31 protein-coding genes (1 of these 31 cut by a window edge) are annotated in these 45,254 nt (G+C 70.8%); 12 read left to right on the top strand and 19 right to left on the bottom strand.

Features of this window, described 5'->3' with window-relative positions:
* Positions 1-2,053, bottom strand: partial view of a BTAD domain-containing putative transcriptional regulator gene (locus tag AB0M01_RS02930; RefSeq protein WP_363665162.1) — the 5' portion only. Its footprint begins 731 nt before the window's first position; 2,053 of the gene's 2,784 nt are visible here — the first part of the coding sequence; it begins with the start codon at positions 2,051-2,053; its stop codon lies beyond the left edge, outside the window.
* Between the two features lie 203 nt (positions 2,054-2,256).
* On the opposite strand from AB0M01_RS02930, the gene AB0M01_RS02935 reads away from it, so the two are divergent.
* Positions 2,257-3,240 carry a winged helix-turn-helix domain-containing protein gene (locus tag AB0M01_RS02935; RefSeq protein ID WP_363665163.1) on the top strand — a complete coding sequence of 328 codons (984 nt, stop codon included), beginning with the start codon at positions 2,257-2,259 and terminating at the stop codon, positions 3,238-3,240.
* A gap of 29 nt (positions 3,241-3,269) precedes the next feature.
* Here AB0M01_RS02935 and AB0M01_RS02940 read toward each other — a convergent pair whose 3' ends face one another.
* Complete coding sequence (locus AB0M01_RS02940) at positions 3,270-4,460, bottom strand: acyl-CoA dehydrogenase family protein (protein WP_363665164.1); 1,191 nt, start codon at positions 4,458-4,460, stop codon at positions 3,270-3,272.
* A 190-nt stretch (positions 4,461-4,650) separates the two neighbouring features.
* The gene (locus AB0M01_RS02945) at positions 4,651-6,165 is read right to left on the bottom strand and encodes a serine/threonine-protein kinase (protein ID WP_363665165.1); all 1,515 of its coding nucleotides are present in this window, start codon (positions 6,163-6,165) and stop codon (positions 4,651-4,653) included.
* Positions 6,166-6,312: 147 nt separating this feature from the next.
* Between AB0M01_RS02945 and AB0M01_RS02950 the strand changes: the two genes are divergently transcribed.
* Complete coding sequence (locus AB0M01_RS02950; RefSeq protein ID WP_363665166.1) at positions 6,313-6,981, top strand: peptidylprolyl isomerase; 669 nt, start codon at positions 6,313-6,315, stop codon at positions 6,979-6,981.
* Positions 6,982-7,079: 98 nt separating this feature from the next.
* Here the strand turns inward: AB0M01_RS02950 and AB0M01_RS02955 are convergent, their stop codons facing one another.
* Complete coding sequence (locus AB0M01_RS02955) at positions 7,080-8,042, bottom strand: CoA ester lyase (RefSeq protein ID WP_363665167.1); 963 nt, start codon at positions 8,040-8,042, stop codon at positions 7,080-7,082.
* Positions 8,043-8,140: 98 nt separating this feature from the next.
* On the opposite strand from AB0M01_RS02955, the gene AB0M01_RS02960 reads away from it, so the two are divergent.
* Positions 8,141-8,659 carry a hypothetical protein gene (locus AB0M01_RS02960; RefSeq protein WP_363665168.1) on the top strand — a complete coding sequence of 173 codons (519 nt, stop codon included), beginning with the start codon at positions 8,141-8,143 and terminating at the stop codon, positions 8,657-8,659.
* Between the two features lie 17 nt (positions 8,660-8,676).
* On the opposite strand, the gene AB0M01_RS02965 is transcribed toward AB0M01_RS02960, so the two are convergent.
* Positions 8,677-12,342 carry a S8 family serine peptidase gene (locus tag AB0M01_RS02965; protein WP_363665169.1) on the bottom strand — a complete coding sequence of 1,222 codons (3,666 nt, stop codon included), beginning with the start codon at positions 12,340-12,342 and terminating at the stop codon, positions 8,677-8,679.
* Between the two features lie 129 nt (positions 12,343-12,471).
* Complete coding sequence (locus AB0M01_RS02970; protein WP_363665170.1) at positions 12,472-13,440, bottom strand: helix-turn-helix domain-containing protein; 969 nt, start codon at positions 13,438-13,440, stop codon at positions 12,472-12,474.
* Positions 13,441-13,654: 214 nt separating this feature from the next.
* Here AB0M01_RS02970 and AB0M01_RS02975 point away from each other — a divergent pair, with 214 nt between their 5' ends.
* Both AB0M01_RS02975 and AB0M01_RS02980 read left to right on the top strand, forming a co-directional pair.
* On the top strand, positions 13,655-14,917 hold the full coding sequence (locus tag AB0M01_RS02975) for a CBS domain-containing protein (protein WP_363665171.1): 1,263 nt from the start codon (positions 13,655-13,657) through the stop codon (positions 14,915-14,917).
* The gene (locus AB0M01_RS02980; protein WP_363665172.1) at positions 14,907-15,500 is read left to right on the top strand and encodes a DUF1003 domain-containing protein; all 594 of its coding nucleotides are present in this window, start codon (positions 14,907-14,909) and stop codon (positions 15,498-15,500) included. Before AB0M01_RS02975 ends, AB0M01_RS02980 begins: the two co-directional genes overlap by 11 nt.
* Here AB0M01_RS02980 and AB0M01_RS02985 read toward each other — a convergent pair.
* Entirely contained in the window at positions 15,497-15,826 is a 330-nt protein-coding gene (locus AB0M01_RS02985; RefSeq protein ID WP_363665173.1) for a hypothetical protein, read from the bottom strand. The two genes, AB0M01_RS02980 and AB0M01_RS02985, sit on opposite strands and share 4 nt — an antisense overlap.
* Before the next feature lie 220 nt (positions 15,827-16,046).
* Between AB0M01_RS02985 and AB0M01_RS02990 the strand changes: the two genes are divergently transcribed.
* The 4 genes from AB0M01_RS02990 (at position 16,047) to AB0M01_RS03005 (ending at position 23,497) form a co-directional block, all read left to right on the top strand.
* Positions 16,047-17,192, top strand: a complete 1,146-nt coding sequence (locus tag AB0M01_RS02990; protein WP_363665174.1) for an Mrp/NBP35 family ATP-binding protein — start codon at positions 16,047-16,049, stop codon at positions 17,190-17,192.
* Positions 17,193-17,300: 108 nt separating this feature from the next.
* Positions 17,301-19,013: an amidohydrolase gene (locus AB0M01_RS02995; RefSeq protein ID WP_363665175.1), complete on the top strand. Its 1,713-nt coding sequence runs from the start codon at positions 17,301-17,303 to the stop codon at positions 19,011-19,013.
* Positions 19,014-19,266: 253 nt separating this feature from the next.
* Positions 19,267-22,638: a GH92 family glycosyl hydrolase gene (locus AB0M01_RS03000; protein ID WP_363665176.1), complete on the top strand. Its 3,372-nt coding sequence runs from the start codon at positions 19,267-19,269 to the stop codon at positions 22,636-22,638.
* A 28-nt stretch (positions 22,639-22,666) separates the two neighbouring features.
* Positions 22,667-23,497, top strand: a complete 831-nt coding sequence (locus AB0M01_RS03005; RefSeq protein ID WP_363665177.1) for a peptidylprolyl isomerase — start codon at positions 22,667-22,669, stop codon at positions 23,495-23,497.
* Positions 23,498-23,533: 36 nt separating this feature from the next.
* Here the strand turns inward: AB0M01_RS03005 and AB0M01_RS03010 are convergent, their stop codons facing one another.
* The 8 genes from AB0M01_RS03010 to argC all read right to left on the bottom strand — a co-directional run bounded on the left by AB0M01_RS03010 (position 23,534) and on the right by argC (position 31,618).
* Positions 23,534-24,214 (bottom strand): DNA-3-methyladenine glycosylase, encoded by a 681-nt coding sequence (locus tag AB0M01_RS03010; protein ID WP_363665178.1) that lies wholly within the window; start codon positions 24,212-24,214, stop codon positions 23,534-23,536.
* Between the two features lie 31 nt (positions 24,215-24,245).
* Positions 24,246-25,661, bottom strand: coding sequence for an argininosuccinate lyase (gene argH / locus AB0M01_RS03015; protein ID WP_363665179.1), 1,416 nt, complete (start codon positions 25,659-25,661; stop codon positions 24,246-24,248).
* Positions 25,662-25,692: 31 nt separating this feature from the next.
* Positions 25,693-26,226 (bottom strand): arginine repressor, encoded by a 534-nt coding sequence (locus tag AB0M01_RS03020; RefSeq protein ID WP_363665180.1) that lies wholly within the window; start codon positions 26,224-26,226, stop codon positions 25,693-25,695.
* Positions 26,223-27,155 carry an ornithine carbamoyltransferase gene (argF, locus tag AB0M01_RS03025; protein ID WP_363665181.1) on the bottom strand — a complete coding sequence of 311 codons (933 nt, stop codon included), beginning with the start codon at positions 27,153-27,155 and terminating at the stop codon, positions 26,223-26,225. The genes AB0M01_RS03020 and argF overlap by 4 nt, the downstream gene beginning before the upstream one ends.
* Entirely contained in the window at positions 27,156-28,373 is a 1,218-nt protein-coding gene (locus AB0M01_RS03030; protein WP_363665182.1) for an acetylornithine transaminase, read from the bottom strand.
* Positions 28,370-29,269, bottom strand: coding sequence for an acetylglutamate kinase (gene argB, locus AB0M01_RS03035; protein ID WP_363665183.1), 900 nt, complete (start codon positions 29,267-29,269; stop codon positions 28,370-28,372). Before argB ends, AB0M01_RS03030 begins: the two co-directional genes overlap by 4 nt.
* Positions 29,270-29,387: 118 nt before the next feature.
* Complete coding sequence (gene argJ, locus AB0M01_RS03040) at positions 29,388-30,590, bottom strand: bifunctional glutamate N-acetyltransferase/amino-acid acetyltransferase ArgJ (RefSeq protein WP_363665184.1); 1,203 nt, start codon at positions 30,588-30,590, stop codon at positions 29,388-29,390.
* Entirely contained in the window at positions 30,587-31,618 is a 1,032-nt protein-coding gene (gene argC / locus AB0M01_RS03045; RefSeq protein WP_363665185.1) for an N-acetyl-gamma-glutamyl-phosphate reductase, read from the bottom strand. The genes argJ and argC overlap by 4 nt, the downstream gene beginning before the upstream one ends.
* Before the next feature lie 101 nt (positions 31,619-31,719).
* Between argC and AB0M01_RS03050 the strand changes: the two genes are divergently transcribed.
* Genes AB0M01_RS03050 through AB0M01_RS03060 form a run of 3 tightly spaced genes read left to right on the top strand, consistent with a single transcriptional unit; the run spans position 31,720 to position 33,722 of the window.
* Positions 31,720-32,271: a carboxymuconolactone decarboxylase family protein gene (locus AB0M01_RS03050; protein ID WP_363665186.1), complete on the top strand. Its 552-nt coding sequence runs from the start codon at positions 31,720-31,722 to the stop codon at positions 32,269-32,271.
* Entirely contained in the window at positions 32,268-33,164 is an 897-nt protein-coding gene (locus AB0M01_RS03055) for an RNA polymerase sigma-70 factor (protein WP_363665187.1), read from the top strand. The genes AB0M01_RS03050 and AB0M01_RS03055 overlap by 4 nt, the downstream gene beginning before the upstream one ends.
* 30 nt (positions 33,165-33,194) lie before the next feature.
* Positions 33,195-33,722 (top strand): GNAT family N-acetyltransferase, encoded by a 528-nt coding sequence (locus AB0M01_RS03060; protein WP_363665188.1) that lies wholly within the window; start codon positions 33,195-33,197, stop codon positions 33,720-33,722.
* 50 nt (positions 33,723-33,772) lie between these two features.
* Here AB0M01_RS03060 and AB0M01_RS03065 read toward each other — a convergent pair whose 3' ends face one another.
* The 4 genes from AB0M01_RS03065 to AB0M01_RS03080 form a co-directional block, all read right to left on the bottom strand.
* A complete protein-coding gene (locus AB0M01_RS03065) occupies positions 33,773-39,619 on the bottom strand; it encodes an Ig-like domain-containing protein (protein ID WP_363665189.1) in 5,847 nt (1,948 codons plus the stop codon).
* A 105-nt stretch (positions 39,620-39,724) separates the two neighbouring features.
* Positions 39,725-41,986, bottom strand: coding sequence for a hypothetical protein (locus AB0M01_RS03070; RefSeq protein WP_363665190.1), 2,262 nt, complete (start codon positions 41,984-41,986; stop codon positions 39,725-39,727).
* Positions 41,987-42,036: 50 nt separating this feature from the next.
* Positions 42,037-43,017, bottom strand: a complete 981-nt coding sequence (locus AB0M01_RS03075; RefSeq protein WP_363665191.1) for a glycosyltransferase family 2 protein — start codon at positions 43,015-43,017, stop codon at positions 42,037-42,039.
* Positions 43,018-43,152: 135 nt separating this feature from the next.
* The gene (locus tag AB0M01_RS03080; RefSeq protein ID WP_363665192.1) at positions 43,153-44,697 is read right to left on the bottom strand and encodes a gamma-glutamyltransferase; all 1,545 of its coding nucleotides are present in this window, start codon (positions 44,695-44,697) and stop codon (positions 43,153-43,155) included.
* Between the last annotated feature and the right edge of the window lie 557 nt (positions 44,698-45,254).

The raw sequence follows: 45,254 nt of genomic DNA on the forward strand, positions 1-45,254 counted from the left end.
GTGAGCGGCCCTGATCGAGGTAGTCCCAGAGTGCACTGCCCAGACAGGCCACCAGGCGGTCATGCCCGCGCTCTGCCCCGGCGAAGATCGCAGCGACCATCGTCGGCCACTCCCGGTCGAACCACGCCAGTGCATCGGCGTCCCCCACGAACTGCACCGCCCGTACGCCGGGCAGCGGGTCGAGCAGCACCCTGCGGGCCTTGTTGCGGCGGGTGATCTGGGCGGACAGAGCGCTCTGCGCCAGCCAGTCCAGCGACCGGGCCAGCGCGTCCCGGCTCTCCTCGGAGTCGTCGGCGAGCCCCGCGGCGTACAGCCGGAGCAGGTCGTGCAGCTGGTAGCGGCCCGGCTCGACCAGCTCCACCAGGTTCACTTCGACCAGGTGGTCCAGCAGCCGCTCGGCCGTCACGTCGTCGAGCGCGGCCAGCGCCGCAGCTGCTGCTCGGCCGAACACCGGTGCGGGGTAGACACCGAGCAGCCGGAACAGCCGGGCCGCTTCAGGTGCCAACGCTTGGTACGACCAGGACAGCGCGGCCCGGACGCTGCTCAGCTCGTCGTCGGCGATCTCCAGCTCGTCCAGCCGGTCACCGGTCTCCGCAAGCTGTCGGGTGATGGCTGCAAGGTCAGAGCCCGCGCTGCGCCCCGCGCGCTCGGCAGCGATCACCAGTGCGAGCGGCAGCCGCCCGCACAGCTCGGCGAAGGCGGTCAGCTCGGTCACGTCGTACGGGCGGTCGGCGACTGCGATGGCCAGCAGGGCTGTGGACTCCTCGGCGGACATCGGGCCGAGGCTGAGGCGTTGCGCACCCTCGCGGGCGACCAGACCGCGCAGCTGGTTGCGGCTGGTGACCAGGACGAAGCCACCGGCGCCCGGAAGCAGCGGACGGACCTGGGCGACGTTCCGGACGTTGTCGAGCACCAGCAGCATCCGGCGCTCCGCGACTGTCGAGCGGAACAGCGCCGACCTGGCCTCGACGTCCTTGGGCATCTCGCTGACCGGCACCCCGAGCCCGTGCAGCAGCTGCTCCAGCGCGTTCTCCGGCTGGAGCAGACCGCCCGCGCTGTAGCCGCGCAGGTTCACGTACAGCTGGCCGTCCGGGAAGTGCGCGCGAACGCTGTGCGCCCAGTGCACGGCCAGCGTCGTCTTGCCGACTCCGCCGGTCCCGTCGATCGCCACGAGCACAGCAGCCCCGTCCGGATCCCACCCAGCCAGTACGCCGTCCAGCTGCTCCAGCGACGCCCCGCGGCCGGTGAAGCCCGGCACATCGGCGGGTAGCTGGCGCGGCACGACCTTCTGCGGCGGCGCCACTGGATCGCTGTCCAGCAGGGCGGCGTACACCGCGCGCAGCTCGGTACCGGGATCCACACCGAGCTCGTCGGCGATCCGCACCCGCACCGACTCGTACAGCTCGAGTGCCTCCGCCGTACGGCCCGCTCTGGCGAGCAGCCGGAGCAGCCGGACCCACAGCGACTCCCGCAACGGGTACGCCGTCGTCAGGTCGAGCAGCTCGCCCAGCACCTCGCCGTACTCGCGGTCGTCGACCCGGAGGTCGACGCGGCGTTCGACGGCCGCCAGGTACTGCTCCTGCAGCCGCGGCCCTTCGCTGGACTCCAGCCAGTCCGACCGCACCCCCTCGAACGGCCGCCCGGCCCACAGGCCCAGCGCCTCCACCAGTACGGCAGACTCCCGCTCCGGATCGTCGCTGTTCACCGTGCTCCGGACCAGGCTGACGAAGCGCAGCGCGTCGACGTCGTCCGGGGTGATCCGCAGGCTGTAGCCCGCCGTACCGCTGACGACCAGGTCGGCGCCGATCGCGCGGCGCAGCCGGTTGGCCAGCGTGTGCAGGCTCGGACCGATGTTCGCCGGCGGGTCGTCACCCCAGACCCGCTCGGCCAGCGCGGGGGTCGGCAGCGGCTCCCCACCGGCCAGCGCGAGGACCGCGAGCAGGGCGCGCACCCGCTCTCCACCCACCTCGACCGGACGGCCGTCGAGCCGTACCGAGACAGCACCGAGCAACCGGATGGCGACCTGCGGCCGCTCCAGCCCTCTTGCCGTCATCTGTCTCCGCTCCCCAGGTGCCCGGAGGATAGCGCGTGGGATCGATTTCCAACCATTCTTCGCCACCCTCGGTGACGAGCGGTGACAAGCGCTTTCCCGCACGGGTTGCCCGTTAGCGCACCGAACAGGGGCGGCGCGACCGGTGACAGGAAGTTGACAGGACCCTGCTTGCACGATGGGTGGTGGAGAGAGGAGTACCTGTCGTGCTGCGGATTCACTTCACCAGTCAGGACCTGGCTCGAACCACTGTCGCCGAAGAACCGGACCCGCTCTGGGAGGTCCTGTTGAGCTTGCACCAGCTGCAGGTCCAGGACGGAACGGCCCAGTACGGCCACTGGCGCGACCGGGCCCGCCGGCAGCTGCCCAGGCCGGCGACCAAGCTGCTGCACCTGGCGCCTCCGCGCGGCTACTCCCCCGATTTCCTGACCCCGGCACACCAGTCCGGGAGCTTCGAGGAGGGCGTGGAACGGGTCCTGTCCACCTCGCGCAACCGCTTCCAGCGGGAGCTCGAGCTGCTCGCCGTACGGCGTCCGGGGTCGAGCTGGACCCGGGAGCTGGTCGGCGGACGTACGGAAGCGGTCAAGGGCCTCGGCCAGGCCATGCACACATACCACCAGTCGACCATCGCGCCGTACTGGGAGTCGATGCGGTCGATGGTCCGCGCCGACCACCAGCAGAAGGTCAGCCACCTCTCCGGTGCCGGAGTCGACCAGCTGCTCGGCCACATCCACCCCACTGTCCGCTGGGAGTCCCAGGTCCTCACTGTCGACGGCCTGCCGGACCAGGACCTGCACCTGGAAGGCCGGGGGCTCCGCCTCCAGCCCTCGGTGTTCTGCTGGCGTACGCCGACCAAGCTGCTCGACCCGAACCTGCCGCCGGTCCTGGTCTACCCGGTCAAGCACGGCCCCGGCGCACTCCGCCGCGGCCTGGCCGAGCAGCGCTCGCGCCCGCTGGCCGCACTGCTCGGCAGCACCCGGGCAGCGGCGCTCGAGGCGATCGCAGACGGCTGTACGACGACCGAGCTCGCCCAGCGCTGCAGCATCTCGCTGGCCGGGGCCAGCCGCCAGGCGGGCATCCTGCGCGAGGCCGGGCTGATCACCACCCGCCGGGCCGGCCAGGCCGTGCGCCACGACCTGACCACCCTCGGCCGGATGATCCTCGACGGCTGCGGGACACCGATCGGATGATCAGGCCGGGTCCCGCCGCCTGCGGGTGGTCAGAGCTTGTAGTCCTCGAGCAGCCGGCGGCCGATGATCATCCGCTGGATGTCGGCCGTCCCCTCACCGATCAGCAGCATCGGCGCCTCCCGGTACAGGCGCTCGATCTCGTACTCCTTGGAGAACCCGTAGCCGCCGTGGATCCGGAAGGAGTCCTCCACCACCTGCGCGCAGTACTCGCTGGCCAGGTACTTGGCGACCCCGGCCTCGAAGTCGTTGCGTGAGCCGGCGTCCTTCTTCCGGGCCGCCTTCACCATCAGCTCGTGCGCGGCCTCGACCTTGACCGCCATGTCGGCCAGCCGGAACAGCACCGCCTGGTGGTCGGCGATCTTCTTGCCGAACGTCTCCCGCTGCTGGGCGTAGGAGATGCCCAGCTCGAAGGCCCGCCGGGCCACGCCGCAGCCGCGGGCGGCGACGTTGACGCGGCCGACCTCGACCCCGTCCATCATCTGGTAGAAACCCTTGCCCGGAACGCCGCCGAGGATCTGGCCCTCGCCGATCTCGTACCCGTCGAAGATCAGCTCGGTGGTGTCGACCCCCTTGTAGCCCATCTTCTCGATCTTGCCCGGCACGCTGAGGCCCTTGTCGACCTCGCCGAAGCCCGGCTCCTTCTCGACCAGGAACGTGGTCATGTTCTTGTAGACCGAGTCCTGGCCCTCGTCGGTCTTCACCAGCACGGCGACCAGGTTCGACGAGCCGCCGTTGGTCAGCCACATCTTCTGGCCGTTGATCGTGTAGCTCTCACCGTTCTTCACGGCCTTGGTCTTGATCGCCGACACGTCGGAGCCGCAGCCCGGCTCGGACATCGAGAACGCGCCGCGCACGTCACCGGTCGCCATCCGCGGCAGGTACTTCTGCTTCTGCTCGTCGGTGCCGTGCTGGAGCAGCATGTACGCGACGATGAAGTGCGTGTTGATGATGCCGGACACGCTCATCCAGCCGCGGGCGATCTCCTCCACGCAGAGCGCGTAGGTGAGCAGCGACTCGCCCAGACCGCCGTACTCCTCGGGAATCATCAGGCCGAACAGGCCGAGCTCCTTGAGGCCCTCGACGATCTGCGTCGGGTACTCGTCCTTGTGCTCCAGCTCGGTGGCGACCGGCAGGATCTCGGCCTCGACGAAGGCCCGGACCGTCTTCAGGATCTCCTCCTGGACGTCGGTCAGTCCCTCGGTCTGCTGCAACCTGCTCATCTCGGCGGCTCCTCGGCTCGGCTTACTCGCGAGTATCGCGACTCACCAGCATCCCGGTACACCCCGACACCCGCTGTGACACCGACCACCTGAATCCCGTCAGGTGCCTCACGCCCAGTACGCCTACTGGTACACCCGCTCCGAGTAGTCGCCACCGAAGCCCACCCTCGTTTCCCGAGGCAGGCTCGGTCTACTCGTCGGAGTCGCGCTCGTCCTCGTTGTCGCCGCCACCCTGGCCGTAGCCGGCCCGGCCGAGGTCACGGTTGATCGCCGCGATCAGCACGAACTCCTGCGGCGTCGGCTGCCACTGGTTGCTCCGCTGCGCCGTACCCAACCTGCGCAGAGCGCTGCGGTACTGCTCGCCCGCCTGGCCCTCGTGCCCGTCGCCGAGCGCCTTGGCCGCCTGGTCGAGGTCCTTGGCCGCCTCACGCACCGGCCGGCTGACATGGTCGCCCTGCCGGAGCAGCTGGGCCAGCGAGCGCAGCTGAGCCATCGTGCCGGTCTCCACCGGCGGCTTCGGGGTCTTCTTCGGCGGCTTCGACGGCGTCGGCGTGGGCTTCGGCTTCGGCGTCGGAGTGGGCGTCGCCTTGGGCTTCGTGGTCACCTTCGCGGCGACGGTCGGGGTGACCGTCGGCGTACCGCCTGCTTGTGCCGGCGGTTCCTGCGAGACGCCTTCACGCAGCAGCGCAGCAGCCATCACACCGACAACGAGTACGGCGGCGCCGACCAGGACCTTGGTGAGCAGGGACCGGTCGCGCGGGGCCGCGTGGGACGCCGTGGGCGGCTCGCGGTCGTCGTCGACGGGTGCGCCGAGCAGCTCGGCGTCCAGGGCAGGAAGGGGCGCCGCGCCGACAGCTCCTGCCGCGAAGGGCAGCACCTGGGTGGAGTTGCTGACCTGTCCGTTCAGCAGTGCCAGCACGTCGGCGGACGACGACGGGCGCTGCGCCGGGTTCTTGGCGAGCATGCGCTCGACCAGCGCGGCCAGGCCGGGGACCTCTTCCGTCGGCCGGACCTCCGGGATCGGGGCCTCCAGGTGCTGACGCAGCACACCCTCGACGCTGTCCGCGACGTACGGCGGGACGCCCTCGAGCAGTTCGTACAGGACGCAGCCGAGCGAGTACCAGTCGCTGGCGGTCGTCGCCGCGCCGCCGGTGACCTGCTCCGGGGAGATGTAAGCCGCCGTACCGAGCAGGACCTGGCCGGTGGCGCCGTTGAGCTCACCGGCGTGGGCCAGGCCGAAGTCGGTGATCTTCAACGTGCCGTCGGCAGCCATCAGCAGGTTGCCGGGCTTCACGTCGCGATGGATGATGCCGGCGCCGTGCGCGGCGTCCAGCGCGCGGGCGCCCTGGACGGCGATGTCGGCGACCAGCTTGGTGCCCGGCAGGCCCTTGCTGCGCATCAGCTGCGCCAGGTCGGTGCCGGTGACCAGCTCCATCACCAGGAACACCTGGTCGTCGGCCGCACCCACGTCGTACGTCGCGACGACGTTCGGGTGCTGCAGCCGGGCGGCGGCCTGGGCCTCGATCCGGAAGCGCTGCACCGCGTCCATGGGGTCGCCGTCGAGCGCGCGCAGCAGCTTGATCGCCACCGGGCGCGCGAGCACCGTGTCCTCGCCCCGCCAGACCTCACCGGCACCACCTCGCCCGAGCAGGCCGATCAAGCGGTAACGCCCTGCGAGTACCTCGCCGTTCACAGAAAACCTCACAACAGTCAGCTTCGGGCCGGATCGCCGCCCTACCTTAGGTGCCCGCGGGCGTTGAGGCGAGCCGTCGGACGCCGTACTGGACGGTCTTAACCTGCTCCTGCCCGGTTTCCGGGTGCTCGTGGCGACGGCGCGTACTAGGTTGATCGCATGAAGCGATCACTTGTCCCTGCTTTGATCGCGACGACCTTGCTCGCCGCGACGCTGACCACGACGCCCGCCTTCGCAGCGCCCGCCGGCCGCCCTTCGGCTCCGACGGTGAAGTGCGAGTTCACCCCCACCCCGGAGAACCCGGCCGCCAAGCCGGTCACGGTGCCGAGGGCGACCGCGAAGGCCAAGGGCACCGTCGACGTCTTCTTCGTCACCAACTACGGCCCGTTCGTGGTCCGGATGAACCGCGCGACCGCGCCCTGCGGCGTACACAACTTCGTGCACCTGGTGCAGAGCCGCTTCTACGACCGCACCCAGTGCTTCCGGCTGACCAACTCGACCCGCCTCGGCGTCCTGCAGTGCGGTGACATCTACCGCCAGGAGGAGGGCGGCCCGGGCTACAAGTTCCCCGACGAGGTCGACGGCACCGAGACCTACCCGCGCGGCACCGTTGCCTACGGCAACCAAGGCCCCGGCACCAACGGCTCGGAGTTCTTCGTCGTCCACTCCTTCGCCAACATCGACCCGAACTACACGGTCCTCGGTCACGTCACCTTCGGCATGTCCACCTTCGACCGCATCCTGGCCGCCGGCATCGCCGACCCCGACCAGGACGGCCCGCCCAACCGCCCGGTCCGCATCCTGAAGGTCCTCACCCTCGGCCACTGACCCCGCTGTAACGTCCGAACAACCGCAATGCGTCCGAAGACCCGAGCGCTATAGCCACGGGTTCTTCGGACGCATCAGGTTTCTTCGGACGCTGGAGGTCAGTCGGCGGGCGGCTGCCAGACGTTCGTGCGGGTCATCGCGGCGGCGCGGCCCTTGGCGGAGATCACCAGTGCCATCTTGCGGCTGGCCTCGTCGATCATCTCGTCGCCGAGCATGACCGCGCCGCGGGCGCCGCCGGCGGCCGAGGTGAAGTGGTCGTAGGCGTCGAGGATGTTCTCGGCGTGGTCGTAGTCGTCCTGGCGGGGCGAGTAGACCTCGTTGGCGGCGGCGATCTGGTCGGGGTGCAGGACCCACTTACCGTCGAAGCCGAGGGCGGCCGAGCGGCCGGCGACGCGGCGGAAGCCGTCGACGTCCTTGATCTGCAGGTACGGGCCGTCGATGGCCTGCTTGCCGTGCGCGCGGGCCGCCATCAGGATCTGCATCAGGATGTAGTGGTAGGCGTCGCCGACGTCGTAGCCGGGCGGCTGCTCGCCGACCACCAGCGACTTCATGTTGATCGAGGCCATGAAGTCGGCCGGGCCGAAGATGATCGTCTCGACCCGCGGCGAGGCGGTGGCGATCGCGTTCACGTTGGTCAGGCCGAGGGCGTTCTCGATCTGCGCCTCGATGCCGATCCGGCCCGGCTCGTAGCCGTGCACCTTCTCCAGCTGGGTGAGCAGCAGGTCGAGCGCGACCACCTGCTCGGCGGTCTCCACCTTCGGCAGCATGATGCAGTCCAGGTTCGCTCCGGCGCCGGAGACGACCTCGATCACGTCGGCGTAGGTCCACTCGGTGGTCCAGTCGTTCACGCGGACGACCCGGACCTTGTTGCCCCAGCCGCCCTCGTTCAGCGCGGCGACGATGTTCTTGCGGGCGTCCACCTTGGCGATCGGCGCGACCGAGTCCTCCAGGTCGAGGAACACCTGGTCGGCGTCCAGCCCCTTCGCCTTGGCCAGGAACCGCGGGTTCGACCCCGGTGTCGCCAGGCACGACCTTCTGCTGCGCAGAACCTGCTCGGACATCTCGACCTCCGCCTTGGTTACTCACCGGTCACCGGCAGCGTACGGCGAAACCCGCGCGCGGCGCCCGGTGACATCGCTCACTGTGACACCCTGATGCGATGACGCGCGAGGAGGCTGTGACGGAGATCGCGGCCGTGATGAAGAAGGCCGGACTGGTCTGGCTGGCCTGGGACGGGCGCAGGGCGGTCCCGGCCTGGTTCGCCGCGGTCGACGGCTCGTACGTCGTCCTGGCGGACCGCGACGGCAGCGCCGAGCAGCCGCTGCCCGGGCTGGTCGACGCGACCGCAATCGAGGTCGTCGTACCGGCCAAGCCCGCCACGAGTCGCCTGTCGGCGTGGGGCGCGACCGTACGTCGCCTGGAGCCCGGCAGCGAGGAGTGGACCGCTGCTGCGCTCGTGCTGCGGACCGAGCGCCTCAACGCCGCCGGTCTGGGCAACCAGCTGGACCGCTGGCAGACCCAGACCGACCTGCTGGTGCTGGAGCCGACCGGCGCGATCACCAGCACGTACGACGACGCCCACCCCGCGGTGACTCCGCCGGAGACGTCAGCAACGACCAGAGGCAAGCGGCCGATCACCCTGCACCGCCGAGCGAGCCGCCGCCCCAAGCTGAGCTGAGGCGGCGGCCGGCCCTACTAGCGGAGGCCGAACGCGCGGTCGACCGTCTGCACCACGCTGTTGCCTGCCGCGTCCCGCGCGGCGGTGCGCAGGGTGACGTACCGCGCCTTCGACGGCGCGTCCACCTGCGCCCGCCAGGTCGAGCCCGAGCGGTCGGTCCGCAGCGTCCGCCAGCTCGCGCCGTCGTCGTACGAGACCTCCAGCGAGGCGCTGCTGATCTTGCTGGCTCCCACTGCGCCCGGCAGGTGCGACGGCGTCACCGACACGCTCGTACGCCGGTGCGCCCGGCCCGACACGTCAGTGGCGACGCTGTAGTCCAGCTGGATCAGCGGGAGCGTCTCCAGCTGGGTGTAGTCGCCCTGCGCCGACAGGAAGCCCCACTCGGTGTGCGTCTTCGGCGAGTACGGCCGGGTCGGCAGGACGCGACTGCTGTCCACGTCCAGCCGGTACGGCAGCCGCTCCGGCGAGACCTCTGCGAACAGGAAGTCGGAGCCCTCGCTGACCAGGGTGTCGCCCTGGTACAACGCTGTCTTCAGCGTGAGCTCCCCGAACGCGGTGCCCTCGTGAGCGCCGGTGCCCCACGCAGGCAGCCCGAAGACGTTGACGAGGTCGCCGATCCGGGACGGCGGCGTCGACATCGGGTTGTCGCTCAGCAGCCGCGGCCGCCGGATCCCGGCGAACCAAGTCTCCTTTGTGGTACTGCGTGCCGGGTAGGCCCGCGCCGAACCGAACTCGCTGAGGTCGCCCGGCACCACCGCCTGCGTCAGCCACTTCACCTTCGGACCAGCGGTCACCCACACCGTGTGGTCGCCCTGCGCGAGCACCACCGTGCTCGCCGGACCGACCGCCCAGCTGCCGTCGGGCGACAGGTCGTAGCGCACGTCCAGCGCCTCGCCCGGCATCACGTCGCGGTAGGACTCGTCCAGCCGCGCCAGGTCCCGCGTGCTCGGCCGGTAGCCGGGGTCGCGCGGGATCGCACCCTCGTGGTGCTGCACTAGGTCGTACAGGTACTCCGGGTACGGATGCGACGTCAGCTTGACCGTCCGGGAGCCGTGCCGCAGCTCCAACAGCAGCCGCTTCCCGGCATCAGTCGGCAGCGAAGCGACCGGAAGCGTCGGCGCGTCCTCCAGCGGCAGGTCGGCCCAGGCATCCAGTACGCCGTACCCGTCGTGGATGATCAGCAACTGCTTGGCGCCGGCCTTCGCCGCCGCCTTGGCCTGGTCCACTGCCGCCACCTGGTCGTTGCGGAGCACCACGGCGACCTTGCCGCGGACAGAGGTGCGCTGGAAGTCCTGCGCCGTTCCCTTGCCCAGGTAGACCAGCGTGCTCGCGCCGTTGCTCGCCTTGAGCTTCGGTGACAGGCTCTGCACCTGCGGCGTCCACGAGTGGTTGCCCGAGGCAATCGTCACCGCGGGCTGCTGCTCGCGCCAGCGGCTGGTGAACGTGTACGACCCCTGGGTCACCTTGCGGGTCGGCGTCGCCCAGACGCTGTCGTACCGCCACCACTCCAGCTGGTAGCTGTCGAAGAACTCGTGCAGGTCCGGGTAGCTGCGGTACTGGTCGATCCGTACGCCGTTGTTGGTGGTCGGCTGCGGCGCGACCGCGCCGACCTTGCGCAGCGCGGAGGCGTCGAAGGTGAGCGTCCGGTCCTTGCTGAGCACCAGCTCGGGCTCGCTGAGCAGGGCCCGAGCCAGTGAGTGCGGTCCGTCGAGCCCGGCGACGTCGGCGTACATCCAGACGGCGTACGTGCTGGGGCGGATGCTGAGGTCCAGGCGGCCGGTGTCGTCGACCAGGTAGGCCTTCGGGACGGTGTCGCGGAGGACGTCCTTCATGATCACTACACCGGGCAGTGCCGAGCGGTCGCGGTCCTTGCCGTTGATCGTCAGGTTGACGCGCTCGCTCTGCTTGCTGACACCAACTGGCGTGTGCAGCTCACCAGCAGGACCAGTGGCGGTCAGCATCGCGCTGTAGCCGGCGTCCTCGACAGCAAGGTCCAGATGCGCCTGTACGCCGACCGTCGCGGTCCCGTGCGCGGGCACGGTCACCTGCGACGACGTGAGCGTCAGCAGCCCGGCAGGAACGCCAGGAGCGGTCACTGCCAGGTTCAACGTGACCGGCTCGGCCGCGGTGTTGGTGTAGACGACGTCCTTGGTCTGCACGCCGCTGGACGGATAGGGGAACTTCGCGAACAGGAAGGCCGAGCCGGTGGCGAACACCGTGCTCCTGACCGCGTTGGCGACGTCGAGGCGGCCGCTGCCACCGGCGTACGGGCTGATGGCGGCGGTGCGCTTGGTGGTGCTGACCAGTGCGTCCTTCAGCTGCGCACCGGTCCAGTCGGGGTGCACCTTGGCCAGCAGTGCAGCTGCACCAGCGACGTGCGGCGTCGCCTGGGAGGTGCCACTCATGGTCAGGTACGATCCCTCCCCCTCCGGCGCGTACTGCGACCGAGCAGCCAGTACGTCGACGCCCGGCGCGATCAGCTCCGGCTTCAGCGCCGAGTCTCCGAGCCGCGGCCCACGGCTGGAGAAGCCGGCCAGCCGGTCGGAGGTGTCGACCGCACCAACGGTCAGCGCGGCGTCGGCCGCACCAGGAGCACCGATGCTGTACGGCGCGGGCCCGGTGTTGCCGCCGGCGATGACGAACAGCGCACCGGTCTCGGCGCTCAGCCGGTTGACCGCCTGGCTCAGCGGGTCGGTCCCGTCGGACGCGGCCTCCGAGCCGAGGCTCATGTTGATCACCTTGGCGTGCTGGTCGCGGGCGGCCCACTCCATGCCCGCGAGGATCCACGAGTCCTGGCCGCCGCCGTCGTCGCCGAGGACCTTGCCGATCCGCAGGCCCGCGCCGGGCGCGACGCCCTGCTCCTTGCCGCCGGAGGCCGCGCCGGTTCCGGCGATGGTCGAGGCGACGTGGGTGCCGTGGCCGTGCCGGTCGGTGACGTCCTGACCCGGTACGAAGCTCTCCGACGCCTTGATCTGCCCCGCGACGTCCGGGTGCTGGGCGTCGATGCCGGTGTCCAGTACGGCGACGTCGACGCCCTGGCCGGTGTTGCCGCCCTGCCAGACCTCCGGCGCGCCGATCTGCGCGGTGGTGTCGGCCAGCGACGCCTTCACCTTGCCGTCCAGCCAGACCTTGGCGATCCCGGCCGACTTGCTGGTGACAGCGGACCAGAACGACTCGCTGCGGTCAGCCTCCAGCGCGGCGCCCTGGATGCTGCTCAGTGCGCGCGTACGCCGGGCACCGGGCGGCACCGCCTGCTTGCGGGCGGCGGCGTCGGTGTAGGAGACGATCAGCGGCAGCCGGGGCGTCTTGGCGTCGTCGTAGCCGTCGGCGATCAGGTCGGAGACGTTGAACAGGCCCTCGTCCAGCACACCGGAGGCGACGTACGGCATGGCGGCGTCGGGGTAGACGTAGGTGTCCTTGCCGACCGTCATGATGTGCGCGCCGGCCGGGCCGCCGGTGGGCTTCTGGACGGTGGCGGTGGTGTGGCCGTCGGCGGTGGTGGTCGCGGTGACCTTGTCGCCGGTGATCAGGGTGACGGTCCGGGTCTTGCCGGTGCTGCTGCTTGTGCTGGTGCTGGGCAGAGTCGGGGCGGCCTCGGCCGGGGCGGGCCAGGCCGCGGTGAGCAGCGCGAGCGTGACGCCGAGCGCCACCACTCCACGGCCGTTGGTGCGGAATCGGGACAAGGGGACTCCAAGAGGGGTGCAGGGGTTCCCCGCATTACACGCGTGGCGCCCCGCCCGCTGCCATCGATCTGCCCTGGCGCAAAGCTGACACGACCAATTCGGACAGCTCGTCCAGCAGCTGGACAGCCGTCAGAGCCAGCCGCGGTCCCGCGCGTGCCAGCCGAGCTGCAGGCGCGAGCGCGAGTTGGTCCGCTCCATCAGCAGCTGCACCCGGCGCGCTACCGTCCGCCGGCTGATCCCCAGCCGGACACCTGCCGCGTCGTCGGTCAGCCCGGCCACCAGCAACGACAGCAGGTACCTGTCCTCGGCCGACATCGGGTCCTCCGCCGAGAGCCTGTCCTCGGCCGTCACGACGAGCGGACTGGCCCGCGACCAGACGGTCTCGAACAGCGCGACCAGTGCGTCCAGCAGGCCGCAGGGGTGCACCAGTAGCGCAGCGTCGCGCGCAGGCGTTGCCCAGTCGAGCGGCAGTAGCGCCAGCTCGCGGTCAGCTACAGCCAGCTTGGTCGGCAGGTCGTCGACGATCCTCGCCTGCTCACCAGCACGCACGTGGCTGACCGCGCTGGCCGACAGCAGCTCCTCGCTGAGCGCTGAGCTGTCGTAGACAACCCGGTACGCAACGCCCTCCGCCTGCCGAGCGAGCTGGGTCCTGTTCACCTCAGCCGTCGCGGCGTACGGCGGTGCCACCAGCTCGCGCACCTGCTCCCGGGCCGCGCGCTGGACCCTGTCGAACGCCAGCCCGACCGCCGTCTGCCCGGAGACGATCTCGATGAGCTCCTCGGTCCGCCGGTCACTGGCCAGGTTGTACGCCGCCGCAGTCAACCGGTACGCCGCCTCGCGGACCCGCTCGAGCTCCTCCTCCTGGCGCTGCACCAGCTGCTCCACCGCGAGATCAGGCGGCACCGGTACGACCAACTCCCGCGGCGGAGGCGTGCGGTGCACGAACCCCTCCCGCTGCAGCGCGTCGACGGCCCGCAGTACGTCCGCCTCCGACAGCCCGACCCGGTCGGCCAGCTCGGACGGGGTCGCCGACCCCTGCCGCACCAGCGCCAGGTACGTCGCCTCGTTCTCGGTCCCCAGCCCAGTGGATCTCAGCATGCCCGCCCCATCCGCCCACAACTCAACCGACCGATGACAACGATGTACCGGCCCGGACGAATTCTAGAAACCGTTTGCCGATTCGGCACCCCAGCGTCCAGGAGCCGACACGACCCGGTCGCCGAGGCAACCTGTCCCGCCCTTGTGGTCGACACAGTGCCGCACCGGCTGCTCGGGTACGGGGCTGGACGCTTCGGGCGGTTAGCCTCGGGGCATGAGCGGATCTCCGGCGCGTGTGTACGTGGCCCGGTTGGCCGGGTTGCCCGTGTACGACCCGAACGGGGACCAGGTCGGCAAGGTGCGTGACGTCGTGGTGATGCTGCGGCAGGACACCCAGCCGCCGCGGGTGCTCGGGCTGGTGGTGGAGGTGTTCACGCGGCGGCGGATCTTTCTGCCGATGACGCGGGTCACCTCCGTCGACGTGGGGCACGTGATCACCACCGGGCTGCTGAACATGCGCCGGTTCGAGCAGCGGGCGACCGAGGTGCTGGTGCTCGGCGAGCTGCTCGACCGGACCGTGACGATCCGCGAGACCGGCGCCTCCGCGGTCGTGTTCGACCTGGCGATGGAGCAGTGGCGGACGCGCGACTGGGTGCTGTCCAAGGTCGCCGTGACCGAGGGCGCCAAGCGGTTCCGGCGGCGCGGGCAGTCGCACGTGCTCGACTGGTCCGACGTCAGCGGGTTCGCGCAGACCGAGGAGGCGCAGGGCGCGACCCACATGCTCGCGGCGATGGACACGATGAAACCCGCCGACCTGGCCGGCGTACTGCACGAGCTGTCGCCCAAGCGCCGCAAGGAGATCGCGTCGGCGCTGAACGACGAGCGGCTGGCCGACGTACTGGAAGAGCTGCCCGAGGACGACCAGGTGGAGATCCTCGCCGGGCTCGACACCGAGCGGGCCGCGGACGTGCTCGAGGAGATGTCGCCCGACGACGCCGCCGACCTGATCGCCGAGCTGCCGACCGAGACGGCCGAGCGGCTGCTGACGCTGATGGAGCCGGACGAGGCCGAGGACGTACGCCGCCTGCTGACGTACGAGGAGCGGACGGCGGGCGGACTGATGACGTCGGAGCCGGTGATCCTGCCCGCGGACGCGACCGTCGCCGACGCGCTCGCGCATGTGCGCAACGCGGAGCTGAGCCCGGCGCTGGCGGCGATGATCTACGTGTGCCGGCCGCCGCTGGAGACGCCGACCGGGCGCTTCATCGGCATCGGCCACATCCAGCGGCTGCTGCGCGAGCCGCCGTCGGCGCTGGTGTCCGGCGTACTGGACACTGACCTGGACGGGCTGCGGCCGGACGACGGGCTGCAGGCTGTCAGCAAGTACCTGGCGACGTACAACCTGGTCGCCGCTCCCGTGCTCGACGACGAGGGCCGGCTGCTCGGCGCGGTCACCGTCGACGACGTACTCGACCATCTGCTGCCCGACGACTGGCGCGGCTCCGCACAGCAGGAGGTGGACCGGGATGCCCCGTGACGACCGCGACGACCGCCGTACCGGCCGGTCCCGCCAGGACGGCCGCTCCGGCCGCTCGGACGACCGCCGCTCGGAGGAGCGCCGCCTGACCCGCCCGGCCGCCGGCCGCCTCGACGTCCCCCGCGAGCTGCGCCGCACGCTGGTCCGCCGCCGCGCGTACGACGCCGACGCGTTCGGCCGGCTGTCGGAACGCATCGCCCGCTTCCTCGGCACCGGCCAGTTCCTGGTCTACATGACCGCGACGATCCTGTTCTGGGTCGGCTGGAACATCTTCGCGCCGGAGAGCCTGCGCTTCGACCAGTACCCGTTCATCTTCCTCACCCTCGCGCTCAGCCTCCAGGCGTCGTACGCCGCCCCGCTGATCCTGCTCGCCCAGAACCGCCAGGAGGCCCGCGACCGCGTCCAGTACGAACGCGACCGCGACGTCGACGCCCGCACCCGCGCCGACATGGAGTTCCTGGCCCGCGAGATGGCCTCACTGCGGATGTCCGTCGGCGAGGTCGCCACCCGAGACTTCCTCCGCTCCGAGCTCCGCTCGCTGCTCGCCGACCTGGACAAGGACCGGGAGGACGACCGGGTCTAGTACGGCGTCCGCGCGACCAGGCACTGCCCGGTGAACTCGGTCGACGTGCCCAGCCGCAGCGGATCCACCGAGTACGCCGCGGCGATCTCCGGCGCGAGGTCGAACCGGACCGACTTCCACTCCTCGGGGTCCTCGTCCGCCAGCCTGCTGACCTCGAGCTCCAGCGGCTCCCCGATCGTCAGCAACTCGTCCCCCGGCTCTCCTCTGGCCACGAAGCGCCGCCGGACGACGCCGTCCTCCGCCAGCAACCACGCCGACCCGTCGGCCTGCAGGCCGAAGAAGTACGCCTGCGCCCGCCCGTACGTCGTACTGAGCGCCTCACACACCCGCCTGGTCGTCGGTCGGAACGGCCATCCAGTGCAGCCAGCAGGGCTGGAAAGGTACAGGGAGATCGGTCGTCACAGCGGTCCTGCCCGTCGTTCCGGTGGCCTCGGCTATCGCTCGGTGGACGGATCATAGTTCAAGCCTTACTTAGGGTTGCCTTGCCGGAGGTACGTCACACGGACCGTGGTGGGAGGGTTGTGGGGCACCACGTAGCCTGTGTGCATGGCTCCCTCTGCTGACCAGGTGACCGCGGCGCTCGGGTCTGTGATCGACCCCGAGATCAAGAAACCGATCACCGAGCTCGGCATGGTCGAGTCCGTGGTGGTGAAGACCGACGGTGTGGTCGCGGTGAAGATCCTGCTGACCGTCGCCGGGTGCCCGATGAAGGACACGTTGCGGCGGGACACGATCGCCGCCGTCAGCGCGCTGGACGGCGTCACCGGGGTCGAGGTGGAGCTCGGCGTGATGTCGACCGAGCAGCGGGCGGCGTTGCAGACGCAGCTGCGCGGTGGGGTCGCGGAGAAGGAGATCCCGTTCTCGCGGGCCGACTCGCTGACCAAGGTGTTCGCGATCGCGTCCGGCAAGGGCGGCGTGGGCAAGTCGTCGGTGACGGTGAACCTGGCGGTCGCGATGGCCGCGAAGGGGCTGTCGGTCGGCGTCCTGGACGCCGACATCTACGGGCACTCGGTGCCGGCCATGTTCGGGGTCGCCGACGAGCGGCCGACCGCGGTCGACGACATGATCATGCCGGTGCCCGCGCACGGCGTGAAGGTGATCTCGATCGGGATGCTGAAGCCCAAGCGCGACCAGGTGGTCGCCTGGCGCGGCCCGATCCTGGACCGGGCGCTGGTGCAGATGCTCGCCGACGTCTACTGGGGCGACCTCGACGTCCTGCTGCTCGACCTCCCGCCGGGCACCGGTGACATCGCGATCTCGGTCGGCCAGCGGCTGACCAGCGCCGAGGTGATCGTCGTGACCACGCCGCAGGAGGCCGCCGCCGAGGTGGCCGAGCGGGCCGGCACGATGGCCCAGATGGTGCACCAGCGGGTCGCGGGCGTGATCGAGAACATGTCGTTCCTGCCCTGCCCGCACTGCGGCCCCGAGCACCGGATCGAGATCTTCGGCACCGGCGGCGGCCTGCGCGTCTCCGAGACTCTCTCGGCCCGCCTCGGCTACCCGATCCCCCTGCTCGGCGAGATCCCCCTCGACGAGCGCCTGCGCAGCGGCGGCGACCTCGGCAAGCCGCTCGCCGTCGCCGACCCGGACACCCCGGCCTCCAAGGTCATCGCCGACATCGCCCAGCGCCTCGGCGGCAAGCCCCGCGGCCTGCTCGGCCGCCAGTTGGGTCTGTCACCAGTCGGTCGCTGACCCCCGAGTACCGCTTGAAACCTCCCCCGGCGGAGTTGGCCAACGTCCGCCGGGGCGGAACCATCGCGTGCCGTCCAGCACTTGTAGTGATCGTCCGATCCACTACAAGTGAGGATTCACGTGGCGAACAACTACGACGTCGGCCGCCGGCGTCTCCTGCAGGCGTTCGGGCTGACCGCCGCGGCCGGGCCGTTGGCGATGGCGAAAGCCGATCCGGTGCTGGGCGCTTCGCTCGGGTACGACGAGAGCAAGGGCGTCGACCCCACGGCGTACCGGGCGCCGACCGGTCTCGCCCTGAGCAGCAGCGCCAAGACCACCGCGCTGGCCTGGCTCGACGCGAACAAGGCCGAGGTGATCCGCCTGGCCGACGACATCTGGCAGTACGCCGAGCTGTCCCTGCGCGAGTGGAAGTCGTCGCTCGCGACCGCGGCGCTGCTGCGCAAGTACGGGTTCACCGTCCAGTGGGGCGTCGGCGGACTGCCCGCCGCCTTCGTCGCGACGTACGGGTCGGGTGGACCGGTGCTGGGCTTCAACGCCGAGTACGACGCCCTGCCGGGCCTGTCGCAGCAGCGGGGTGCCAGTAGCCACGACCCGCTGGTCTACAACTACGACGCCTACGGGCCGACGTACGGCGCTGGTCACGGCGACGCGCACAACCTGCTCGGCGCGGGCTCGACGGCCGCGGCGATCGCTGTCAGCCAGGCGATCCGGGCCGGTGGGCTGAAGGCGACCGTGAAGGTGTTCGGGACGACCGGCGAGGAGCAGCTGGTCGGCAAGCCGTACCTGGTCAAGGCCGGCGTGTACGACGGGCTGGACGCCTTCCTGGACTGGCACCCGTTCAACAACTCGCTGGCGTTCTGGAACACCACCAGTGCGCTCAGCTCGGCCACGTTCACCTTCCTGGGCGCCGCCGGGCACGGCGCGAACCCGCTGGGCAACAAGAGCGGGCTGGACGCGGCGCTGCTGATGGCGACGATGACGGAGTACCTGCGGGAGAAGAACGTGGCCGCGTCCGGCCGGTTCCACTACGCGGTGATCAACGGCGGCGGGGCGCCGAACGTCACCCCGGACATGTGCTCGATCTGGTACTTCGTCCGCGAGGGCAGCCCGGCGCGGGTGCAGGTGCTGTACGACAAGATCGTCGAGTGCGCGAAGGCCGCCGCACAGGCCAGCCAGACGAAGCTGGCGCACAAGTTCCACTCCGCGACCTGGAACACGCTCGGCAACAAGGCCGGCGCCGAGCTCCTCAACGAGAACATGCAGCAGCTGGGCGCCCCGGTGTTCAGCGCCGCCGACCAGGAGCTGGCCAAGGCACTGCAGCGATCGGTCGGGAAGCCGGAGGCGGGGCTGCCGACCGGGCTGGTCCCGCTGACTCCCCCGGCTCCGGCGTTCGGTGGCGGGATCTCCACCGACACCGCCGACGTGAGCTGGCGGACGCCGGTGGTGACGGCCCTGGTCACGACGTTCCCGACCGGGCTGCCGAACCACAACTGGACGGTGACGTCGACGGCCGGCAGCTCGATCGGCCACCAGGGCATGCTGTCGGCGGCGCGCTACCTCGCTGCGACGGCCGTCGACCTGATCCAGCAGCCGGAGCGGCTGGCCGGGCTGCAGCAGGAGTTCGCGGACCGTACGGCGGGCGTCCAGTGGGCGAGCCTGATCCCGGACAACCAGCAGCCGCCGGTCTACGAGCCGCCGGCCGACTTCCTGGCGGCCACCGGTCTGCACTGGCCGCCGCCGAGCATCCGCTGGCCGGTCCCCGAGGTGGTCGCGGCCGAGCAATTGGGGACGACCGGGCCGAACCTGGCTCCGGTCACCTGAGCGGGCGGCCGGTGCGCCGTCACGAGTTGCGGAACGCGGTTGCCCGGTTGCGGAACGTGCCGAAAGTCTTGACGAGGGCTGTGACAGTCCGGTATTTCTTGCTGACAACGATGTCACACCGCCCGTGACAGCGCCGTCCTGACCGTAGCCCTGCCCCGCTCGGTCGTACGCCGTCCGCCGCCCTGGACGACGTGCGCCGGGCGGGGTGCGGCCGCGTGCGGTGGCGTGCTGTCCCGACGTCGAAGGACCGCCCGTGAAGAAGTCACGTCGTACTGCCGCCGTTCTGGCCGGCTCACTGATCACCGCACTGGTCTCCACCGCGCTGGCCTCGGCAGTGCCGAGTCCGTCTCCGCAGTACGACGGCCGCCCGACCACAGCGCCACCGAGCACGGCACCGCCGGGTCTCAGGGCACAGGAGGCGGTCGGGCAGAGCCGGATCACCAGCAGCTCACCAGACCCCACTGAGCACGTCGACCCGCTGATCGGCACGTCCAACCTCGGTGACGTGTTCCCCGGCGCGGTCATGCCGTTCGGGATGTTCTCCTTCAGCCCGGAGACGAGCCGCGGCAACCAGTTCCGCACCGCGGCACCCGGCGGCTACCTGTACGACGCCACGCGCATCCGCGGCTTCAGCCTGACCCACATGTCCGGCACCGGGTGCGCCGGCGGCTCCGGCGACATCCCCATCTTCCCGTATGCCGGCAGCGTCACCACCTCCCCGCAGACCGACGCCAAGGACGAGGTGTACGCCAGCACGTTCTCCCACGCCAACGAGATCGCCAAGCCCGGCTACTACAAGGTCGGCCTCGACTCCGGCGCCACCGCCGAGCTGGCCGCCACCACGCGCACCGGCGCAGCGACCTTCACCTTCCCCGCCGACAAGGCCAAGTCCCTCCTGTTCCGTACGGCGAACTCGGAGGTCGGCTCCAGCGACGCCCAGGTCACCATCGACCCGGCGAAGCGCACTGTGACCGGCTCGGTGACCAGCGGCAACTTCTGCGGCTACCTGGCCTCCGTCGGCCAGCGCAGCTACTACACGCTGCACTTCGTCGCCCAGTTCGACCAGCCGTTCGCCAACCACGGCACCTGGAAGGACGCGGCCGTCAGCCCGGGCAGCAACTCGGCCAGCGGCGGTACGACGTACGGCAGCGACGGCTGGATGCCGGCCGGCAAGGGCTCGGGGGCCTACCTCGGCTTCGACAGCAGCACCGTGAACATGCGGATCGGCATCTCCTACGTCAGCAAGGCCAACGCAGCAGCCAACCTGGCCAAGGAGAACCCGCGCGGCCAGTCGGTCGCCAAGACCGCGGCCAAGGCCAAGCAGGCTTGGCGCGACCAGCTGAACCGCATCGAGGTCACCGGTGGCGCCACCGCCGACCGGACCACCTTCTACACCGCGCTCTACCACGCGCTGCTGCACCCGAACGTCTTCAACGACGTCAACGGCCAGTACTGGGGCTTCGACCAGAAGCCACACCAGCTGAGCCGAGGCCAGCGGAACCAGTACGCCACCTTCTCCGGCTGGGACGTCTACCGCTCGCAGGTCCAGCTGCTCACCCTGCTGGAGCCGCAGCGAGCAGGTGACATCGCCCAGTCGCTGCTCAACCAGGCGCAGCAGAACGACGGCATCTGGGATCGCTGGACCCATGCCTCCGGCAGTACGGCGGTGATGACCGGTGACCCGTCAGCACCCGCGCTGGCCGGGATCCACGCGTTCGGCGGCACCAACTTCGACGTACGGGCCGCGCTGAAGTCGCTGGTCAAGGCGGCGACGGTTCCGACGGCGAAGGACCTGAGCTCGGCCGGCAAGCCGGTGATGTCGATCGGGCAGCGGCCGTCGCTCGACAAGTACCTGGCGCTCGGCTACATCCCGACCAAGTCGAACGCCTGGGGCGGCGCGGTCGAGACGCTCGAGGACACCACCGCCGACTTCGCCCTCGCCGAGCTGGCGAAAGCCGTCGGCGACCGGAAGACCGCCGACAAGTTCGTGAAGCGCTCGCAGTACTGGCAGAACGTGTTCAACCCCGAGAACGGCGGCTACATCCAGAACCGCGACGAGAACGGCGCCTGGCCGGCCTTCACCCCGGCGACGCAGGACGGTTTCGCCGAGGGCAGCAGCGCGCAGTACACCTGGATGATCCCGCACAACCGCGCCGGGCTGTTCGACGCGATGGGCGGCAAGGACGCGGTCAACCAGCGGCTCGACGCGTTCTTCAAGGACGCCGACGGGAACTGGGCACTGACCAAGTCCGGTGACCTGCACGCCGAGATGGACAACGAACCGTCGATCAACACGCCCTGGATCTACAACTACAGCGGCCAGCCCTGGAAGGCGCAAGAAACGTTGCGTCAGGCAATGACTCAGCTGTGGAACACCAGCACCGGCGGCATCCCCGGGAACGACGACCTGGGCGCGATGTCGTCCTGGTACGTGTGGACCGCGCTCGGCCTGTACCCCGAGGTGCCGAGCCGCGCCGAGCTGCAGGTCGCGGCGCCGCTGTTCCCGCGCGCGGTGATCCACCGCGACAAGGGCCGCACGATCCGGATCAACGCGCCGGGTGCGTCTACCGCGGCGAAGTACGTGCAGAGCCTGCGCGTCGACGGCCGGTCGTCCTCGAAGCCCTGGCTCGCAGAAAGTTTCGTCCAGCGCGGCGGCACGCTCGACTTCAAGGTCGCCACGACGCCGAACACCGCCTGGGGCGCGGCCGCGAAGGACGCGCCGCCGTCGTGGCGGACCGGTGAGATCCCGTTCCAGACCTCGACGGACATCGGCCGCCTCGTCGTCGCCCCCGGCACCACCTCCGAGCCGGTGACGGTCAAGGCGCACCGACTCAGCGGCACGGCGACCAGCGTCTCGTACGCCGTGATAACCCCCGCGGGCCTGACCGCGTCCCCAGCGAGTGGCAGCTTCACGGTCGACCAGTCCGGCGGCGCACCCGTGCGCATCACCGCAGCCCCCGGTACGCCGGACGGCCGCTACCCGGTGACGGTCGCGCTCAAGGCGGCCGACGGGACGGTGCTGCCGCGGCTGGGCTTCACCGTCGTGGTGGGTCTGCCGAACTCGTTCTCCGTGCTCCGCGAAGGTGTGGCGGCGTCCGACGACGCCGGTGACCACACCGAGGCCGACTACGACGGCGGCGGCGTCAGCTACTCGCGGCAGGCGCTGGCCGCGGCCGGGCTCACCCCTGGTAGCACGGTGACCAAGGAGGGGCTGACGTTCACCTGGCCCGGCGTACCGGTGGGTGAGCCGGACAACGTGCCGGCTGACGGGCAGCAGCTCGACCTGGCGCTGCCGGCCGGCACCACGAAGCTGTCGTTCGTCGGCAGCGCGGTGAACGGGAACCAGCAGGCGACCGCGACCTTGCGGTACTCCGACGGCTCGACCAGCGCGATCGACCTGTCGTTCAGCGACTGGACGCTGGGCGGTGGCGGCGACACCGTGCACTTCGGGAACCTGGTGGTCGCCTCCACGCCGTACCGCAACGAGTCGGGCGGTGGACGCGACAACGTGGCCACCCACATCTTCGCCACCACGCCGGTTCCTGTTGCCGCGGACCGGATTCCGGTTAGCGTGACGCTGCCGGAGAATCGCGACCTGCGGATCTTCACGCTGGCCACCGGTTGATCCCGAACCGCCCTGGAGGAGAACCACGATGAGAGCCAAAAGCGTCATCGCCTGCGCCGCACTGAGCGTCGCAGGCCTGCTCGCCACCACCGGTACGGCACTGGCCGCCGTACCGGCCCCCGGCCCGGCGCCTGCCGAGGCCCCGCTGCAGCTGGGCGTCCAGCCCGGCTCGGCGCCGGCCGAGGTCGCACCGGCCCAGGCCGGGAAGCCGACCACCCCGACCGGGACCACGACCGGTCCGTGCCAGTACACCGCGACGCCCGACGACCCGTCGCCGCGCCCGGTGTCACTGCCGCCGGACCCGACACCGACGCCGTCCAAGGGCGTGGTGAAGGTGCTCGTGGCGACGAACCAGGGCCCGATGCTGCTCACCCTGGACCGCGCCAAGGCGCCGTGCACGGTGCAGAGCTTCCTCCACCTGGCCAAGAGCCGGTTCTACAATTTCACCACCTGCCACCGGCTCACGCTCTACCCGACCCTGAAGGTCCTGCAGTGCGGCGACCCCACAGGCTCCGGTGAGCGCGGCCCCGGCTACAGCTACAAGGACGAGCTGCCGGTCGGCCTCCCGATGTACCCGAACGACCCGCCGACCAGCCCGGCTCGCCTCTACGCCCGCGGCACGCTGGCGATGGCGAACGCCGGCCCGAACACCAACGGCAGCCAGTTCTTCCTCACCTTCGGCGACTCCCGCCTCCGCCCCGACTACACGATCTTCGGCACCATCGACCCCCTCGGCCTGAAGGTCCTCGACCGGGTCGCCGCCGCCGGCACGGTCGTCACCCCCGACAACCCGGACAACCTCGACGGAGCACCGGTCCGCAAGACCGACATCCTGATCGCACAGCGCCTGGGCTTCTGAGCAAACAGCCCCACAGCCGATGGCTGTGGGGCTGTTTCATGCCCTGCGCTTGGGCACGTGCGGTCGGTACGGCGAAACCGTCGGGTCGTCCGGGATCCAGAAGCGCCACGGGTTGTCGGCCGCGTCCCGGAGACCCACTCGGGGGCCGGTGGACGGGACTCCGTCGAAGCCCGGGCCTGGGAGCAGCTGGACGGCGGACGATTTGGCGAGGAGGTCGGTGCCGTTGGGGGTGCGGTCGGTGATGCCGAGGGCTACGCAGAGGCGGGCGGGGCCTCGAGCGAGATCCCGGTCCGGGTTCGGCGTACGCCGGGTCGGGCGGCCCGGAGAACGCCCGGGGGTCGCCTGGTTGAACTTCGCCGGGGGTTCAGGAGCGCCGCGGCGGCTGCGGGCCAGCTCGATGCCTTCGATGACCTCGCCGGCGCGGATCAGCGCGGCTGAAGGCTGCCCGTCGGGGCCGAGGACGACGTTCATGCAGTAGTGCATGCCGTACGTGAAGTACACGTAGAGAAACCCGGCCGGCCCGAACATCACCGCGTTCCGCGGAGTCTCGCCGCGGAAGGCGTGCGAGCCAGGATCGTTCGCGCCGTCGTACGCCTCGACCTCGGTGATCCGTACGGCGACGGTCCCCTCGTCGGTGGTCCGGCGCACGACCATGCCGAGGAGTTTCGGTGCGACCTCGAGGACGGGACCGGCCAGCAGAGTACGGCGAACGGGCATGCCAGGACCCTACTGGCCGATCACAACCCGATCAGCCGAGGCGCTCGGTGAAATCGGCAGCGCGCGAACGCAGCTCCGCGAGCTGCTCGGCGACGCGCTCCCCCGCGGTCCCGCCGCGGGCGTTGCGCGACGCGACCGAGCCCTCCACCGTCAGCACCGACCGCACCTCCGGCGTCAGCTGCGGCGAGATCGCCGCCAGCTCGGCGTCGGTCAGGTCCCACAGCTCGATCCCGCGCTTCTCGCACTCCTGGACACACGCACCGGCCAGCTCGTGCGCGATCCGGAACGGCACCTTCTGACGGACCAGCCACTCGGCGATGTCCGTCGCCAGCGAGAACCCCTGCGGCGCCAGCTCCTCCAGCCGCGCCGTGTCGAAGACCAGCGTCCGGATCATCCCCGTGAACGCCGGCAGCAGCACCTCGAGGGTGTCGACGGAGTCGAAGACCGGCTCCTTGTCCTCCTGCAGGTCGCGGTTGTACGCCAGCGGCTGCGCCTTCAGCGTCGCCAGCAGACCGGTCAGGTTCCCGATCAGCCGGCCCGACTTGCCGCGGGCCAGCTCGGCGATGTCGGGGTTCTTCTTCTGCGGCATGATCGACGACCCGGTGGAGAACGCGTCGTCGAGCCGGACGAAGCCGAACTCCTTGGTCGCCCAGAGGATGATCTCCTCGGCCTGCCGGGACAGGTCGACGCCGATCTGCGCGGTGACGAACGCGAACTCGGCGACGAAGTCCCGGGCCGAGGTCCCGTCGATCGAGTTCGGCGAGGAGTTGGTGAAGCCCAGCTCGGTCGCCACGAACAGCGGGTCGAGCCCGAGCGAGGAGCCGGCCAGCGCACCAGCCCCGTACGGCGAGTCGGCCGCGACGCGCGCGTCCCACTCGGCCAGCCGCTCCAGGTCGCGGATCAGCGGCCAGGCGTGCGCGAGCAGGTGGTGCGAGAGCAGCACCGGCTGCGCGTGCTGCAGGTGCGTGCGGCCCGGCATCGAGACGCCGAGGTGCTTCTCGGCCTGGTCGGCCAGTGTGCCGACCTGGTCGAGCACGAGCCGCGCGATGATCCGGCCGTGCTCGCGCAGGTAGCTGCGGAACAGCGTCGCGACCTGGTCGTTCCGCGAGCGCCCGGCCCGCAGCCGCCCACCGAGCTCCGCACCTAGCCGCTCCAGCAGCCCGCGCTCCAGCGCGGTGTGCACGTCCTCGTCGGCCTCAGCGGGCAGGAACGCACCGGACAGTACGTCGGCCAGCAGCTCGTCGAGCCCGCGCAGCATGCCCTCGAGGTCGTCGTCGGTCAGCAGTCCCGCGCGGTGCAGCACCTTCGCGTGCGCCTTCGACCCGGCGATGTCGTAGGGCGCCAGCCGCCAGTCGAAGTCGGTCGACTTGCTCAGTGCCGCCAGTGCGTCCGCCGGCCCGCCGGCGAACCGGCCGCCCCACAACGCCGCACTCTCTCCCGTACTCATCCAGCAATCCTCTCAAAGTTGCAAGCAGCAACTAGCTCGGGTCCTTCTCCGTGCGCGCGGCCAGGCTCAGGAAGCGCGCCGCCAGCGCCTCACCACCGACCGGGTTCCGCGACACCACCATCACCGTGTCGTCCCCCGCGATCGTCCCCAGCACATCGTCGAGCCCCACATGGTCGATCGCCGACGCGAAGTACTGCGCAGCCCCCGGCGGCGTCCGCAGAATCACCAGATTCGCGCTGCCCTCCGCCGAGACCAGCAGCTCGGACGCGACCCGCGCCAGCCGCGCCTCGAACGCCGCAGCCTCACCGGCCCGCGGGCTGCGATCGCCACCCTCACCCGGTACGGCGTACACGAGCTGGCCGACCGCGTCCCGCACCTTGACCGCGCCGATCTCGACCAGGTCGCGCGACAGCGTCGCCTGCCCGACCCCCAGCCCGGCCTCGGCGAGCAGGTCGGCGAGCTCGGTCTGCGACCGCACCGGCTGCCGGCCGAGCAGCTCGACGATCCGCTGCTGCCGGGCGGTCTTGGTGGTGGGCGCGATCAGGGTGCGCGGCTGTTCGGTCATGAGGAGAAGTTTCGGGCCAGCAGCCAGGACAGCAAAGCCTTCTGCGCGTGCAGCCGGTTCTCCGCCTCGTCCCAGACCACCGAGTCGGGCCCGTCGAGGAAGACCGCGTCGATCTCCTTGCCCCGGTACGCCGGCAGGCAGTGCAGCACGATCGCGCCGGGGTTCGCCTTCGCGACCAGCTCCTCGGTCACGGAGTACGGGACGAACGGCGCCTCGCGCAGCTCGGCCTCGGCCTCCTGACCCATCGAGACCCAGGTGTCGGTGGCGACGACGTCCGCACCCTCGACCGCCTTGGAAGCGTCGTCGGTCCAGCTCACCGAACCGCCCGTCTCCGAAGCGATCTCGACCGCCTTCGCGAGGATCGCCGGGTCCGGCTGGTACGCCGCCGGCGAGCCGATCGCGACGTGCATCCCGGCGGTCGCGCCGCCGAGCAGGTACGAGTGCGCCATGTTGTTCGCGCCGTCGCCGAGATAGGTCAGCTTCAGTCCCGCCGTCCGGCCCTTGTGCTGCCGGACCGTCATCAGGTCGGCGAGGATCTGGCACGGGTGGAACTCGTCGGTCAGCGCGTTCACCACCGGCACCCGGGAGGCGCCGGCCATCTCCTCGATCCGGGTCTGCCCGGCGGTCCGCCAGACGATCGCGGCGACCTGCCGTTCGAGCACCCGCGCGGTGTCGGCGATCGGCTCGCCGCGTCCGAGCTGCGAGGTCTGCGCGTCGATGATCAGCGGTACGCCGCCGAGGTCGGCGATCCCGACCGCGAACGAGATCCGGGTCCGGGTCGACGTCTTGTCGAACAGCACCGCCACGGTCTGCGGCCCGGCCAGCGGCTGGTGCGCGAACCTGTCCTTGGCCAGCTGCTCGGCCAGCGTCAGCACCTCGTCCTGCTCGACGGGACTCAGGTCGTCGTCCCGCAGGAAGTGCCGGGTCATCTAAACCTCCACCTTGTCGAGGATCGCCGGGAGGGCGGCCACGAAACTGTCCACGTCCGCCTTGGTCAGAATGTACGGCGGCGCCAGGCGCAACGCGTCGGGAATCGGGTTGTTGATCACAAATCCCGCGTCCAGGGCCAAAGCGGCGATCTGGTCGGAGACCGGCGCCGTGAGCTGAACAGCCAGCAGCAGACCGCGGCCGCGAACGCCGGCGATCAGTGGGTGGTTCAACGCCTCGACGGACGAGGACAGATAGTTGCCGACAGCACTCACGTTCGCCAGCAGGTCGTCCCGCTCGATCACCGTCAGCACCGCCAGCCCGGCGATCGACGCGACCGGGTTCCCACCGAACGTCGTCCCGTGGTTCCCCGGCTCCAGCAGCGCCGAAGCCGCCCCGAACCCGAGGCAGGCCCCGATCGGGATCCCCGCGCCCAGCCCCTTCGCGATCGTGACCAGGTCCGGCACGATCCCCTCGCGCTGGAAGGCGAACCAGTCCCCGGTCCGCCCGACGCCGGTCTGGATCTCGTCGATCCACAGCAGCGCACCGTGCTGCGCCGTGATCCGCCGCGCCGCCTGGAGATAACGGTCCGGCGGTACGACGACGCCGTTCTCGCCCTGGATCGGCTCCAGCACCACCGCGGCGGTCTCGTCGTCGACGGCCGCCTCGAGCGCGGCGGCGTCGCCGTACGGGACGAAGGTGACGTCACCGGGCAGCGGCGCGAACGCCTCCCGGTACGCCGGCTTCCAGGTGATCGCGAGCGCGCCCAGCGTCCGGCCGTGGAAGGCGCCGACCGTGGAGACGATCTTGGTCCGCCCGGTCTTGCGGGTGATCTTGAACGCCGCTTCGTTGGCCTCGGTCCCGGAGTTGGTGAAGAACACCTTGCCGTCGGGCGCGTCGATCAGCGAGAGCAGCTTCTCGGCGAGCGCGATCTGCGGCGCGGAGGCGAAGAAGTTCGACACGTGGCCGAGCGTGGTCAGCTGGCTCGTCACCGCGGACACGACGAACGGGTGCGCGTGGCCGAGCGAGTTCACCGCGAGCCCGCCGAGCAGGTCGAGGTACTTCTTGCCGTCGGTATCCCACAGGTAGGCGCCCTCACCACGGACCAGCACCCGCTTCGGCGGCCCGAAGGTGTTCATCAGCGACTGCGTGTAGCGCTCGGTCAGAGCCGCGCCGGTGGCGGTCAGGTCGCCGATCTCGGCGGGCATGAGTTCAGTCATGAGGGAATCACCTGGGTTCCACTTCCGGCGTCGGTGAAGATCTCGAGCAGCAGCGAGTGCGGGACGCGGCCGTCGATGACGGTCGCTCGGGAGACGCCGGACTGGACGGCGCGCAGGCAGGCCTCCATCTTCGGGACCATGCCGGAGGCGAGCGACGGGAGCAGCTCGGCCAGCTCGGCGGTGTCGATCTGGGTGATGATCTCGTCGCTGTCCGGCCAGTTGCGGTAGAGCCCCGCGACGTCGGTCAGTACGACGAGCTTCTCGGCACCGAGCGCTACTGCCAGCGCGGAGGCGGCGGTGTCGGCGTTCACGTTGTGCGCCTGGCCGTCCTCGTCCGGCGCGATCGTGGACACGACCGGGATTCGGCCGGCGTCGATCAGGTCGATCACCGCCTCGGGCCGGACGTCGACGACGTCGCCGACCAGGCCGATGTCGACCGGTTCACCATCGATCACCAGGCCGCGCCGCTCGGCGGTGAACAGCCCGGCGTCCTCGCCGGACATCCCGACCGCGAACGGCCCGTGCGCGTTCAGCAGGCCGACCAGCTCGCGGCCGACCTTGCCGACCAGCACCATGCCGACGACGTCCATCGCCTCCGGCGTGGTGACCCGCAGCCCGCCGCGGAACTCGCTGTCGATGCCGAGCCGGCCAAGCATCTCGCTGATCTGCGGGCCGCCGCCGTGCACGACGACGACCCGGACCCCGGCGTACCGGAGGAAGACGATGTCCTCGGCGAAGGCCCGCTTGAGCTTCTCGTCGACCATCGCGTTGCCGCCGTACTTCACGACCACGGTCTTGCCGTGGAACTCCTTCAGCCACGGCAGCGCCTCGGTCAGGACGGCGGCCTTCTCGACCGCGTTCGCGTGGGCTGACAAGGAGTCGATCGTGTCGGTCATGGGGCCTCCCGGTCTGGACTGAGGAGCGTAGGGAGCGAAGCGACTGGAGCGACGAGGGAAGACCGGGAGACAAAGCCCCATGACCCGCCGAGCGGAGCGAGGCAAAAAGTACTGCTGCTCACGACGAGTACGCCGAGTTCTCTTCGACGTACGCGTGCGACAGGTCGGTGGTGAGCACGGTCGCGGACGCGTCGCCCGCGTGCAGGTCGATCACCACGTCGATCTCCAGCCCGGACAGGTCCGCCTCGGAGCGGTCCACGCCCTTGCCGCCGGCGACGCAGATCGCCGCGCCGTTCAGGGTGATGTCGAGCAGCTGCGGGTCGAACGCGGTCGGCGCGTTGCCGACCGCCATCGCGATCCGGCCCCAGTTCGGGTCGGCGGCGAAGAAGGCGGTCTTGCAGAGGTTGTCCTCGGCAACGACCTTGGCGGCGGCGACCGCCTCGGCCTCGGTGGCGGCGTTCTTCACGGTGATGCTGACGTGCTTGGTGACGCCCTCGGCGTCGGCCTGCAGCTGCTTGACCAGGTCGCCGGCCAGCGCGGTCAGCGCGGCCTCGAACTCCTCCGGCGTCACCGTCACCCCGGACGCGCCCGAGCTGAGCAGCAGCACGGTGTCGTTGGTCGACGTTCCCCCGTCGACGTCGAGCCGGTTGAAGGTCTTGCCGACCGCGTTGCGCAGCGCGTGGTCCAGGTGCGGCTGGTCCAGGACGGCGTCGGTCGTGATCACGCTCAGCATCGTGGCCATGTTCGGCGCGCACATCCCGGCGCCCTTGGCGAACCCACCGATGCTCCAGCCGCCCTCGTGGGTGAGGAACGCCTGCTTCGGCACGTTGTCCGTGGTCATCACCGCGGTCGCGGCGGCCAGGCTGTGCTCGGCGGTGTCGCCGAGCGCGCTGACCGCGGCCGACAGGCCCGGCAGCAGCTTGTCCATCGGCAGCCGCTCACCGATCAGCCCGGTCGAGCAGACCCCGATCTCGCCCGCGCCGACGCCGAGGATCGACGCCAGCTCTTCGGCGGTCTTGTGGGTGTCCTGGAAGCCCTCCGGCCCGGTGCACGCGTTGGCGCCACCGGAGTTCAGTACGGCGGCCTTCAGCTTCCCGGCGGTCAGCACCTGCTGAGACCACAGCACCGGCGCGGCCTTCACCTTGTTCGTGGTGAAGACGCCGGCCGCGGCGTACTCCGGGCCGTCGTTGAGGACGACGGTCAGGTCGGGCTTGCCCGCGGGCTTGATCCCGGCGATCACCCCGGCCGCGCGGAAGCCGGCCGGCGCGGTGACTCCGGCGCTCCGATCGACCGAGGCGGGCGGGGTGACGGTTGCGGTCACGGGGCTACTCCTACCAGGGGAAGGGCCAGGGTCTCGTCGAGACCGGCGGCCAGGTTCATGCACTGCACGGCGGCACCGGCGGTGCCTTTGGTGAGGTTGTCGAGAGCGGCCACGACGACGACGCGGCCGGTGCGCTGGTCCAGCGCGACCTGCAGGAGCACGGTGTTCGCCCCCAGCGTGGACTGGGTCTGCGGCCACTGGCCCTCGGGCAGCAGGTGCACGAACGGCTCGTCGGCGTACGCCTGCTCGTAGACGGCGCGGAGCTGCTCGTACGTCGTACCGCCGGTGACCGGCGCGCTGGCGGTGGCCAGGATGCCGCGCGGCATCGGCGCCAGCACCGGGGTGAACGAGACGCTGACCGGGCCGTCGGTGTGCGGCGCCAGGTTCTGCTCGATCTCCGGGGTGTGCCGGTGCACGCCGCCGACGCCGTACGCCGAGACCGAGCCCATCACCTCGGCGCCGTGCAGGTTCGGCTTGGGACCCTTGCCCGCTCCCGACGTACCGCTGACAGCGACCACCACCAGTTGGGCGCTGTCGACCAGTCCGGCCTGAACGGCGGGGAGCAGGGCAAGGGTGGACACGGTGGGGTAGCAGCCCGGGACGGCGACCCGGTTGGCGCCGCGCAGTTTGTCCCGCTGGCCGGGGAGCTCCGGCAGCCCGTACGGCCAGTGGCCGGCGTGCTTGCCCCCGTAGAACTCGATCCAGGCCTCGGCGTCGACCAGCCGGAAGTCCGCGCCGCAGTCGATCACGGTGACGTCATCGCCGAGCTGCTCGGCGATTTCGGCGGACTGTCCGTGCGGGAGCGCGAGGAACACGACGTCGTGCCCGCTCAGCGTCGCCGCGGAGGTCTCTTCCAGGACCCGGCCGGCCAGCGGCGTCAGGTGCGGGTGGTGCTGCCCGAGCGTTGACCCGGCGTTACCGCCCGCGGTCAGCGCCCCGATCTCCACCTCCGGGTGCGTCGAGAGCAGCCGGAGCAGCTCTCCCCCGGCGTACCCACTGGCTCCTGCGACCGCGACCCTCAGCGTCATGTGAATGAGTATGTCAGACAACGAATGAATATCCAACCCCGTTCCGATGTCACACCCGGGTCGGTGGCGCGTGTCAGACCAGTGACCGGAGGAGGCTGACGATGGCACGGATCGGGTTGGAGCACCGGCGGACCGGGCTGGTGCGGGTGATGGAGTGGTACAGCAAGCGTAAGTACGGAGCGGTCCTCGACCCCGGCAAGGTCGCGCTGCACCACAAGGGCGTGCTCACGACCATGCTGGCGATGGAGGGGTCGGCGACGCGGTGGAAAGGCCTCGACCCGACGCTGAAGGCGCTGGCCACGATGGTGGTGTCGGCGGAGATCGGGTGCAGCTGGTGCATGGACTTCGGGTACTTCGAGTACCACCACCAGAAAGTCGATCGAGCGAAACTGCGCGATGTGCCAAGGTGGCGCGACAGTGACGTCTACAGCGACCTGGAGCGTGCGGTGATGGAGTACGCGGTAGCGGCGACGGCGACACCGCCTGCGGTGACCGACGAGCAGGTGGCGCGGCTGCAGGAGGACCTGTCCGAGGCCGACCTGGTCGAGCTGACGGCGCAGGTCGCGCTGGAGAACTACCGGTCCCGGATCAACGCGGCGCTCGGGCTGACCAGCCAGGGCTTCAAGGAGACGTGTGAGTTGAGGCCTGCATGAGCGACTCGGAACTGGCGGCGGAGTTCGCCGAGCACCGGGCGGTACTGGTCGGGGCGGCGTACCGGGTGGTCGGGAGTGTGACCGACGCGGAGGACGTCGTCCAGGAGACCTGGTTGCGGTGGTCCGCGGCCGACCGGTCAGAGGTGCGCGAGGTGCGGCCGTACCTGATCCGGATCACCACCCGGCTCGCGCTGAACCGGCTCCGCCAGCAGAAGTCGCGGCGTGAGCAGTACGTCGGGCCGTGGCTGCCGGAGCCGATCGTGGCGACGCCGGACGAGCAGGACCCGGCGGCGATCGCCGAGGTCGCCGACTCGGTGTCGATGGCGATGCTCGTCGTACTGGAGACGCTGTCACCGCTGGAGCGGGCGGCGTTCGTGCTGCGGGAGGTGTTCGACCTGCCGTTCGCGGAGATCGCGGACACGCTCGGGCGGTCGGAGGCCGCCGTACGGCAGCTCGCGCACCGGGCGCGCGAGCACGTGCACGCGCGGCAGCCGCGGCACCGGGTCGACAAGGCGCGGCACCAGGAGCTGACCAACCGCTTCATGGCGGCGGCCGGCTCCGGGGACCTCGACGACGTGGTGGCGATGCTCGCGCCGGACGTCGAGCTGGTCAGCGACGGCGGCGGCAAGCGCAAGGCCGCGCTCCGGCCGCTGTACGGCGCCGACAAGGTCGCGCGCTGGCTGGTCGCGGTGATCTCGGCGCCGGAGAACGCCGGGATGACGTTCGGCACCACGCTGCTGAACGGCGAGGTCGCCTACCTGGCCTACGCCGGCGACGAGGTCGACACCGCGGGTTTCCTGCAGCTCGACGAGAACGGCCTGATCAGCCACATCTACGTCGTCCGCAACCCCGACAAGCTGACCGGCGTGCCCGGCCGCGATCATCTACTCTAGGTGCAAATCAGTCGCATCTGGAGGTTTGCGGTGGAGTACGTCGTGATCGAGCCGGACGCGGTCTCGGAGCCGGGCCTGCGAGCCGACCTGCTCGACACCTGGATCGCCGCCACCGACGCCGGCGGCAGCGTCGGCTTCACCGCACCCGCGCCGGTCCACCAGGTCGCCGAGACACTCGACCTCGCACTGGAGCGGGTCGCAGCCGGGCGCGACCTGCTCGGCGTACTGCACAACGGCGACCGGTACGTCGGCATGGGCCTCCTCGTCGCGAACTCCGGCAGCCTCAGCTCGCACTGGCGCACGGTGCTCCGCGTGATGGTCCACCCGAAGTACCAGGCCGCCGGCGCGGGCCGCCTCCTGATGACCGGCCTGCGAGGTTCGGCCGAGCAGCTCGGTCTGGAACAGCTCATGCTCACCATCCGCGACGGCAGCACCCTCGACGCGTTCTACACCAAACTCGGCTACCGCGTCGTCGGCTCCCACCCCCGCGCCGTCCGCGTCACCGAAACGGACTACCGCGACGAGATCATGCTGGTCACGGACCTGAACCGCTCCTAGGTTGCTGGACCGGGCCCCGCTCCTCAGTGGGGCCCGGTCCAGAGTGGGGCTCAGCCTCGGCGGCGGAGGAGGGAGACGCCGAGGGCGGCGAGGAGGGCGCCGAGGGTGAGGAGCATGGGGGATGGACCGCCGGCGTCGGGGAGGGCCGCGGTGGGGGCGCCGCCACCCGCGCCGCTTCCGGTGGGTGGTTGCTCGGGTGGCTGGCCGCCGACGACGATCTTCAGCTGGGACTCGACCGTGGTGGCGTCGGTGTCGGTGACGCGGTAGGCGGTCTTGGCGATGCCGCCGAAGGTGCGGTCGGGAATCAGGCGGATCGTGCCGTCGGGCAGGACCGTCCAGACCCCGGCGGCGTTCGTGAGGGTCCGTACGCAGGTCGCCGTCCCGGTCGCCAGGCAGACCGTCGTGGGGATCCAGGACGCGCCCTCGGTCGCGGTGTCGTTCAGGAGCGGGTTGACGACGACCGGGCTGCCCGGGGTGGACGTCCCGCCGTCCGGTACGGCCTTCGCGGTCAGCGGCGCGGTGACGGTGATCTCCAGCCGCGCGGTGTCCGAGGTGCCGTTCTTGTCGGTGACCCGGTAGCCCACCGCGCGCGTCGTACCGCTGAAACCGCCCGCGGGATTGAACGCCACCGTCCCGTCCGCGGCGACGGTGAACGAGCCCTCGCCCGGGATCGTCACGGTCTTCTTGTCCTTGCCGTCGGCCGGGTCCCGTACGACGACCGACGCCGGATCGAGCGGCGCCAACGGATCGCCCGCCTTGTCGTTGTCGAGCACCGCGACGACCACGACCTTCCCGTACGCCGTACTCGCGCTGTCATCGACAGCGACCGGCCGCACCGGCTGCACCGTCACCGCGACCGTCGACCGCGCCGCGTTCCGGTTGCTGTCCTTCACCTCGTACCGCGTCGGCTTGCTCGTCCCCGTGAACGCTGCCGCCGGGCTGAACGTGATCTTGCCATCGGCAACAACCAGCGCGCCCTGCTCCGGGATCGTCACCTTCTTGACCAGGTCACCGTCAGCCCCGACCAGCAGCAACGACGCCGGGTCGAGCTTCGCGCCCGGACCGGGCTTGTCGTTGGCCAGCGGGTCGAAGACGACCGGCATCCCCTGCTTCGTCTTCTCCCGGTCCGGCTGCGCGACCGGCCGGGCATCGACCGTCACCGTCAGCGTCGCCGTACCGGTGCTGCCGTTCTTGTCGCTCACCTGGTACGTCACCGGAGTCGCCGCACCGGTCAGCCCGTCCGACGGCACCAGCCGCACTCCCCCGTCGGGCTGCGCCGTCCACACCCCCTGCCCGGCGACCTGCAGCGACGACACCGGATCACCGGTCGCCGGATCGATCACCCGCACCGACTCCGGTACCAGCGGCGCGCTCGCGTCACCCGCCTTGTCGTTGCCGAGCACCGCCACCGTGATCGCCGTGTCGTACGCCGTCGCCGCGGTGTCGTCGACGAGCACCGGCTCGATCCGGCTCACCGTCACGGTCGCGGTCGAGGCGGCCTTGTTCCCGCTCGTGTCGGTGACCTGGTAACCGATCGCGCTCCGCCCGCTGAACGTCGGCACCGGCCTGAACTTGATCTCGCCGGTCACCGCGTCGGCCTCGAACGTGCCCTGTCCGGCGATGGTCACCTTGCGGTCCCAGGCCCGGATCGCCGAGGTGCCGAAGATCTGCACCGACGTCTTCTGCAGCTCGGCCGCCGTACCGGGCAGGTCGTTGGCCAGCGGGTTGAACGTCACCGCGCCGTTCTGCTTGGTCGTGACGCTGTCCGGCTTCGCCTCCGGCCCCTTGCCGACCGTGAGGAAGAGCAACCCTTCGGCCGTCGTCCCGTTGTCGTCGGTGATCCGGTACGTCGCCGGCGTCGTCACGCCCTGGTAGTCCTTGACCGGCGTGAACGTCACCTTCCCGGTCTTGTCCGCGACGTACGTGCCCTCACGCGGCTGCGTCACCGTCGCCCGGTACTTCCCGTCCGCCGGATCCTTCAGCAGCAGGCTCCCCGGCACCAGCGGCGCGCTCGCGTCACCCGGCTTGTCGTTGGCCAGCACATCGACGGTGATCGCCTGGTTGTACGGCGTGATCGCGGAGTCGTCGACCGTGAACGGATCGATCGGCGTCGTACTCAGCAGCAGCGTCGCGGTCGCCACCGACTTGTTGCTGTCGGCAACACGATAGGTGATCGGCTTTCCCTTGCCGCGGAACGCCGGCAGCGGGTCGAACTGCACCGCGCCGCTGTCCTGCACGGTGTACGTCCCCTGCCCGGCGACGGTCAGCGTCTTCCCGAACGAGGCCCTGGCGCCGTCTCGAAGCAGGACCGACGCCGGATCGAGCTTTGCGTCCGTCCCGGGGCTGTCGTTGCTCAGCACGTTCGCTGTGACGGTCACGTCCTGCAGCGTCGAGGCCGTGTCCGGTCGCGCGACCGGCGGCGCGCCGACGGTGATCCGCACGACCGCGGTCGCCGGCGTCCCGTTGTCGTCGGCAACCTGATAGGTCAGGTCACTCGCCGACCCGCTGAACCCGACGGCCGGATCGAACACCACCACACCACCGCGCGCGGTGTACACCCCCTGCCCCCGCACGCTCACCGACGGCTTGAACACTCCGTCCGCCGGATCCTCGAGCCGCAGACTGCCCGGCACCAGCGGCGCCGTCACGTCCCCGGCCTTGTCGTTGGCCAGCACGCGCACCGTCGCCGTCACGTCGTACGGCGTCGTCGCGCTGTCATCGACCGCGACCGGCGTCACCGGCGTCACGGTGACCGCGATCGTCGACCGCGCCGGCTGGTCGAACCAGTCAGACACCCGGTAGGTCAGCGTCGTCGCCGTCCCGGTGTACGCCGGGACCGGGTCGAACTCGACCGTCCCCAGCGGGTCGACGCTCCACCGCCCCTGCCCCGGGACGGTGACGGCCTTGCGCAGCGAACCGTCGGCCGGGTCGATCAGGACCACGCTGAGCGGGTCGAGCCCGGTCCCCTCCCCGGCGAGATCGTTGGCCAGGGCATCGATTCGGAGCGGTACGTCCTGCGCCGTCCGGCCGGTGTCGGGTTTCGCGACCGGCGGTGGGGGTTTCGCGATCGTGACGGTCAGCGCCGCCCCCGCGGGCGTCCCGTTGACGTCCAGCACCGTGTACGCGAGCGACGTCAGGACGCCGGTGAACGACGGCAGCGGATCGACCTCGACGGTGCCGTCCGGCTTGGCGGTGAAGGTCGCCTCGCCGTCGACCACGACCACCTGGCGCGGCACCTCGCCGACCGGGTCGATCAGCCGCAGTGTCGTCGGGACCAGCGGCAGCGCCGGGTCGCCCGCGGTGTCGTTGGCCAGCACGCGGACCGTCACGTTCGTGTCGTACGCCGTACTGGCGGTGTCGTCGGTCGCATCGGGCTGGACCCGGGTCACCTCGACACTCAGCGTCGTCGCGCCGACCGCCTTGTTGCCGTCGGCCACCTGGTACCGGACCGGGGTCGCCTTGCCGTGGAACGCAGGCACCGGCTCGAACAGGATCCGGCCGTCCGACCGCGTCGAGTACTTGCCCTGACCCGGCACGACCAGCGAGGTCCCCGGCTCGGCGCGCCCGGCCGGGACCAGCCGCACGCTCTCGGGATCGAGCTCAGCGCCGGTCGGACCGGGCTTGTCGTTGGCCAGCACCGACGCGTACGCCGGGGTGCCCTGCAGCGTCGTCAGGGTGTCCGGGTTCGCCACCGGCGGCCCGGGAGCGTCGACACTGACCACGAGCTGCGCGCGGGCGGCCGTCCCGTTCTTGTCGAGCACCTGGTAGCCGAGCGGGGTCGTGCTGCCCTGGAACCCGGTCGCCGGCGCGAACACGATCTTGCCGTCGGCAACCTGGAACTCGCCCTGCCGCGCGACCACGACCTTGGTCACCAACTTGCCGGTCTTCGGGTCGACGAGCGCCAGCGACGCCGGGTCGAGCGGGGCGTCCGGCGATCCGGCCAGGTCGTTGTCGAGCACCGCAACCACGGCGTTGGTGTCGAACGGCGTACTCACCGAGTCGCCGAGCGCCTTCGGGACGACCGGCGTGACCGTGACGGTCAGCGTCGACTCGGTGAGCTGGCCGGTGCTGTCGGCGACCCGGTACCCGATCGTGGTCGCGACGCCGGTGAACCGCGGCAGCGGGACGAAGTCGACCCCGCCGTCCGGCTTGACCGTGTAGCTGCCCTGGTTCGGGACGACGACCTTCTTCTTGAACGCCGGGTCGGCCTGCGCGGTGCCACCGGCCGGGTCGCGCAGCTCGACCGTCCTGGGGTCGAGGCTGACGCCGGGCGCGGCCTGGTCGTTGGCCAGCGGGATGATCCCGAGGCTGACGTTCTGCGCGGTGGTCGCGGTGTCCGGTGCGGCGACCGGCTTGGCCGGCAGCGCGACAGTCACGATCAGCCGCGCGGTGGCCTTCGCGCCGTTGCTGTCGGCAACGCGGTAGGTGACCGGCTCGGCGACGCCGACGAACCCCGGCACCGGGTCGAAGTCGATCCGGCCGTCCGGTGTCGCGACGTACTTGCCGCGACCGACCACGTTGACCATCTGGCGACAGGCTGTCCCGTCGACCAGGCACAGCGAGCTCGGCTGCAGCGGCGTGCTCGGGTCGCCGGCCTTGTCGTTGCGCAGTACATCGGTCGTGACACCGGTGTCGTACGGCGTACCGACGAGGTCGTCGACGGCGACCGGCGGAGGCGGTGGAACGATCGTCAGCGCGTAGTCCTCGACCTCGCCGGAGTCGGCGGCGCCAGTCGGTTTCCCGACCTGTGCCGACGAGTAGCCGGCACGGATCCGCGCGGTCGTCGGCCCGGCCGGTCCGAGCTTGGCGAGCTTCGTCCAGCTCAGCGTCGTCTCGCCCTGCCCGGCCGCGAACGTCGAGCAGGCCCGCTCGGCGGCCGCGAAGCTGCCGTTGCGGTCGAGATCGATCCAGCCGCAGACCTCACCCGGCTTCGAGGCACCGCTCAGAGCCACCGGTACGGCGTACGACGTCGCGCTGGTGAGCAGCGGGCCGAAGGTGACACCGTCGTCGCCCTGGTCGGCGGTCGCCGGACCGGTCGTCGCGTTGGCGCTGGTCGCGTTGTCCTCGGTCGCGTCGGCGCCGATCCGCAGGTCGCTCAGCACCGACCAGGCCGCGCCGTACGATGCGGCGGCGTCGCCGAAATCCTCGCCGACCGAGGCGACCACCGAGAACGCGTCGGCCGAGCTCTTGGTGTTGAACGCGGGGAGCTTCGGGTGCTTGGTGAAGACGGCGGTCAGGTCGAAGCTGATCGTGGTGGCGACGCCGTTCACCTGGACCGAGCCGCAGGCGGCGGTCGCGGTGGCGTCGAGGCCGTCGCCGGTGTCGGTGTTCACGCAGTTCGGGCCGGCGTCGTGGTTGGCGGCGGTGACCGTGTCGCTGGTGACGGCGAGGTTGTTGCCCTGGCCGATCTTGCGCAGGCTGAGGCCGGCGGTGCCGAGCTTGAGCACGGTGTGCAGCTCGGACTGGCCGCGCGGCTGACCGTTCACGGACTGCGTCGACGAGCCGCCAATCCCGGCGAAGTGGAGGACCGGGTTGCGGACCGGCTGAGAGAAGGTGATCGTCAGCGTGCCGCGGTTGCCGCAACTGCCGACCGCGGCGCAGTCGCCGGTGTTGACGAGCAGGTCCTGCGCGGGGGTCGTCGAGGCGACGGCGGGCTGGTAGGTGCTCGCGGAGAGACCGCGGACGCCGGCGGTCGTTGCGTCGAGCAACTCGGTACGGCCGGTGACGGCGATCGTCTGGGTCAGGCCCGAGCCCGGCATCGTGGCGGTCGCCGTGGCGGCCTGGGTGAACGGTGCCGAGGGCACCTGGTACCCGGCGGCCGGCGTACCGGCCAGGAGCACAGCAAGGATCAGCAGAACCGCCAGTACCGGCCGGGTTCGCCCCCAGGTCCTGCCCACTCTTCCGCCCCTCCCCATGACGCACGTCCTGCATCGCGTTGGCACCGGGGCGAAACGGGCCAGCGCAGAGACAACGCTCCACGCGGAGTAGATGTTACGCGGGAATCAGCGCCTCAGTTCGTAAATCTGGACGTGCTGCTCGCGATGTCTCAGGTGGGCCAGGTGGGCCAGCCGTGGGGACACTGGGCCGTCGTACAGGTCGGCGTACAGCCAGCGGACGGAGTACTGATCACGGAGGCGACGCAGGACCTCCGGCGTCGGGGCGTCGAGCGCCTGATTGGTCAGCTGAACGCGGTCCGGCCAGGGCGATGGCTGGTTCGTGTAGCGCTTGCCGCCGACGCCCTGCCTGCTCATCGCCTGGCCGGCGTAGGCCCAGCCCTCGATCAGCGTCCGGCGACCGGCGATGCCGCTGACGATGTAGCCGCGCGCGTCGCAGCCCGGTCGCTGCGACCCGGCCGGACGGCACCAGGTGTTGGTCGCGACGACGTCGTCAGGGCGCGAGTTGCGGGCCAGCCAGAGCGCGGCCCTGGCTTCGTCGGGGTGCACGCGCCACTGGGCGGAGGTGAACGACTTGGTCTGGTCGCTGGCCGTCGCCCGGACGCCGATCGCGAGCGCGCCGGCCGCTGGGATCGCGAGGATCGTTGCCAGGACAACCACTCCCCCGAGCCCGGCCAAGCCGGCTAGTCGCTTGGCGGCGACCGGCCAGAGGAGGGTCAGCACGACGGTGATCGCGAAGACGGCGATCAGCGGTCGGGCGACGAGGACGACCCGGTCGAGCTGTTCGCCGGTCGGTCGGGTCTTGGACAGGTGGAGCGCGGCCGCGTAGACGAAGCCGAGTCCGGCGGCCAGCACCCCGACGGTGATCGCCGCCCGGCGTCGGTCCTCGATCTGCTTGAACCCGAGCGCGGCCAGCCAGGCGATCGCGGCCAAGCTGATCGGGACGACGCTGCGGACGAAGTACGACTCGCTGGCGGACGGGTGGTCGACCAGGAGGTACGCGGCCCAGCCGGCGACCAGCCCACCGAGCAGGAACCAGCCGAGTGGGTCCTGTCGGAGCTCACGACGTCCGAGCAGCCCGTAGCCGGCCAGCGCGACCGCCTGGGCGATCAGCATCAGTGCGAGCACGACCAGTGCGCCGACGATCGACAGGAAGCGGCCGGAGGTGAGTGCGGGCAGGATGAGCCCGCCGCCACCGGCCGGAGTCGCGTCGCCGGTTGCTGCTCGGTAGCCGGCCTGCAGCTTGACGATCGCGAGTAGCTGGAGGCCGGAGCCGCTGGTGCTTCCGGCAACGGTCAGCAGTGTGCCGATGGCGGAGGCGACCAGTACGGCGGCCGCCGCGACGAAGCGCAGCGGCAGCTTGCGGTCGCGGATCAGGACGAAGAGGGCGGACAGGCCGACCGCGCCGACGAGGATCGGCAGGATCGTGGGCTTGGAGCCACCGCCGACCACCGCGACCGAGAAGGCCAGCACCCACAGGCCTTTCGGCTGCCGGCCACGGAAGAGCAGCTCGATGAGGAACACGGCGGCCGCCGTACCGGCGAGCATGCCGAAGGTCTGCGACGGGCTGATCAGGCTGAACGGCGGTGCGAGGTCCACACCGTTGTCGATGAACAGCGCGAGCTGCGGCGCGGCCACGGCGACCGCGACGAGGACGCCGGTCCACCAGGCCCGGCTGACCGCGCGGGCGAGCGTGGCGAAGACCAGGAGGCCCACGACCAGCAGCGGCAACAGCCAGAGCCGGTAGAGCACCAGGATCGGCGACAGCCGGGTGATGTCGACTGCTCCGGCCATGTCGGCGTTGGCGAACCAGTGGTAGTCCAGCGCGAGCCCGGCGACCTGTGGCAGCTGCGGCGGCACTGACCGGGTCAGCTCGTTCACCATCGACAGGTGGAACAGCAGGTCCGGGTAGTACGCCGTACCGGTCGGAGGCATCGGGTGGTACGCGTAGACGCCGAACGTCGCGCCGCCGAGCATGACGGCGGCCGCGGCGGCCAGACCCCACGTCCACGCCAGCGGCAGCGGCTTGGGGTCAGCGATCCGCCAGTGCCTGCGCAGACCCGGTACTGCGGCGAACAATGCGAGGAGCAGCACCGGCCAGACCACCAGCATTTGCTGCCATCCGACCAGGGTGAACAGGGCCCAGCCGAGCAGCTGATACGTGAACCCGACGACAGCGCCGAGGCCGAGGTCCTCGGCCCAGTTGCCCTTGCTGCGCCAGAGCGCGCGCAGCAGGAGCACACCGGGCAGTGCGACGCCGGCTGCGAAGTACGCGGCGTACCGCAGGATTGCTGTCACCGGTACGTCGGCCATGAGCAGGCCGACCAGTGCGACGACCAGCGGCAGCAACCACGGCAGCAGCCGGGTCATCGGTCGGGCGGAGCGTTCCGTCGGACCGGCGGGAAGGTCGACGAGGACGGTCAAGTTCTTGCGGGTTCTCGTTCCAGCACCTGGTGGCCGGCGTCGTCCAGACTGTCGTAGCCGACCAGGAACTGCGGCCGTTTCTGACTCGACTGGAACAGGCGGGCGACGTACTCCCCCAGGAGACCGAGGCACAGCAGCTGGATCGCGCCGATCACCGCGACGGCCAGCACCGTCGACGTCCAGCCGGGAATGCTCTGGCCGGTCAGCTTGATCACCAGCGCGCCGATCACGAACGCCACCGACAGCAGCCCGCCGAACAGACCGAGCCAGGTCGCCAGCCGCAGCGGCGCCGCCGAGAACGCGGTCACGCTGTCGAACGCGAGCCGGAGCATCTTGCGCAGGTTGTACTTCGTGACCCCGGCGGCGCGTTCGGCCCGCACGTACGCGACCTCGGCGCTGGGGAATCCGAGCCACGGAATCACCAGCCGGAACACCCGCCCGTCCTCGGGCAGCGCGTTCACCGCGTCGACCACCCGGCGCGAGACCAGCCGAAAGTCGGCGGCGTCGAACGGAATGTCCTTACCGACCAGCCGGCACATCAAGCGGTAGTACATCCGGGCCGTGGTGCGTTTGGCCCAGCTGTCGCTGGAGCGGTCCGAGCGGACGCCGTACACGACGTCGACGTCCTTCTCGCGGGCGGTCGCGAGCAGCTCGGCGATCACCTCGGGCGGGTCCTGCAGGTCGGCGTCGATGGTGACCAGATGGTTGCCGCGGGCCCGCCGGAAGCCGGCCGAGATGGCCGCCTGGTGGCCGGAGTTGCGGAGCAGGCGGACCAGCCGCAGCTGCGGCCAGTCGGCCGCTGCCGCGAGCAGCATCGCCGCGGTGTCGTCGCGGCTGCCGTCGTCGACGACGAGGAGCTCGTAGCTGACGCCGAGACCGTCCAGCAGCGGGCGCATCCGGTCGAAGAAGATCGGCAGCACCTCTTGCTCGTCGTACATCGGCACGACGACGGACAGGTCAGGAACCTGCGCGCCCATCGGTGCCACCCCCCAGCAGAGTTCTGTTCACATCAGATAAGAACGTCCGAAGATGAGAAAAAGATGCTTCCGTCGGAGAACTGGCAGCTACTTGCAGGTGATTCGTGACACCCGTCGGCGTGTCTCGCGCCGAAGTCACGACTCCGAGACCGCGACGGCGCCGGTCCGGCGCGGATCGCCGACCGCCTGCAGGCCGGTCTCCGGGTCCCAGAACGCGGCCGCGACCCCGCCGAAGTACATCGAGTGCGGAGGCATCGGGCGGATCGGCAGGCTGGTGGTCGCGCCGGTGACGTCGAGGTCGTCCTCGTAGTCGACGACGACGTCCGCGCGGACCCGGACGTGCAGCCGCGGGTGCTCGACCGCCTCGTCGAGCGGCAGCCCGCCGTGGGTGTAGAGCGCGTAGGTCTGCGCGATCGCGGTCGGGATCCGGTCCGAGCCCGGCGAGCTGATCGCGAGCACCGCGCCGTCGCGGTCGCGGCGGGCGACGCTAGGCGCCATGTTCGAGGTGAGCCGGGTGCCGGGCGCGAGGCTGTGCGGGCCGCCGGCCAGCAGCTCCTGCTCGCCGAGGGCGTTGTTGAGCCAGATGCCGGTGCCGGGGGTCATCACGCCGGAGCCGTAACCAGACGAGACCGTGATGGCGCAGGCGTCACCCTCGTCGTCGACGACCGAGACCGTCGCCGTACTGGGTGAGGTGAGTGCGCGCAGATCACCGGCCGAAGCGAGGTCGAGCAGCTTCTGGCCTTCGAGGCGGCGAACATCTTCTTCGTCGAGCTCGGCCAGACGCCGGCCGAACACCGCGTGCTGGACCTCGACCAGACGCTCGAGCTCGGCCGGGTTCCACCCGCCCTGCACCGGTACGCCGTCGAGCAGCGCCAGCATCGCGGCGACCGCGACCCCGCCGACGGCCGGCGGAGGGTTGGTCGCGAGGCTCCAGCCGTTCTGCTTGACGACCAGCGCCGGACGGACGATCGCCTCGTACGCCGCCAGGTCCTCGGCGGTCAGGATCCCGTCGTTGGCGTGCATGTCGTGCACGAGCAGGCGCGCGAGCTCGCCGGTGTACATGGTCTCGGCGCCCTCGGCCGCGATCAGCTCCAGCGCCGCGGCCAGCTCGGGGATCACGACGGTGCTGCCCGCCTTGATCACCTCGCCGTCGCCGTCGTGCACGACACCGTGACTCGGCTGGTGCCAGCCGAAGATGATGTCGTGGGTGTAGCCGAGGTAGTACCCAGAGGTGCGGCTCAACGTGAACCCCTCCCGGGCGACCTCGATCGCGGGCCTGACAACCTCGCGCCAGGGCGCTTTCCCGGACCGGCGGTGCGCGAGGTCGAGCGCCTTCATCCCACCCGGTGTCGCCACCGACCCGTGGCCCACGGTGGTCGTCGTACCGCCGCCGTAGTCGGTGGTCACGTCCCAGATCCCACGCCCGAACCGCTCGTCCGGCAACCCACGGCCGGGCATCTCCACCCACCCGTCGATCGTCACCGGCTCGCCACCGGCAACCTGCAACGTGACGAACCCACCGGACGCCGGCGAGACGACACCGATCTCGTTCACCATCGTGACGAGCGTGGCCGCGATCGCGGCATCCACCGCGTTCCCGCCTTCAGCAGCCACCCGCACACCCGCGTCAGCCGCGGCTTTGTTGGGCGCCGCCACCGCCACCCGAGGATGCGCCCCCATCAGCCGCGCCCCCCGCCGAGCCGCCCCGCCACCACGCTGCGCACCCGCACCCCGGCACCCGTCAGCGCACCTTGCGCCGCCACCGCACCGCACAACCGCACGCCCGCACGCATCGGCGCATCTCGCCTCGCCAACGCACCGCGCACCGGCGTACTAGCACCCCGGCGCTCGTCACCGCATCGCGCCCCACCACCACGCCGCGCATCGGCACCCGCCATCACACCTCGCACCGTCACCGGCAGGCGATCGGCCTCGGCACCGGAGCCGGCCGAGCACCGGGACCTTGAACACCATCCCGGGACCGCGGACAACGTATTACCTGTCCCAGGCCCCGGTTTGGTGTTCAAGCCCCCGGCATCAGCCGCAGCCTTGTTGGGAGCCGCAACTGCTCCGCGGGGGTGGGAGGCCATCAGCCGGCGGCGCGAACCTGATCCCGAGCGCGGCGGTGCCACCCCGCACCCGTCCATGCCCGCGGATTTGGCGGGGGATTGGGGCGAGGTTGGGGCCGGGCTGTTTCTGGGGAAGCGACGCGGGGTAGGGGGGGGATATGGGGGTCG

Source organism: Kribbella sp. NPDC051770 (assembly GCF_040681455.1).
GTDB lineage: Bacteria > Actinomycetota > Actinomycetes > Propionibacteriales > Kribbellaceae > Kribbella.

Excerpts from the sequence above, each read along its gene's own strand:
- AB0M01_RS02940 (WP_363665164.1), bottom strand. The coding sequence starts at position 4,460 with ATGAGCAGGTTGCAGCAGACCGAGGGACTGACCGACGTCCAGGAGGAG.
- AB0M01_RS02950 (WP_363665166.1), top strand. The coding sequence starts at position 6,313 with ATGAAGCGATCACTTGTCCCTGCTTTGATCGCGACGACCTTGCTCGCC.
- AB0M01_RS02955 (WP_363665167.1), bottom strand. The coding sequence starts at position 8,042 with ATGTCCGAGCAGGTTCTGCGCAGCAGAAGGTCGTGCCTGGCGACACCG.
- AB0M01_RS02960 (WP_363665168.1), top strand. The coding sequence starts at position 8,141 with ATGACGCGCGAGGAGGCTGTGACGGAGATCGCGGCCGTGATGAAGAAG.
- AB0M01_RS02970 (WP_363665170.1), bottom strand. The coding sequence starts at position 13,440 with ATGCTGAGATCCACTGGGCTGGGGACCGAGAACGAGGCGACGTACCTG.
- AB0M01_RS02975 (WP_363665171.1), top strand. The coding sequence starts at position 13,655 with ATGAGCGGATCTCCGGCGCGTGTGTACGTGGCCCGGTTGGCCGGGTTG.
- AB0M01_RS02980 (WP_363665172.1), top strand. The coding sequence starts at position 14,907 with ATGCCCCGTGACGACCGCGACGACCGCCGTACCGGCCGGTCCCGCCAG.
- AB0M01_RS02990 (WP_363665174.1), top strand. The coding sequence starts at position 16,047 with ATGGCTCCCTCTGCTGACCAGGTGACCGCGGCGCTCGGGTCTGTGATC.
- AB0M01_RS03005 (WP_363665177.1), top strand. The coding sequence starts at position 22,667 with ATGAGAGCCAAAAGCGTCATCGCCTGCGCCGCACTGAGCGTCGCAGGC.
- AB0M01_RS03010 (WP_363665178.1), bottom strand. The coding sequence starts at position 24,214 with ATGCCCGTTCGCCGTACTCTGCTGGCCGGTCCCGTCCTCGAGGTCGCA.
- argH (WP_363665179.1), bottom strand. The coding sequence starts at position 25,661 with ATGAGTACGGGAGAGAGTGCGGCGTTGTGGGGCGGCCGGTTCGCCGGC.
- AB0M01_RS03020 (WP_363665180.1), bottom strand. The coding sequence starts at position 26,226 with ATGACCGAACAGCCGCGCACCCTGATCGCGCCCACCACCAAGACCGCC.
- argF (WP_363665181.1), bottom strand. The coding sequence starts at position 27,155 with ATGACCCGGCACTTCCTGCGGGACGACGACCTGAGTCCCGTCGAGCAG.
- AB0M01_RS03030 (WP_363665182.1), bottom strand. The coding sequence starts at position 28,373 with ATGACTGAACTCATGCCCGCCGAGATCGGCGACCTGACCGCCACCGGC.
- argB (WP_363665183.1), bottom strand. The coding sequence starts at position 29,269 with ATGACCGACACGATCGACTCCTTGTCAGCCCACGCGAACGCGGTCGAG.
- argC (WP_363665185.1), bottom strand. The coding sequence starts at position 31,618 with ATGACGCTGAGGGTCGCGGTCGCAGGAGCCAGTGGGTACGCCGGGGGA.
- AB0M01_RS03050 (WP_363665186.1), top strand. The coding sequence starts at position 31,720 with ATGGCACGGATCGGGTTGGAGCACCGGCGGACCGGGCTGGTGCGGGTG.
- AB0M01_RS03055 (WP_363665187.1), top strand. The coding sequence starts at position 32,268 with ATGAGCGACTCGGAACTGGCGGCGGAGTTCGCCGAGCACCGGGCGGTA.
- AB0M01_RS03070 (WP_363665190.1), bottom strand. The coding sequence starts at position 41,986 with ATGACCCGGCTGCTGCCGTGGTTGCTGCCGCTGGTCGTCGCACTGGTC.
- AB0M01_RS03075 (WP_363665191.1), bottom strand. The coding sequence starts at position 43,017 with ATGGGCGCGCAGGTTCCTGACCTGTCCGTCGTCGTGCCGATGTACGAC.
- AB0M01_RS03080 (WP_363665192.1), bottom strand. The coding sequence starts at position 44,697 with ATGGGGGCGCATCCTCGGGTGGCGGTGGCGGCGCCCAACAAAGCCGCG.